This is a genomic window from Mesorhizobium sp., from assembly GCF_004963255.1.
Classification (GTDB): Bacteria; Pseudomonadota; Alphaproteobacteria; order Rhizobiales; family Rhizobiaceae; genus Mesorhizobium.
Genome location: NZ_SUGA01000024.1, coordinates 1 through 55,921, shown reverse-complemented (window position 1 = coordinate 55,921; position 55,921 = coordinate 1). Strand labels below are relative to the sequence as shown.

General features: G+C 60.9%; 53 protein-coding genes and 8 pseudogenes (1 of these 61 cut by a window edge). 31 read left to right on the top strand and 30 right to left on the bottom strand.

Annotated features, from left to right (window positions below; genetic code table 11):
* The 11 genes and pseudogenes from trbB to E5X34_RS22100 form a co-directional block, all read left to right on the top strand.
* Positions 1 to 41: the end of a P-type conjugative transfer ATPase TrbB gene (gene trbB, locus E5X34_RS22150; RefSeq protein WP_292568894.1), read on the top strand. It extends 928 nt beyond the left edge of the window; 41 of the gene's 969 nt are visible here — the last part of the coding sequence; the start codon falls outside the window, past its left edge; its stop codon occupies positions 39 to 41.
* An 11-nt stretch (positions 42 to 52) separates the two neighbouring features.
* Positions 53 to 361, top strand: coding sequence for a TrbC/VirB2 family protein (locus tag E5X34_RS22145; RefSeq protein ID WP_192385150.1), 309 nt, complete (start codon positions 53 to 55; stop codon positions 359 to 361).
* Positions 361 to 633 (top strand): VirB3 family type IV secretion system protein, encoded by a 273-nt coding sequence (locus E5X34_RS22140; protein WP_292568891.1) that lies wholly within the window; start codon positions 361 to 363, stop codon positions 631 to 633. Before E5X34_RS22145 ends, E5X34_RS22140 begins: the two co-directional genes overlap by 1 nt.
* Positions 627 to 3,077, top strand: a complete 2,451-nt coding sequence (gene trbE / locus E5X34_RS22135) for a conjugal transfer protein TrbE (RefSeq protein ID WP_292568941.1) — start codon at positions 627 to 629, stop codon at positions 3,075 to 3,077. The genes E5X34_RS22140 and trbE overlap by 7 nt, the downstream gene beginning before the upstream one ends.
* Entirely contained in the window at positions 3,074 to 3,799 is a 726-nt protein-coding gene (gene trbJ / locus E5X34_RS22130; RefSeq protein ID WP_292568889.1) for a P-type conjugative transfer protein TrbJ, read from the top strand. Before trbE ends, trbJ begins: the two co-directional genes overlap by 4 nt.
* Before the next feature lie 33 nt (positions 3,800 to 3,832).
* On the top strand, positions 3,833 to 5,155 hold the full coding sequence (gene trbL / locus E5X34_RS22125) for a P-type conjugative transfer protein TrbL (RefSeq protein WP_292568887.1): 1,323 nt from the start codon (positions 3,833 to 3,835) through the stop codon (positions 5,153 to 5,155).
* The gene (gene trbF, locus E5X34_RS22120) at positions 5,156 to 5,887 is read left to right on the top strand and encodes a conjugal transfer protein TrbF (RefSeq protein ID WP_292568885.1); all 732 of its coding nucleotides are present in this window, start codon (positions 5,156 to 5,158) and stop codon (positions 5,885 to 5,887) included.
* Positions 5,877 to 6,905, top strand: coding sequence for a P-type conjugative transfer protein TrbG (trbG, locus tag E5X34_RS22115; protein ID WP_292568883.1), 1,029 nt, complete (start codon positions 5,877 to 5,879; stop codon positions 6,903 to 6,905). Before trbF ends, trbG begins: the two co-directional genes overlap by 11 nt.
* A gap of 11 nt (positions 6,906 to 6,916) precedes the next feature.
* Positions 6,917 to 8,131: a TrbI/VirB10 family protein gene (locus E5X34_RS22110; RefSeq protein WP_292568881.1), complete on the top strand. Its 1,215-nt coding sequence runs from the start codon at positions 6,917 to 6,919 to the stop codon at positions 8,129 to 8,131.
* Positions 8,132 to 8,143: 12 nt separating this feature from the next.
* Positions 8,144 to 8,413: a DUF2274 domain-containing protein gene (locus E5X34_RS22105; RefSeq protein ID WP_292568879.1), complete on the top strand. Its 270-nt coding sequence runs from the start codon at positions 8,144 to 8,146 to the stop codon at positions 8,411 to 8,413.
* A 102-nt stretch (positions 8,414 to 8,515) separates the two neighbouring features.
* A pseudogene (locus tag E5X34_RS22100) lies at positions 8,516 to 8,867 on the top strand (MucR family transcriptional regulator); the annotation flags it as partial.
* 78 nt (positions 8,868 to 8,945) lie between these two features.
* Here the strand turns inward: E5X34_RS22100 and E5X34_RS22095 are convergent.
* Positions 8,946 to 10,781 carry a hypothetical protein gene (locus tag E5X34_RS22095; protein WP_292568878.1) on the bottom strand — a complete coding sequence of 612 codons (1,836 nt, stop codon included), beginning with the start codon at positions 10,779 to 10,781 and terminating at the stop codon, positions 8,946 to 8,948.
* A gap of 961 nt (positions 10,782 to 11,742) precedes the next feature.
* Between E5X34_RS22095 and E5X34_RS22090 the strand changes: the two genes are divergently transcribed.
* Positions 11,743 to 12,075 (top strand): hypothetical protein, encoded by a 333-nt coding sequence (locus E5X34_RS22090; RefSeq protein WP_292568876.1) that lies wholly within the window; start codon positions 11,743 to 11,745, stop codon positions 12,073 to 12,075.
* Between the two features lie 126 nt (positions 12,076 to 12,201).
* Entirely contained in the window at positions 12,202 to 12,540 is a 339-nt protein-coding gene (locus tag E5X34_RS22085; RefSeq protein WP_292568874.1) for a helix-turn-helix transcriptional regulator, read from the top strand.
* Between the two features lie 174 nt (positions 12,541 to 12,714).
* Here E5X34_RS22085 and E5X34_RS22080 read toward each other — a convergent pair whose 3' ends face one another.
* A complete protein-coding gene (locus tag E5X34_RS22080; protein WP_292568872.1) occupies positions 12,715 to 12,942 on the bottom strand; it encodes a hypothetical protein in 228 nt (75 codons plus the stop codon).
* Positions 12,943 to 13,254: 312 nt separating this feature from the next.
* Between E5X34_RS22080 and E5X34_RS22075 the strand changes: the two genes are divergently transcribed.
* Together E5X34_RS22075 and E5X34_RS22070 are read left to right on the top strand one after the other, a co-directional pair.
* Entirely contained in the window at positions 13,255 to 13,425 is a 171-nt protein-coding gene (locus E5X34_RS22075) for a hypothetical protein (protein ID WP_292568870.1), read from the top strand.
* A gap of 682 nt (positions 13,426 to 14,107) precedes the next feature.
* Entirely contained in the window at positions 14,108 to 14,353 is a 246-nt protein-coding gene (locus tag E5X34_RS22070) for a hypothetical protein (RefSeq protein WP_292568868.1), read from the top strand.
* Between the two features lie 70 nt (positions 14,354 to 14,423).
* On the opposite strand, the gene E5X34_RS22065 is transcribed toward E5X34_RS22070, so the two are convergent.
* The 9 genes from E5X34_RS22065 to E5X34_RS22025 form a co-directional block, all read right to left on the bottom strand.
* Positions 14,424 to 14,645 (bottom strand): hypothetical protein, encoded by a 222-nt coding sequence (locus tag E5X34_RS22065; RefSeq protein WP_292568866.1) that lies wholly within the window; start codon positions 14,643 to 14,645, stop codon positions 14,424 to 14,426.
* A 911-nt stretch (positions 14,646 to 15,556) separates the two neighbouring features.
* The gene (locus E5X34_RS22060; protein ID WP_292568864.1) at positions 15,557 to 15,931 is read right to left on the bottom strand and encodes a hypothetical protein; all 375 of its coding nucleotides are present in this window, start codon (positions 15,929 to 15,931) and stop codon (positions 15,557 to 15,559) included.
* Positions 15,932 to 16,297: 366 nt separating this feature from the next.
* Entirely contained in the window at positions 16,298 to 16,585 is a 288-nt protein-coding gene (locus E5X34_RS22055; RefSeq protein ID WP_292568862.1) for a hypothetical protein, read from the bottom strand.
* A 1,178-nt stretch (positions 16,586 to 17,763) separates the two neighbouring features.
* Positions 17,764 to 18,018, bottom strand: coding sequence for a hypothetical protein (locus E5X34_RS22050; RefSeq protein ID WP_366664899.1), 255 nt, complete (start codon positions 18,016 to 18,018; stop codon positions 17,764 to 17,766).
* Positions 18,019 to 18,281: 263 nt separating this feature from the next.
* Complete coding sequence (locus tag E5X34_RS22045; protein WP_292568860.1) at positions 18,282 to 19,682, bottom strand: FAD-dependent oxidoreductase; 1,401 nt, start codon at positions 19,680 to 19,682, stop codon at positions 18,282 to 18,284.
* Positions 19,577 to 20,554, bottom strand: a complete 978-nt coding sequence (locus E5X34_RS22040; protein WP_292568858.1) for a branched-chain amino acid ABC transporter permease — start codon at positions 20,552 to 20,554, stop codon at positions 19,577 to 19,579. Before E5X34_RS22040 ends, E5X34_RS22045 begins: the two co-directional genes overlap by 106 nt.
* Positions 20,551 to 21,459, bottom strand: a complete 909-nt coding sequence (locus E5X34_RS22035; RefSeq protein WP_292568856.1) for a branched-chain amino acid ABC transporter permease — start codon at positions 21,457 to 21,459, stop codon at positions 20,551 to 20,553. The genes E5X34_RS22040 and E5X34_RS22035 overlap by 4 nt, the downstream gene beginning before the upstream one ends.
* Positions 21,456 to 22,223 carry an ABC transporter ATP-binding protein gene (locus tag E5X34_RS22030; protein ID WP_292568854.1) on the bottom strand — a complete coding sequence of 256 codons (768 nt, stop codon included), beginning with the start codon at positions 22,221 to 22,223 and terminating at the stop codon, positions 21,456 to 21,458. The genes E5X34_RS22035 and E5X34_RS22030 overlap by 4 nt, the downstream gene beginning before the upstream one ends.
* Positions 22,220 to 23,008 (bottom strand): ABC transporter ATP-binding protein, encoded by a 789-nt coding sequence (locus E5X34_RS22025; RefSeq protein WP_292568852.1) that lies wholly within the window; start codon positions 23,006 to 23,008, stop codon positions 22,220 to 22,222. Before E5X34_RS22025 ends, E5X34_RS22030 begins: the two co-directional genes overlap by 4 nt.
* Before the next feature lie 167 nt (positions 23,009 to 23,175).
* On the opposite strand from E5X34_RS22025, the gene E5X34_RS22020 reads away from it, so the two are divergent.
* The 6 genes from E5X34_RS22020 to E5X34_RS21995 are packed head-to-tail and all read left to right on the top strand — an operon-like array spanning position 23,176 to position 27,548.
* The gene (locus E5X34_RS22020) at positions 23,176 to 23,904 is read left to right on the top strand and encodes a GntR family transcriptional regulator (RefSeq protein WP_292568850.1); all 729 of its coding nucleotides are present in this window, start codon (positions 23,176 to 23,178) and stop codon (positions 23,902 to 23,904) included.
* 1 nt (position 23,905) lies between these two features.
* Positions 23,906 to 24,394, top strand: a complete 489-nt coding sequence (locus tag E5X34_RS22015; RefSeq protein ID WP_292568848.1) for a DUF3830 family protein — start codon at positions 23,906 to 23,908, stop codon at positions 24,392 to 24,394.
* 1 nt (position 24,395) lies between these two features.
* Positions 24,396 to 24,755, top strand: coding sequence for a TIGR04076 family protein (locus tag E5X34_RS22010; RefSeq protein ID WP_292568846.1), 360 nt, complete (start codon positions 24,396 to 24,398; stop codon positions 24,753 to 24,755).
* The gene (locus E5X34_RS22005) at positions 24,752 to 25,801 is read left to right on the top strand and encodes an aldo/keto reductase (protein ID WP_292568844.1); all 1,050 of its coding nucleotides are present in this window, start codon (positions 24,752 to 24,754) and stop codon (positions 25,799 to 25,801) included. The genes E5X34_RS22010 and E5X34_RS22005 overlap by 4 nt, the downstream gene beginning before the upstream one ends.
* 5 nt (positions 25,802 to 25,806) lie before the next feature.
* Positions 25,807 to 26,235, top strand: coding sequence for a hypothetical protein (locus E5X34_RS22000; protein WP_292568842.1), 429 nt, complete (start codon positions 25,807 to 25,809; stop codon positions 26,233 to 26,235).
* 50 nt (positions 26,236 to 26,285) lie between these two features.
* A complete protein-coding gene (locus E5X34_RS21995) occupies positions 26,286 to 27,548 on the top strand; it encodes an ABC transporter substrate-binding protein (RefSeq protein WP_292568840.1) in 1,263 nt (420 codons plus the stop codon).
* Positions 27,549 to 28,119: 571 nt separating this feature from the next.
* Here E5X34_RS21995 and E5X34_RS21990 read toward each other — a convergent pair.
* Complete coding sequence (locus E5X34_RS21990) at positions 28,120 to 28,257, bottom strand: hypothetical protein (RefSeq protein WP_292568838.1); 138 nt, start codon at positions 28,255 to 28,257, stop codon at positions 28,120 to 28,122.
* Between the two features lie 397 nt (positions 28,258 to 28,654).
* Here E5X34_RS21990 and E5X34_RS21985 point away from each other — a divergent pair, with 397 nt between their 5' ends.
* Positions 28,655 to 29,368 (top strand): outer membrane protein, encoded by a 714-nt coding sequence (locus tag E5X34_RS21985; RefSeq protein ID WP_292568836.1) that lies wholly within the window; start codon positions 28,655 to 28,657, stop codon positions 29,366 to 29,368.
* A 269-nt stretch (positions 29,369 to 29,637) separates the two neighbouring features.
* Here the strand turns inward: E5X34_RS21985 and E5X34_RS21980 are convergent.
* The 5 genes and pseudogenes from E5X34_RS21980 to E5X34_RS21960 form a co-directional block, all read right to left on the bottom strand.
* Positions 29,638 to 29,721: pseudogene (locus tag E5X34_RS21980) on the bottom strand (metallophosphoesterase); the annotation flags it as partial.
* Between the two features lie 781 nt (positions 29,722 to 30,502).
* Positions 30,503 to 31,564, bottom strand: coding sequence for an AI-2E family transporter (locus E5X34_RS21975; protein ID WP_292568834.1), 1,062 nt, complete (start codon positions 31,562 to 31,564; stop codon positions 30,503 to 30,505).
* A gap of 93 nt (positions 31,565 to 31,657) precedes the next feature.
* The gene (locus E5X34_RS21970) at positions 31,658 to 34,252 is read right to left on the bottom strand and encodes a cation-translocating P-type ATPase (protein WP_292568939.1); all 2,595 of its coding nucleotides are present in this window, start codon (positions 34,250 to 34,252) and stop codon (positions 31,658 to 31,660) included.
* A 12-nt stretch (positions 34,253 to 34,264) separates the two neighbouring features.
* A complete protein-coding gene (locus tag E5X34_RS21965; RefSeq protein ID WP_292568832.1) occupies positions 34,265 to 35,875 on the bottom strand; it encodes an MBL fold metallo-hydrolase in 1,611 nt (536 codons plus the stop codon).
* Between the two features lie 4 nt (positions 35,876 to 35,879).
* A complete protein-coding gene (locus tag E5X34_RS21960; protein WP_292568830.1) occupies positions 35,880 to 36,716 on the bottom strand; it encodes a universal stress protein in 837 nt (278 codons plus the stop codon).
* A 170-nt stretch (positions 36,717 to 36,886) separates the two neighbouring features.
* Here E5X34_RS21960 and E5X34_RS21955 point away from each other — a divergent pair, with 170 nt between their 5' ends.
* A complete protein-coding gene (locus E5X34_RS21955; protein ID WP_292568828.1) occupies positions 36,887 to 37,363 on the top strand; it encodes an MgtC/SapB family protein in 477 nt (158 codons plus the stop codon).
* 349 nt (positions 37,364 to 37,712) lie between these two features.
* Positions 37,713 to 37,865, top strand: a pseudogene (locus E5X34_RS32910) (hypothetical protein); the annotation flags it as partial.
* Between the two features lie 761 nt (positions 37,866 to 38,626).
* On the opposite strand, the gene ctaD reads toward E5X34_RS32910, so the two are convergent.
* The gene (gene ctaD, locus E5X34_RS21950; RefSeq protein WP_292568826.1) at positions 38,627 to 40,285 is read right to left on the bottom strand and encodes a cytochrome c oxidase subunit I; all 1,659 of its coding nucleotides are present in this window, start codon (positions 40,283 to 40,285) and stop codon (positions 38,627 to 38,629) included.
* A 247-nt stretch (positions 40,286 to 40,532) separates the two neighbouring features.
* Here ctaD and E5X34_RS21945 point away from each other — a divergent pair, with 247 nt between their 5' ends.
* Entirely contained in the window at positions 40,533 to 41,303 is a 771-nt protein-coding gene (locus E5X34_RS21945) for a DUF2243 domain-containing protein (protein ID WP_292568824.1), read from the top strand.
* Positions 41,304 to 41,725: 422 nt separating this feature from the next.
* Here the strand turns inward: E5X34_RS21945 and E5X34_RS21940 are convergent, their stop codons facing one another.
* Complete coding sequence (locus E5X34_RS21940; protein ID WP_292568822.1) at positions 41,726 to 42,622, bottom strand: MBL fold metallo-hydrolase; 897 nt, start codon at positions 42,620 to 42,622, stop codon at positions 41,726 to 41,728.
* Positions 42,623 to 42,785: 163 nt separating this feature from the next.
* On the opposite strand from E5X34_RS21940, the pseudogene E5X34_RS21935 reads away from it, so the two are divergent.
* From E5X34_RS21935 to E5X34_RS21920, 4 genes and pseudogenes are all read left to right on the top strand, one after another.
* Positions 42,786 to 43,974 (top strand): annotated as a pseudogene (locus tag E5X34_RS21935) (NADH-quinone oxidoreductase subunit D).
* Positions 43,975 to 45,027: 1,053 nt separating this feature from the next.
* On the top strand, positions 45,028 to 45,891 hold the full coding sequence (locus E5X34_RS21930; RefSeq protein WP_292568820.1) for an SIR2 family protein: 864 nt from the start codon (positions 45,028 to 45,030) through the stop codon (positions 45,889 to 45,891).
* A 248-nt stretch (positions 45,892 to 46,139) separates the two neighbouring features.
* On the top strand, positions 46,140 to 47,426 hold the full coding sequence (locus E5X34_RS21925; RefSeq protein ID WP_292568818.1) for an SDR family oxidoreductase: 1,287 nt from the start codon (positions 46,140 to 46,142) through the stop codon (positions 47,424 to 47,426).
* Positions 47,426 to 47,902 carry a DUF2269 family protein gene (locus E5X34_RS21920; protein ID WP_126079513.1) on the top strand — a complete coding sequence of 159 codons (477 nt, stop codon included), beginning with the start codon at positions 47,426 to 47,428 and terminating at the stop codon, positions 47,900 to 47,902. Before E5X34_RS21925 ends, E5X34_RS21920 begins: the two co-directional genes overlap by 1 nt.
* A 146-nt stretch (positions 47,903 to 48,048) precedes the next feature.
* Here E5X34_RS21920 and E5X34_RS21915 read toward each other — a convergent pair whose 3' ends face one another.
* The 6 genes and pseudogenes from E5X34_RS21915 to E5X34_RS21895 all read right to left on the bottom strand — a co-directional run bounded on the left by E5X34_RS21915 (position 48,049) and on the right by E5X34_RS21895 (position 53,328).
* Positions 48,049 to 49,011 (bottom strand): manganese catalase family protein, encoded by a 963-nt coding sequence (locus E5X34_RS21915; protein ID WP_127884943.1) that lies wholly within the window; start codon positions 49,009 to 49,011, stop codon positions 48,049 to 48,051.
* A 429-nt stretch (positions 49,012 to 49,440) separates the two neighbouring features.
* Positions 49,441 to 50,214, bottom strand: a pseudogene (gene xth, locus E5X34_RS21910) (exodeoxyribonuclease III).
* A 305-nt stretch (positions 50,215 to 50,519) separates the two neighbouring features.
* Positions 50,520 to 51,548, bottom strand: a complete 1,029-nt coding sequence (locus E5X34_RS21905; protein ID WP_292568815.1) for an NAD(P)/FAD-dependent oxidoreductase — start codon at positions 51,546 to 51,548, stop codon at positions 50,520 to 50,522.
* Between the two features lie 624 nt (positions 51,549 to 52,172).
* A pseudogene (locus tag E5X34_RS32905) lies at positions 52,173 to 52,319 on the bottom strand (M42 family peptidase); the annotation flags it as partial.
* Positions 52,320 to 52,365: 46 nt separating this feature from the next.
* Positions 52,366 to 52,635 (bottom strand): hypothetical protein, encoded by a 270-nt coding sequence (locus E5X34_RS21900; RefSeq protein ID WP_292568813.1) that lies wholly within the window; start codon positions 52,633 to 52,635, stop codon positions 52,366 to 52,368.
* A 300-nt stretch (positions 52,636 to 52,935) separates the two neighbouring features.
* The gene (locus E5X34_RS21895; RefSeq protein WP_292568811.1) at positions 52,936 to 53,328 is read right to left on the bottom strand and encodes a hypothetical protein; all 393 of its coding nucleotides are present in this window, start codon (positions 53,326 to 53,328) and stop codon (positions 52,936 to 52,938) included.
* 65 nt (positions 53,329 to 53,393) lie between these two features.
* Between E5X34_RS21895 and E5X34_RS21890 the strand changes: the two are divergent.
* Positions 53,394 to 53,480, top strand: a pseudogene (locus E5X34_RS21890) (VOC family protein); the annotation flags it as partial.
* 12 nt (positions 53,481 to 53,492) lie between these two features.
* Here E5X34_RS21890 and E5X34_RS21885 read toward each other — a convergent pair.
* From E5X34_RS21885 to E5X34_RS21870, 4 genes and pseudogenes are all read right to left on the bottom strand, one after another.
* Positions 53,493 to 53,792: pseudogene (locus tag E5X34_RS21885) on the bottom strand (glycine cleavage system protein T); the annotation flags it as partial.
* 268 nt (positions 53,793 to 54,060) lie between these two features.
* Positions 54,061 to 54,303: a hypothetical protein gene (locus E5X34_RS21880; protein WP_292568809.1), complete on the bottom strand. Its 243-nt coding sequence runs from the start codon at positions 54,301 to 54,303 to the stop codon at positions 54,061 to 54,063.
* A gap of 51 nt (positions 54,304 to 54,354) precedes the next feature.
* On the bottom strand, positions 54,355 to 54,546 hold the full coding sequence (locus tag E5X34_RS21875) for a hypothetical protein (RefSeq protein WP_126079505.1): 192 nt from the start codon (positions 54,544 to 54,546) through the stop codon (positions 54,355 to 54,357).
* Positions 54,547 to 54,665: 119 nt separating this feature from the next.
* On the bottom strand, positions 54,666 to 54,968 hold the full coding sequence (locus tag E5X34_RS21870; protein WP_292568807.1) for a hypothetical protein: 303 nt from the start codon (positions 54,966 to 54,968) through the stop codon (positions 54,666 to 54,668).
* A gap of 323 nt (positions 54,969 to 55,291) precedes the next feature.
* Between E5X34_RS21870 and E5X34_RS21865 the strand changes: the two genes are divergently transcribed.
* A complete protein-coding gene (locus E5X34_RS21865; RefSeq protein WP_292568805.1) occupies positions 55,292 to 55,591 on the top strand; it encodes a hypothetical protein in 300 nt (99 codons plus the stop codon).
* Between the two features lie 78 nt (positions 55,592 to 55,669).
* Here E5X34_RS21865 and E5X34_RS21860 read toward each other — a convergent pair.
* A partial coding sequence (locus E5X34_RS21860) for a hypothetical protein (RefSeq protein ID WP_292568803.1) occupies positions 55,670 to 55,921 on the bottom strand: 252 nt, incomplete at its 5' end.

Here is a 55,921-nt window from a genome sequence, read left to right as displayed (position 1 = left end):
CCGTTACTCCGCTCACAATTCCGCAACTCCGGCAATTTTGAAAGGTCATCTCATGCGCAAGAAGCTTCGCTTTCTTTCGTCCACCGCGCTCGCGTTTCTCATCACGGCCCCCGCTTACGCCGCCGGCTCCGGCATGCCCTGGGAGCAGCCGCTGCAGCAGATCCTGGAGTCGGTGCAGGGGCCGGTCGCCAAGATCGTTGCGGTGATCATCATCATCACCACAGGCTTGACCCTTGCCTTCGGCGACACGGCGGGCGGTTTTCGCAGGTTGATCCAGATCGTCTTCGGGCTGTCGATCGCCTTCGCAGCATCGAGCTTCTTCCTTTCCTTCTTCTCCTTCGGTGGCGGAGCGCTTGTCTGATGGCCGCTGGAGAGCAGCATATCGAGGGCTTCGAGGTGCCGGTCCACCGGGCATTGACGGAGCCGATTCTCTTGGGCGGTGCGCCGAGAGCGGTTGCGATTCTCAATGGTACGGTCGCCGCGGCAATCGGCCTTGGCTTACAGCAGTGGATTGCCGGGCTCGCGCTCTGGCTTGCTGGTCACACGCTCGCGGTCTTGGCTGCCCGCCGCGATCCGGACTTCGCCGCCGTCCTTGTCCGCCATCTTCGGCTGAGGGGGTGGCTGGCATGCTGAACCTTTCAGAATATCGCGGCAAGGCCGACCGGCTTGCCGACCATCTGCCCTGGGCGGCACTCATCGCGCCCGGCATCGTGCTCAACAAGGACGGCAGCTTTCAGCGGACGCTGCGGTTCCGTGGCCCCGATCTCGAAAGCGCGACGGAAGCAGAGCTCGTCGGCCTTTGCGCCCGTGCGAACAATGCGCTCAGACGCCTTGGCTCCGGCTGGGCATTGTTCTTCGAGGCTGAACGGGTCGAAGCCCTGGGCTATCCAGCCTCGCGTTTTCCCGACGCGGCGTCGTGGCTCATCGATGAAGAACGGCGCGCGGCTTTCGAGGGCAAGGTCGCGCATTTCGAGAGCCGCTATTATCTGACCCTGCTGTTCATGCCGCCTCCGGACAGCCAGGCACGGGCGGAGAGCGCATTTGTCGACTCTCATCATCCAGAAGCCGAAAGAAACTGGCGCCAGGAGCTAGGGCGGTTCCGTGAAGAGACCGACCGCGTCGTGGATCTCCTGTCCGGCTTCATGCCGGAAGTGCGTGGGCTCGACGATGCCGAGACGCTGACCTACCTGCATGGCACGATCTCGGCTCGCCGGCATCCGGTCGCCGTGCCGGAAACGCCGATCTATCTCGACGGCATTCTGGTCGATGCGCCGCTCACGGGCGGGCTGGAGCCGATGCTGGGCGATCTGCATCTGCGGACCCTCACCATCCTCGGTTTTCCCAACCTCACTCGACCCGGAATCCTCGATGCGCTGAACCACCAAGATTTTGCCTATCGCTGGATGACGCGCTTCATTCCCCTCGACAAGCCGGAAGCCACCAAAACGCTGACGCGGTTGCGCCGGCAGTGGTTTTCCAAGCGCAAATCGATCGTCGCTATCCTGCGGGAGGTTGTAAGCAATGAACCCGTTCCGCTGGTCGACAGCGATGCGGACAACAAGGCCCTCGATGCCGACGAAGCCCTTCAGGCCTTGGGTGGCGATCACGTGGGCTTCGGTTATCTCACCACGACCGTGACGGTGTCGGACGAAGATCATCAAGCCGCCGCCGAAAAACTTCGCGCGGTCGAGCGCATCGTCAATGGGCTCGGCTTCACCACGATCCGCGAAAGCGTCAATGCGGTCGAGGCGTGGCTCGGCTCGTTGCCCGGTCATGTCTACGCAAATGTTCGCCAGCCGCTCGTTCATACGCTGAACCTGGCCCACCTGATGCCGCTGTCGTCGGTATGGGCCGGCCCGGCGGCGAACGAGCATCTCGCCAAGGTCACCCAGACCGAAGCGCCGCCGCTTCTCTTCGCCGAGACCGGTGGGTCGACGCCCTTCCGACTTTCTACTCATGTCGACGATGTCGGTCACATGCTGATCGTTGGTCCGACCGGGGCGGGCAAGTCGGTTCTGCTTGCGCTGATCGCGCTGCAGTTTCGGCGATATGCCGGCGCGCAGGTCTATGTCTTCGACAAAGGCAATTCCGCTCGTGCCGCAACGCTCGTCTTGGGTGGGGAACACCACGCCTTAGGGGCTGACGGCGCGCTTGCCTTCCAGCCGCTGCGCAACATCCACGATCCGGTCACGCGCAGCTGGGCGGCAGAATGGATAGCCAGCCTCATTGCCCATGAGAACGTCTCCGTCACGCCCGAGGTGAAGGAGTCAATCTGGTCCGCGCTTGGCAGCCTTGCCACCGCGCCGGCGCAGGAACGCACGCTGACCGGACTGTCGGTCCTGCTTCAGTCCAATGCGCTGAAGTCCGCCTTGATGCCCTACACGCTGGATGGCCCCTTCGGCCGGCTGCTCGACGCCGACGACGATCGGCTGGCCCTGTCGGATATCCAGTGTTTCGAGACCGAGGAGCTGATGCACAGCCAAGGCGCTGTGCTGCCGGTGCTTACCTATCTCTTTCATAGGCTTGAGGAGCGCTTCGACGGACGTCCGACGCTGCTCATGCTTGATGAAGCCTGGGTCTATCTCGATAATCCGCTCTTCGCCGCCCGCATCCGCGAATGGCTGAAGGTGCTGCGCAAGAAGAACGTGTCAGTCATCTTCGCCACGCAGTCTCTTGCCGACGTTGCGAACTCGGCAATCGCGCCGGCAATCATCGAGAGCTGTCCGCAACGGATTCTTCTCCCTAATGATCGTGCCGTGGAACCGCAGGCGCGAGCCGTCTATGAGCAGTTCGGTCTGAACGAACGCCAGATCGAACTGGTCGCCCGGGCTACGCCAAAGCGCCAGTACTACCTGCAATCGCGACGTGGGAATCGTCTCTTCGAGCTCGGTCTTGGCCCGATCGCGCTTGCGCTTTGCGGCGCCTCCGACCCAGCCACGCAGACGCTCATTGACAGCGCCCTATCCGACGACGGTCAGGAGAGCTTTGCCTCCCGATTTCTCAGTGCGCGCGGCCTCGATTGGGCCGCCGATCTCCTCCGGCAATTCCCTCAAGCAGACATGGAGCAATCGTCATGATGCGCCGCCGCTTTCTCTCCGGCCTGATCATCCTTTCGCTGATCGCCAAGCCGATGGCCGACTGTGTGCAGCCGGCTTATGCCCTGATTGTCTTCGATCCCTCGAACTATACGCAGAACGTGCTGTCCGCGGCGCGAGCGTTGGAGCAGATCAACAACCAGATCCAGTCGCTGCAGAACCAGGCGACCATGCTGCAGAACATGGCGCGCAACCTTCAGAGCCTGGATTTTTCCTCCGTCGGCCAGCTTACCGGTTCCCTGCAACGGATCGACGGTTTGATGGACCAGGCAAGCGGTCTGAGCTTTGATCTCGGCAAGCTTCAGGACCAGTGGCGCCAGCAATTTCCAGAAAGCTACGATGCCACGATCAAAGTGAGCGATGTGGCCACCGCCGCACGCGAGCGTTGGCAAAGCGCCATGCAGGCGTTCCGCCAGACCATGGGTGTCCAGTCGCAGATCGTGGAAAATGTCCGCGGCGACGGCGACCTGCTTGCCGATCTCGTCAACCGCAGCCAAGGCGCGGCCGGTGCGCTTGAGGCAAGCCAGGCCACCAACCAGCTGATCGCGCTTTCGACCAAGCAGCAGATGCAGATCCAGACGCTGCTCGCGACACAGTTTCGGGCCGAGGCTGAGGACGCGGCACGCAAGGCGCAGTCCGAGGAAGCCGCCCGCCAGACAACGAAACGTTTCCTAGGGACCGGCACAGCCTATCCCGGCAACTGATCACAAGCACTTCAACATGAGGAAGGCGGCGGCATGAACGACCTTGGCGTCATCGATCGCTTCATGGAGACTTTTATCCGCTATATCGACAGCGGATTCGGTCTGCTTTCGGGCGACGTCGCCTTCCTCACCACCACCCTGATTGGCATCGACATTACGCTTGCGGGCCTCGCCTGGGCGTTCGGCGGCGAGCCCAATGTTCTTGCCCGCCTCATCCGCAAGGTGCTCTATGTCGGCGTCTTCGCCTTCATCCTGAACAATTTCAAGAACCTCGCCGACGTCATCTACCGCTCCTTTGCCGGCCTTGGCATCAGCGCATCCTCCGGCAATCTCTCCGCCGACAACCTCCTGCACCCGGGCCGCATCGCCGCCACCGGTTTCGAGGGCGCCTGGCCTCTGCTTGATCAGGCTGGCCAGCTTTTGGGTTTTCCGGAAATCTTCGGTAACGCGCTGACTATCTTCGTGCTGCTGGTGGCCTGGTTCCTGGTCATCATCGCCTTCTTCATTCTCTCGATCCAGCTCTTCATCACCATCCTGGAATTCAAGCTCACCACGCTGGCCGGATTTGTTCTGGTGCCCTTCGCGCTGTGGAACCGGTCGGCGTTTCTGGCCGAGCGCGTGCTTGGCAATGTGATCTCGTCGGGCATCAAGGTGATGGTACTCGCCGTCGTCGTCGGTATCGGCTCCACGCTCTTTGGCGAGTTTGCTTCGGCGCTCCAGGGCAAGGAGCCCGACCTGGCGGCGGCCATGTCGCAGGTGCTTGGCGCGCTGGCGCTTCTCGGGCTCGGCATTTTTGGTCCTGGGATCGCCTCGGGTCTTGTCTCGGGCGCGCCGCAGCTTGGTGCGGGCGCAGCACTGGGCACCACGGCGGCCGCTGCCGGATCGTCCCTCGTTGTCGCGGGCGCCGCCTTTGCCGGCGCGCGCATGGCAACCGGCGCTGGGCTTGCCGCCGTCCGAGCCGGCACGACCATGGGTTCGGCAGCTTCCTCGGCGTGGCAGTTGGGACGTGCAACCTCGCCCGGGACCGGCCTGTCCAGTGTGGCTGCTGGAATGCAGGGTGTGGCAGGCGCCGCCGGCGGCGCTGTAATGCGTGCAGCAGGATCCGCCGCGGGAAGCTTCGGGCCTAGCGTCAATGCCGGGCGGGAAGCCGCATGGACCGCCACCGGCGGTGCGCCGACTGCGTCAATGATCGGGAGCCCATCCAGTGCGGCCGCCGGCACCGCGCCCAGTTGGGCAAAGCGCATGCGTTCTGAACAGACTGCTCGTGCTCATCGCCACGCCGCCGTGCAAGCCGTCCGCGACGGTGACAGGCCTGCCGGCAGCGCCAATCCCTCACTCAACGACAAGGACGACTAAATGTTCTTCAAACGACCCGTTCAACGTTACGGCAAGACGCCCGAGCCCGTCACGCCGTATCAGAAGGCCGGCCAGCTCTGGGATGAGCGTATCGGCGCATCGCGGGTACAGGCCCGGAATTGGCGGCTGATGGCGCTTGGCTGCCTCGCTTTGGCGACCGGGCTCTCCGGCGGCCTTGTTTGGCAGTCAATGCAGAGCCGTGTCGTGCCTTACGTCATCGAGGTCGACCGCTTCGGCGAGGCGCGTGCGGTTGCACCGGCAATCCAGGATTACCAACCTTCAGATGTCCAGATCGCCTGGCATCTCGGCCGCTTCATCCAAAATGTCCGTTCCGTTTCCACCGATCCGGTCCTGGTTCGGCAGAACTGGTTGGCAGCCTACGACTTTGCCACCGATCGTGCAGCACTCTTCCTCAACGAATACGCCAAGGCGAACAACCCATTCGGGCAGATCGGCACACGCAGCGTGTCGGTGCAGGTGACCAGCGTGGTCAGGGCTTCCGACAGCTCATTCCAGGTCAAATGGACCGAGCAGATTTTTGAGCGCGGCAGCCTGGCCAGCACGACGCGCTGGACCGCGATCCTCACCATCGTGATCCGCCCGCCAAGCAATACCGAGCAGCTGCGCAGCAACCCGCTCGGCGTCTTCATCAACGCCATCGACTGGTCGCGCGAGCTCGACAGCGCAGCACCTGCATCCGTCTCCCCGAAGGAGCCAGCCAATGACAAATAGTACATCATCGTTCCGTGGCGCGCTGATCCTGTCCGCGTCGGCAGCCGTCCTCTCGGCTTGCGCATCGAAGCCGGTGCCGCCACCTGAGATTTCTTATGACGCGGCCGACTTCAAAGCAGCGGCAATCGAGAAGCCGCCGGAGAAGCCGGTCAAGATCGTCGAGGTGCCAAAGCCGCTGCCTTTGCCCGGCCAGTTGCAGCCCGATCCAGGCAAGGTCGCCGAGGATAAACGTTCCCCCGAAGAACGTGTCGCCGACGCCAACAAGGCGGCGACACAGGAGCCCACCAGATACGGCTATGTCAATGCGGTCCAGGTCTATCCGTTTGCCGATGGCGCGCTTTACCAGCTTTACGCAGCACCCGAGCGCGTCACCGATATTGCTCTGCAACCGGGTGAGAAGCTGACGTCTGTGTCTGCGGGCGATACGGTACGCTGGGTCATTGGCGACACCGTGAGCGGCACCGGCGACAATCAGCGCACCCATGTGCTGGTAAAGCCTTTCGCGCCGGGGCTTAGCACCAACCTGGTCATCACCACGGAACGGCGGACCTATCACCTGCAGCTTCAAAGCACTGACAAGACCGCGATGGCGGCCATCTCCTGGACGTATAGCGAAGACCAGATCGTCGCGCTGCGCCAACGCAACGCCCAAGCAGATGCCGTCACGCCGGTGGCGTCGAATGTGGCACTCGAAAATATCCGCTTCCGCTATTCGATTAGCGGCGACACACCGCCCTGGAGACCGACGCGTGCCTTCGACGACGGCAGCAAGGTCTATATCGAATTCCCACGCCGCATTGACCAGGGCGAGGCGCCGCCGCTCTTCATCGTCGGAGCCGACGGCAGCAACCAGCTCGTCAACTACCGCATGCGCGGCAACTACTACATCGTCGATCGCTTGTTTGCCGCGGCAGAACTGCGGCTCGGTGCCAAGCAGCAGCAGGTTGTGCGCATCACCAGAACTGATGGCCGGCAACCGCCGCGGCGGATCTCGCTGTTTTCCCGTCTCGGCAGATGAGGGGAACGCCCATGACTGAGACGTCCCATTCCACCGCTCCGCCGAAGCTTGATCCGGCGCAGCTGCAGCTGCGCGCTTCGCCTCGTCGCGCTGTGCGTTTCAGGCGCGGCGTGATCGTCGCGATCGCGGCGCTCGGATCCGGCGCAATATTCGGTGTCACCATGATCGCGCTGAGGGGGCCAGCTCTGCGCATCCAAGGCTTGACGGAAGACCGCTATAACACCGAACGCAAGCCGACAGCTGAGGGTCTCGATAGCCTGCCCAAGGACTATTCCGCGATCAAGCCAAAGGCGCCTGTGCTTGGACCGCCGCTACCGGGCGATCTCGGCCGCCCCATTCTTGAGCGGCAACGCCAGCTCGGCATCGCGCCCGGGCAGGAGGTTTCCGCGGAAGAGCAACGGCTCGCCCAGCAGGCGATTTCGGCGCGCGAGTCGCAAGTCATGTTCCGGATCGATAATCGATCGAAGCAGGCCGATGCTCCGGACACCGGGCAAGCCCGCCAGCAGCAATTTGAAGCGCTTCCGCAAACCGGTGCCGCCGGCACGTCAGCTTCCGTTGCAACAACCGAGGGCGACCAGAACAATCAGCAGCGCAAAGTGGATTTCATCAGCCAGCCAGACACAAACGGGATCTACAATCCGCATGCGTTGCAAACGCCAGCTTCACCCTATCAGCTCATGGCCGGCAGCGTCATCGCGGCAAGCCTGATCACAGGGATCAATTCCGACTTGCCCGGGCTGGTCGTTGCGCAGGTCACCGAGAATGTGCACGACACCGTCACCGGCAGCACCTTGCTCATCCCGCAAGGCTCGCGTCTGATCGGCACCTATGACAGCGTCGTCGCCTTTGGGCAGAAGCGTGCTTTGCTGGTCTGGCAGCGAATAATCCTGCCCGACGGCTCCTCGATCGAAATCGACAATCTGCCGGCGACAGACACCGCCGGTTATGCGGGGCTTGAGGACAAGGTGGATTTCCACACCTGGCAGCTGATCAAGGGCGTTGCGGTGGCCACGTTGCTGGGCATCGGCACTGAGTTGAGTTTTGGGGACAATGAGAGCGACTTGGTCAAGGCAATCCGGCAATCCACGCAGCAGAATGTCAGCCAGGCAGGTCAGCGCATCACGGAAAAGAACCTGAATATTCAGCCGACGATCACGGTTCGCCCCGGTTGGCCGCTGCGCGTGATCGTACACAAGGACATCGTACTTCGGCCGTACGCCGGATGAAAAGGAGGGCTAATGGCAAGCCTGAAATTAGGAAAGCTTCCCGATCGGACACCTTCGAAGATCACTATCACCGTCAGCGCTGACCTCAACCAGGCCCTGAGCGACTATGCGGCTCTTTATCGTCAGACCTATGGTGAGTCTGAGACCGTGGCCGAGCTCATTCCATTCATGTTGGCCGGATTTTTGGAGAGCGACCGAGCGTTTGCCAAGGCCAGAAAGGAAGGTTTGCCGGCCGCCGGCGCTTCGGAAAAAACGCGACGGCAATCGGCAGACCATGCGTAGTGCGCGATGTGCCTGAGGTGGGCAGGCTTGAACCTGGTCACGCTGCCTTCAGCCTCTGCGATGTCCGTTGGATACAGGCTAGGCTTTCGTCTTACGCTTCGACCGGTGGCGTCTCTTCCCGACCTGATTGCTAGCGTGAATTTGTCGCTGGCGAACATCAGGCAGCCTGTCGCGCCCGAGCAGCCGGCCCAGGAGCCTGCGGTCAATCCGAAGCGATCGGTGTTTCCGGACTACATCATCTTCGAGGACGGGAAGAGGTTCAAATCGCTGAAGCGGCTCTCAATATGCATTGCGGGCTCAGCCCCGATGAGTACCGCGAGAAATGGGGCTTGAAGGCGGACTACCCATGGTGACGACGAGCTATGCGGCCACGCGCTCGGCGCTGGCGAAGTCCAGCGGGCTGGGCAGGAAGCCGCGATCAACGCCAGTCGCGCCAGCTAAGCGAAAGGCGTAGCCTCCTTTATTCGTCCCGCCACACGACCCGCTTCTCCATCGGACCGAGACGGAACGAGCGCCTGCCACGAACAGGGGACTAGTAATAGGCTGGGATGGTAGTGACGGTCTCCTCCAGGAGCTTCGCCTTGATCTCCTCAGCCGTTAGGTCGGGGCCGCCCGAAATCAGATCGTGCTTCTTGAGCCACCAGATCGGTATCTGCTCGGCGTCGCAATAGGCCAGGTTAGCCTTGATCTGCGTTCGCAACCGCTTCAGTTCCGGCAAGGTGATCACTGTGCTGGTGACCTGGTCGAACCTCAGCCGCACCACGCCGATGCTGGTGCGGACCTCGACTACTATCGGTTCGGCGAGTTGTAGCGAGCCTGGCCCGTCGAGCTCGAGCTTCGAGGGCAGCGCATTATCGCCGGGCACGAAGGTGAGCCCAGTGCTGCCGTCCGTGGCAGGCATGCGCACGGGAATGACCCTGTCGACCGATACGGGCGCCGTGCCGGTCGACGTGAGTTCAGCCTCGGCGTGCATGCTGATCGAGCCAGCCGGGTCGGCGTCGAATGCCTCCAGCGTAGAGTAGCCCAGCACCCCGCACGACACGAACGGAGCATTCCGGGCGAACCGAGACGTGGTCACCTTCAACTCGCCTGGGCTTAGGTTCGTCACGTTCCATGTGCCACCAACGGCTACCGCCTCGGCATCGGCCGAGAAGGTCGTTATCGCGCCGGGGAGCGCGCTCGGTGCCGTGAACGGAATGCGGGCACGATATTGAAAGCGCGCGATATCCTCGACCGTTGTACCTTTGGGAAGACCATCGATCCCGGAGGCGATCTCGGCGACTTTGTGGGACACCTCGTCGAGCAGCACGCCGAGCACCTCGTTGAGCACGATCGCCGCCAGCCAGCCGGCGAGCGGGACGAACGCTGCGACGAAGCCGGCGATCACGGCACGAATCCCGTCGGCAAGGTCGTCGGCCGCGGAGGCATCGATTTCGACTACTATCTTGCCGGCCTCGTATCCGACCGAGATCCCGAACGTGGCGGATACGACATTGCCAAGCACCTCGACGCCGTCCTCCCATACATTCAGATACGGTGTGATTGTGAAGGAGGCGCGATCGCCGTGGCCGGAATACTGCACATCGACAGTCCGCACCCGGTAATGGCCGAGCGCCTGTGTGAGCCGCCCCCATATCTCCGTCTGGATCGTGAGGCTCAAGTCCCCTGGGAGTGCGACAACGGCCCAGTCGGCGCCGCCGAGCCTCTCTGTGATGGCGCCATTGTAGAAGTCGGTCCAGCGATAGGGATTGCCATCGTTGGCCACCTCGGCACGGATGACCAGCGCGTTTCCCGTCGCGTCGAGGGCAATCCCCTGGTTCCAAAACTGCAGGCCCTTGGCGAGCGTGTCGGAGAGATCTATCTTCAGAGGCTTCGGGTTGAGAAGCGATTTCAGCTTGTCTATCGCCCATTGCTTCGGGTCGACGACGCCCGCGATCGACGGGAGCGAGATGCCGACCTCAAGGTCGCGGAACCTCGTCTCGAGCGCCAGTACGCCGATCGAGGACTGCTTGACCTCGAGGTCAAAGACGAGCGTGCCGTCAATGGTCACGTCGGGAGTCGCGAGGCGGTTCGGCTGTGCTGCGATGTTGGGCTCAGCCGTTATCTCGACGGTAACGTCGACAGCCAGCTGCGTCTGCCGAGCGTTGATGTCGTTGTAGCCGGGACCTTGGTCCTGGCCGGCGTTGACATGCAATAGGCGGTAGGACGCCATCACGTCGCGGCGGAGGCTCGCGGCGCTGTAGCGCACCCGCTGTAGCTGCATGCCAAGGTAGGGGTCCGGGAGCGGGCGCGGTGTCGCCAGCAGCGTCTGGAGCACCTGGTCGGTGAACTTCTTGGCGCTGACCTGGAGTTCAATCGTTGAAGTCATGACAACATTCCATCTGCCTAGAAGCGGTCAGCCGTGCTGGCTTTATGGCGATGGTGCATATAAACAGGGACTGCATCCGTCATCTGAGTACCCCCGGATAAAAGTTACTGGGCCTCTATATTGGAAATGTCAGGTCGGGATTATCGCGGGTACGTGATCACGCGAAATACACATTAGCAAGATCGTATATTTATTCTCGTCCGAGACCTTTGGAGGATTGGTGAACAACGCATTAAGATGATCCAGGGCATCCTACTCGTCTCGCCACACCACGCGTACGACGGCGAGCAATTCCTGTAGGAGCATGACCGGATGTCTCGTCATCAATTCGTGAATGAACTGGAAATCACGGCCGACTACATCGCTGACGCTTCACACGCGGATTAGCAGGTTCTGCTCAGCCGGGCCGTGCTGCTGCTCTGCACTCATGACCGGAGGCGGCTATGCCAAGCGACCATCCCGAACAGCCACGGGTACGCCCATCCGTAATCGACATAAGACTGCTCGCCGTGTCGAGGGACACGATTGAGCGGTGTCGGCAACTGCTGATCGAGACCCAGCCTCAGATCGATCCCCACCGGATGATTAATGCTGTACGCTCAGGGAAGCCGTTTCTGTGCCGTTTCTGCTGAAATCCGGCAGGGTTACTCGAACACGGGACCCCACCATTACGATGTGCATTTTCTGATTTGTTCCGCTGGCTGGCAGGAAAGGGCAGAACAGAGCAAAAACATTATCCGCCATCTCGAAGTCTAACCCTTCGAGTACCAGGCCACCGGTTTCATAGAAGGCCGGTGTCGGCGTCGACCACCGACCAAGTGCCATCGGGTCGCTTTCGATTCGAAGCGCTCTTCGGACATCGACGACCAGTTTACATGCAGACTGCCCCTGTAGAAAGTAAGCGCCTCTTACCGTCATAACGAGAGGCGCCAGTGCGGTCTGGCGCTATTGGCAGCGAGACATGATCGGCATGGCGGCCAGCCTCCTGATGGCCGCCCTATGTGCTTATGCATTGATGCTCTCTCCGGCCCGCTCAGAGCCGGCCCAGACCCCCATCGCTCGCTGCACGAGTTTCCTACGCGCGTTCGAGCTCCCGCTTCATGGTGGAGTGAAATACAGGCTCACCAAAGTCACCGAGCATGGCGATCCGCCGACTGTGACGATCGAGTTCGACACCCGCAACAAATTGCGTGCTCCAGGTCGATCGATCGGCTCCTGCGAGTTCGACCGAGATCGGCGTCATATCAGTTTCTATATGTTCGACGGACAGCGAAGCCAGATCATTTACGACTAGGAGAGGCACGTTTCCCTCTTGCCGCTGTCTTAACCATCCAAGGCCCGAACTGCCCGGCGTCGGCAAGTGCGAGAACATATTAGCCGATGCTTGAGAACCAATATCCCGCTCCGGCATTGTATCCCTATGGACAACCGGGACTTACTCACACCAGAACAAGCAAGAGCCGCCAGAGCTCTGTTGAATTGGTCGCGAGTGCGCCTCGCTGCCAAGGCCAACCTTAGCGAGATGGTGATCAGCGAATTTGAAAACGGGGTTAGAAAACCGAGGCTTGATAATGTCGCCGCTATCCGCCGGGCTTTGGAGGGCGCGGGAATTGTCTTTGCGGTTGACGGTAGCCCGTCATTGGTGCGCGCCGAAGAGCAGACCGGTGGTCGCGAGGCCGGCAATAGAAATTGGCGTCGCCGGGAGAAAAGACGCGCCCGGCGAGCCTTAGCGAAACCGGTGGAATGTAACCAACCGTGATCTTCATGCAGCCTCGCTAATGTAGCCTTCGCTTCGGCCGACTGTACCCCTACACCGAGTCGGCTAAGGCCCAGCGGTTCGACCAACGCACCCCAACGCGCGGAGCTGTCGGGCCGCTGTGTGTTGCGGTCGAACATGCCCCTGCGGATCGTGCGGCGGGCCTATCGAGGGGCGTCAGGCTCGCAAGCGCCTTTCGGCGTCGCGGAAGAGAAGGCCGATTTCGGCTTCGGTCAGTGTGATCTGATAGCGCTGTTTTGATTGCTTCGAGTAGATGTCGTCAGCAATAATCGAGACGGTCACATCGCCGTTCTCATCGATCTGAACATCGTCGATCTGGAGTGGCGCCGAGTATATGCATTTCGGCGTTCCTAGCTTACGCCCAGGCTGAGTAGACAATCGCATGCGAAGAGTATCCCCTTGCCACCAATTCGGCCGATGCAAAATTGATGCCAGCAATTCGGTCCCGAGATGAGACAGGCTGTGGGCTACTCACACGTTCGTCCTTATGGATACGTGCCTACTATTTCGGCAAAGGGATATATTTGCGCGAGCCGAAGTCCCCCGGTTAGGCCCGGCGCTCACTGGCCTACCCCGTCAGCGTGCCGGGCCGCTTCCGACCTCCGTCGCCGACTGCGGATGTACCAGCGGCGACGGAGGAAGCCCTTGGGCCTAAGGGTATGGCGTCCAGCCATTCCGCTGCTCCGGCGTCACAGCATGGTTTGTGAACTGCAGGTTCCGATCGTCGCGGCCGGCGGCGCGGCACTCGTGGCAGTAAATGATTTTCAGCAGATCCCAGTGGAGGCAGGGCTGGTCCGGCCCGAACCGGCGGACGAGCTCGGCTACGTCAAGAACCGCACGGCGCTGACAGCCGAAACAGTGGACTGACAGGCCTGTGCCGGCGGCCAGTTTGCCGCCTAGTGTGGCTTCCGAAAACGGATATTCCTTACCCATGGCGATCCTCGTGCTGAAAAGGGTCGCCGCACCAAGAGCCGATATAGGAAAGCTCCTGACAGCCGCCAAGAACGCAAGGGGATAGATGGACCGTCTCGTTCCTACTATTGCCCGCGCCTCTTTGCAGCCGTTTTGGTCGGCTTTGGGTCTCCCGGGCTAAACGCGCTTCCCTCAAGCGCGCTGTTTACTTTGCGCGTTCCTCCCGCTCCACCCGCAAGATTTCGTCAGCCGCTCGCCTTGCGCGTTCGTGCCGGTCCTTATCAACCTGACGGATCATCTCGGGATCTCCGGCTCTAAAAATCTGAGGAAAAACGCTCCGCGAAGCGGGACGTTCTTGTACCCACGAAGCAGGCCGCGCTGTTTTCAAAGCGACGTTGGGCTTTTGCAGGCCTTTGTTGCCCCAGCCGAACTTCGCTGCAGTTCGATTGGGATAGAGACGCAAGCTACCTTCACATGACAAAGAAAAGGCCGGTCGCCAATGACACACAAGCGACCGGGCCGTAGATGGGGTCTACCAAGGGCGATCGGCCCGGAGGGGAGATGAACCGCTCATCGTCGAAACTCGCCGAGTTCAAAACGGTTCCAGAACTTCTGCGGAACATTTTAGCTAAAGCGAATGTTTGTTCGTCATGGAGACCATCGACATAAGAGCGAGTGCCGGGCAGCGCTGCGCCTGATCCGCGCGACGATCGAGGAGCACTGCCCGCCAGGGGTGCTGATGAGCGAGGACCAGGTGAACGGCCTTTATGGGCCGACGCTGCTCGACGAAGCCGAGGCACCGTCGGTGGCGATTGTCGCCACCGTGGAGCGACTGAGTTTTGAGCCCCGAGATATCCCTCCAGCGCCGAGCATAAAGACGTAAGTTCCCCCTCATCAGGGCGCCGGAGCTGACTGCTGCTCTGGCCTGGGATGAACGGAACACCAGGTGCCGCCTAGCTCGCCCGGCGGTAAGCCTGCGTGGTCCGAACCGCGTCGAGCAGTTCCTTTTCCGTCCTCCGACCGCCCTCGAACATGTTGACCAGTGGCAAGGCGGTAGCTTCAGCGTCCGGGGAACCCGGCTGGCAACCGCGCTCGTGGCACAGGAGATCAAACACGCGCTTCAGCACGTCGAGGTCTTCTGGGTAAAAGGCTTTAAGCGGCAGGTACCGTTGCATCCCTCAGTTCCCGTTGGGGGCGAGAGTGCGTTGGTCGCTCTCAAGCAGCGGAGCCCATAACATAGCCGCCGACCAGCGCACCTTGGCGGCTCCTGACCAGACTGTCTATTGCATTGATGTAGCGGCTGAAATCTTCGGCAGGCATTACGCTAAAATGAAAGCTTGCTATCCGGCAGGATGTTGGATCAGCACGGCGTATGCGAGGCCAACTAGCAGGATGAGCACAAGCCCAGCAACGAGGATGCTGATGGCGATCCAGAGGCGTCTCGATTTCCTATCGGTGTTCACTCTGCCAGCTGCCCAGTTTAGTGGCGCAAGGCGACAAAAGGCCGCCGCCGAAGCCCGCGGGTGAAGCGGGTCTCGGCCCCGGCACTTGGGCCAAGAAAGTAACCATGCGCTCACAGACGGCCGGGCGCGCCTACAAATGTTAAGACCACGCAGGCTGTTAAGACCACGCAGGCTGCGGTCGCGCCGCTCTCTACATCCCCTATAGTTCGGCAGCCGCGGCCCCGGATATATCGTTCTACACAATCCTCAGTTGGTGGACTCGCGCGATATATCGGCAGCTAGTGTTTGCCCCCGTGAGGCCAGAAGGAGGGCAATGCCTGCGGAAATCCGGGAGGAAACGATGTCTGCGAAGAAAGAAGACTTTCGCACGAACAGAGCCGACTATCTCCTTGCCGCGAAGAAAGGTCGATGGACCGCCGAAGCTCGCAATGAGTTACTGGCAAGGGAGATGTGCCAAAGAGACTGGCGCTTAGCCGCACTCGCTGCAAATCCGTGTAACAGCTTGCCGGAACCGAGGAAGCCAAACCGCCCGGTCCGGTAGCCAAACATCACCGGCGAGTTTAGCAAAGGGGCTTGGCGCGCCATTCGCGCTGTCCGCATTCCTGCGCACGGGTTCTGCAACGTCAGGTCATTCGACCACCGCAACCGGCAGCCGGGATGTTCTTCATCCCCAGGCTCGAGCAGTCCTGATTAATGGTCGAGTTGCCCGACCGCTGGATGGTGTCGGCGATGACCTGCGTGCAGCCGTTCACGCCTGAGAAGTTGCCGAGATAATTGACCTGCTGCTTCGGAAAATAGATGGCGCCGGTCAACAGCGAGTCCGCGGTGCCGTTGAAGGTGCTCTGCGCAGCCGTTCCCGTCCTGTCGCCGTAGAACAGCACGCCGGAGTAGGTGTCCGAGGTCGGCGCGCTGAGGTTGACGGTGGCGTTGCCGTTGATGCTGACGGTGTTGCTGCCGGACGCCGTTAGTGCAAGGGGCGGCGCAGGTGATGACTGCACCCGCGTTGATCTTCAAATTTCCCTGGACGACATAGGTCCCGGAAGAGAGCGCGACATTGCTGTTGAGGTTCATGCCGCTGCAGTAGGTGCCGGCCTGGATTGTTTGCGTCGTCTTGTTGCCGTTGACATTCTTGCATCCGCCGGTGCCCGCGGGCGCCGGCAGGCTCGCGAACGGGTCAGAAGCCGGCAGAGCCTGGGTGATCGGCGACTTGCAGACCGTGGTCACCGGATTGTTCAGCGAAACGCCACCAGCAGTAATCAGGCAGTCGGTCTGCAATCTTGCCGATCCCTGCACCTTGATCGAGTCACTGGCGATCGAATCCGACATGACCGAACAGCCGTTAAGCTTGACGCTCGCGTCGGTGATCAGCGCGACCGCCACCGCCTGCTCGGGCAATTCGTCTGGGTGAATATGGAGGTGAACAACCGGTCGAGATTCTGGTTGAGGATCACCTCCACCGCCTTCTTGGCCATGTTCGGTCCCGAGGTAGGCGGCGCGTTGACGACGATGGTGCCGCCACCCAGTCCGTTCGAGGCGGCCGATATCGTGGCGGCGGCGGTGATGGTCGCCGTATCGGATCCCTGGATCTTTTCACGCGCGCCGGCATAGGCGGCCGCGTCCGCGATCGCCTGCAGCTTCAGGCTCGAATCCAATAAGACGTCTCGACACCCAACCCCGCGCCGCCGACGACGATCGGCAGGGTGAACGCGAATATGGTCGCGACATTGCCGCCCTTGCCTTCGCAAAAGCGTCGAATGAAGCGCGGCTATGACTGGACCTGCCGCTTCGCGGAACTCGCGGGCGAGGCCGGAGCGATCTATGCCGGGAGCTTCATCTCCTGGGGCGAGCGGAAGCCCGATGAGGGGCGTGAGGCAGAGGAGACTGAAAGTGACCAGCCCCGGCTTAGTCGAGAGCGGGTAAGGCGCTCTGAAACTCAGCGCCTGATGAATTTGGCCCGGCTGCTATGTGGCCGGGCTACTCCGCTTGGTTAACGAGCTAAGAGACTAAGGTCTCAAAACGCCACGCATAGGTCCAAGTTGGTTTGCTGGCAGAGTATGGTTGCCGTAACGTCAACACTGCGCATCCATTTCGGGTGGCAGGGTGAAGGGGCATGTTCATGAGGTTCGTAATTTCTGTTGGCGTTGCTATCGTACTGGCCATGGCTGGCGCTGCCGTTGCGAAAGAAAAGAAGGTGGCGGTAAAGCAGGGCGTGAGCGTGTGTTCCGCAGGCGCAGACGGTAAGACCCCGAAACTTGATTGCAAGTCGACAGGTACTGTTGTGCAAGGATCGGATGGGTCCCAAAATGCGCTGGAGCCGCGATTGGGTTATAGTTCCAGCCCGTGGTTCGTTTTGTCCGGCTTCTGAATAGACGACCGGTTAAGGGACGTTTGTCGGTACGGCTCCTAATGTGGCCGGCCATTTTTCTGCGTGGGACGGAACGTGAAGTCGGCATCCTGGTTCTCATCTCAGGGCCTAGGCATTCCCCAACAGACATGGCCCCTTCGTCTCAGGCAACCGACTGCTTTGATCCCCAACCCGCCCGCAAAGAGGTCGGTTGCCGCCTTCGATAGGACTAGCGTCGCTGGGGGTGTTGCCCAACTCCGGCTTCTGTGTCGTAGCCGTTTCGCACATCGGCGAGCGCCTTTGGATGCGGCGCCCCGCGCGCCGCAAACCCGGCCAGTTCTTCGAAACAATGCTCGTGGCGGAAAGACAGTCGTCATCGCCACGCCGCGCTTCCGAAGACTGGCACAAGACCGTCCCTGAGGAGGCGAAACCGCAGCAGCAGCGGCTTCCGTATTAGGCGAGCAGCCCTGCTTACCTACAGCAGTTCTACCGAGGATCGGCTATTGGCGCGGACAGAGCCGGTGCGTCCATTGGCGGAACATGCGTGTCGATGTTCATGCTCACTTCCGTCACCTGTTTGCGGCGAAGGGCCGTGACATAGTCGTGCGGTCCCTTCGGTGACATCACGAAGGCTTGTGAACCGCCGATGATGGATTGGACGGACATAAGCAAAACGAGCCACTTACGAGAGTGCAAAAATCGCACACGAAAGTTCTGCTTCTCTTCTTTTTTCGTTCTCATGGCAGAGCCGCCGACAGTCCTTTTCGGACGCACCTTTGCCGAATTGGCCGCTCGGTCGAGGACATTCGCTACGATGTCCGCCGGACCTTAGTGTCCGGTGCGGCGTGCGGTTTGCCAGGGTTTCTGGAAGCTTCTCGAGCTCCCGAATTGCGGCTGCTCATGGGAAGGGTCGGATATTGGGACCGGTTTTTTTGGTGTCGAAATGGTCGATGGCTTGAATTTTGCAGTGAAACACAATTTAGGGTTTTTGATCGAAACCTGTCCTAACCAGTCCGATCAAGCCAGTCGCGCAACATGCTCCAGGGCAGCAGCATATTGGGCGCGTAGCGTAGCAAGCCGTGAAAGCGGATCGGCGCCGGCGGGGCGAATGGCAGCGGCAGGTCGCGGGCTTCTGTTCCAGCGGCCCAGTCGGCGAGCACCTTGCCCATGGCCGTGGTCATGGCGATGCCGCGTCCATTGCAGGCCCGGGCCGCCAACAGATCTGGGCCAAGGTCGATCAGATGCGGCAGGAAGTCCGGCTCAATGGCGGCGATCCCCGACCAACTGTACTCGATCGGCGTCAGGTCGGAGAGTTCGAGACGCCTCACCAGCCGCCGCCAGATTGTGCGCGGCACGCGTCTGTCGGCGCCCGCGCTCACTACATGCATGCCGCCGCTGATCAACCGGTTCTGGGCGTCGAAGCGGAAGGTGATGAGGTTTCGCTTGGTATCGGAGAACCCGTGGCCTCCGGGCAGCAGGCGCTGACGCGCCTTCGATGGCAGCGGCGCCGTCGCGATTTGGAAGACCTTCAACGGAAAATAAGTGCGCTCCAGAGTCGGGTTGAGGGCTCCGCCATAGCCGTTGGTGGCAATCAGCACCTTGCCGGCACGCAGCGAACCTGAGGGAGTCGTCAACCTCCAACTGTCGGAGGAACGGTCGATCGATGTGACGCGCGTGTGCTCAAAAATTCGCGCACCGGCGGTTTCGGCCGCTTCGGCCAGTCCGCGCGCGAATTCGACCGGATTGAGCACGCCGCCCGAGCGATCCATCCAGCCGCCGACATAGCCTCGCGCGCCGGTCAGTGCCTCGGTCTGCTGGCGGTCCAGCATCATCGCAGGCCTGCCGCGCTCCGCCCATTGTTTGGCGCGGGATCCGATTCTTTCGAGAGCAGCCGATGAGTGCGCCGCTTGGATCCAGCCGTTCTGGACCGCATCGCAGGCGATGTTATGCCGCCCGATCAGGTTGAACACGAGGTCGGCGCTGCCCGCGGCGACCCCGATCAGCCGCTCGCCGCGCTCCGCGCCGAGATGCGCCACTATGGCGTCCGGATCCATTTTGGCGAAATTCGGTACGACAAAGCCTGCGTTGCGGCCGCTGGCGCCCCAGGCGATGATTTCTGCTTCGAGCACAGCTACCGAAAGACCTTTGCCGGCCGCGTGCAGTGCCGCCGACAGGCCTGCAAAGCCGCCGCCAGCAACGGCGAGGTCGACATCGAGGCTATCTTCCAACGCCGGCCGGAGGCGGTGGTCTCGGCTGACCGCATGCCAAAGGGAAAGCGCTTCTTGCCCCCCCATTGCGTTCAGGATCCGCTTTCGCTGGCGGTGGACTTCGTCAGCTTGCCGAAACGCGCTCGCCGTGGCCGCTCCCCGAACAATCCGTTCGGCCGAACCAATAGGATAACGCACAGCATCACGCCGATGGCGACGATCTGCAGAGATGCGGCTCGCGCCTGCTGTTCTGGCGCGAAAAGCACACTAGTGAGCGTGCCAGAGCCCGCCCATATCGCCCAGACCAATACACTGCCCGCAATGGCGCCGGCGTTGCTCCCGGAGCCGCCGACGATCAGCATCACCCATACCTGGAAGGTGAGGATCGACAGGTAATTGTCGGGTGCGATGAAGCCGATGAAATGCGCCTGCAGCGCGCCGGCAAGTGCCATGATCGCGCCGCCGACGGCAAAGGCCTGGACACGATAGAAGCGTGCGCTCTTGCCGAGCGAGATCGCGGCGCGCTCATCTTCGCGCAGCGCTTTCAGGACGCGGCCCCACGGACTGCGCGTCAGATGTTCGAGCGCCAGATATGCGGCGAGCGTCACCGCCGAGACAATGGCCAGATTTGACAGGTTGAAGAGCAGTGGCGTTTCGGCGAGGCCGCCGAAGGGTCGCGGGATGAAGCCGATGCCGAACGGGCCGCCAGTGAGCTTCTGCGCGTTGAGCGCGACCAGTTGCACGACGACCGCGACACCGAAAGTCGTGATTGCCAGATAATCCGATCTGAGCCGCAACGTCGCAATGCCGGTCAGCGCGGCGGCAACCCCGCCAACAAGCATCGCCCCCAGCCAGCCGACGAGGATCGGCAGGCCGAGGCCGCCCAGCCCGGCGGGGTCGTCGGGAGTGGTGAGCAGCGCGGAGGTGTAGGCTCCGATGGCGACGAAGCCGGCGAGACCGACATTGAACAGACCTGTCAGACCCCATTGCAGGTTGAGGCCGAGCGTGACCAGCGAGAAGATCAATGCCGTCGTCAGGAAGAAGGCGCCGTAGCCCACCAGATCGATCATCTTTCACGCACCCCGAAGAGCCCGATGGGGCGCACGATCAGCACTGCCATCAGAATGATGAAGGAGACCGCGGCGCGCCATTCAGCGCCGATCAGCTGCACCGCGCCGGCCTCGGCGAGGCCGATGATCAGACCGCCGAGCACCGCGCCCGGAATGCTGCCGATGCCACCCAGTATGGCGGCGGCGAACATCGGCAACAGCATATCGAAACCCATCAGCGGACGGATCTGGACCAACACGCCGATCATCACGCCGGCGACGCAGGCCAGCGCTGCGCCGATGACCCAGGTGACGCGCACGACGCTGGCGACGTCGATGCCGGCGATGCGGGCAAGCGCCGGGTTCTGACTCATCGCCTGCATGGAGCGGCCGGTCTGGGTGCGTGTCGTCAGAAGATGCACGGCCAGCACTAGCGCCGCGGTCAGAATGAGGAGCGCGATCTGATCTGGCGTGATGCGGATGCCGAACCCGACTGGCATCGCGATCTGGATGGCGCGACTGAAATAGGTCGGGCGCGAGGTAAAGATGAATTCGAGCAGGCTTCTGAGCGCCATTGAGGCGCCAAAACTTCCCATAACCGCAATGATCGCCTGCTCCTGCTTGCGCAGTCGCGAAAACAGCACCTTGTCGAGCAGTAGCGCGAGCAGGGCCGTGAACGCCGCGCCGACGACCAGCGCGACGATGAGCGGCCAGCCGAATGACAAAGGCGCGATCGGCGCTACCTTGCCGAACATGGCGGCAATGGCGCCGACGACAGTCAAGGTCGCATAGGTGCCCCAGGCCATGAAATCGCCATGGGCGAAGTTCGAGAAGCGCAGGATGGAGTAGGTCAGCGTTACGCCGATGGCGCCAAGTCCGATCATCGAGCCGGTGAGCAGCCCGTCGACGACGAACTGCAGGCTCATGCCGCGCCTCCCGTCTCGGTGTGCCGTGCGCTGTCCTTACGGAGCGGCCGCTGGCCAAGATAGAGCTCTGCGATGACCGGATCGTCCCATAGAGTCGAGGCGGCCGCCTCATGCCGTTCCTTGCCCTCGACCAGCACGTATGCGCGATCGCCGATGGCGAGCGCTGCCTTGGCGTTCTGCTCGACCAGCAGGATGGTGACGCCGGACTTGCGGATGTCCGAAAGCATCTCGAACACCATCGACACGAATTTCGGCGACAGTCCGGCCGAGGGCTCGTCGAGCACCAGCACCTTCGGATGGACGATCAGCGCCCGCGCCACCGCGAGCATCTGCCGCTGCCCGCCCGAGAGGTTGCCGGCACGGGTCCGCCGCTGGCGCAGAAGGTCGGGGAAAGCCGCGTACATTTCTTCGATGCGGGCAGGCGCTAGGCGCCGTTCGAGGATGCCGCAGGCGACCTTCAGATTGTCCTCCACCGACATCCGTGGAAACACGTTCTCAGTCTGCGGAACGAAGGCAAGGCCGAGGCGGATCATGATGTGGGCCGGCGCCGCGGTAATGTCCTGGCCATCGAGCAGCACCTTGCCCCGGCTGATGGGGACAAGGCCGGCGACGGCCTTGATCAGGCTCGATTTGCCGGCACCATTCGGCCCAAGCACGACGACGATCTCGCCTTTGTTGACGGTGATCGAGGCGCCGCGCACGATCGGCACGCCGGGCTCGTAGCCGGCTTCGAGATCGCTGACGACCAGCACGGTTTCGTTCATGCCGCGCCCCCGAGATAGGCGTCGATGACACGCGGGTCCCGCGCCACCTCGTCGGCGGTGCCCTCGCACAGCAGGTCGCCGCTCGCCATCACCAGCACGCGGTGGCAAAGCCGCGTCACCATGTCGATATTGTGCTCGATCAGCAGGAAGGTGATGCCGCTCTCGTTGATACTGCGGATGCGGTCGATGATGACTTCGAGCAGCGTGGCGTTGACGCCAGCCGCCGGCTCGTCGAGCAAGATGATCGCCGGATCGGCCATCATCACGCGGGCGAGCTCGAGCAGCTTGCGCTGGCCGCCGGAAAGCACCCGTGCCGGCTCGCGCGCCAGGCGGGTCAGCGAGACGAGCTCCAGCAGCTCGGCGGCTTTCTTCGCGGCGGCTTTCTCTTCGGCGGCGACCCGCCATGGGGTGAGGAAATTGGCAAGCAACCGCTCGCCGGTCTGCCCTTGCGCGGCAAGCATGACGTTCTCGATCAGCGTCAGGTTGGGGAGCGGCCGTGGAATCTGAAACGTTCGCCCGAGGCCACGTCCGATGCGGCGATGCGCGGCCTCGCCGGAAACGGGCATGCCGCCCAGATAGATCTCGCCGCTGGATGGCAGAATGCTGCCGGCAAGCAGGTCGAACATTGTCGTCTTCCCCGCGCCGTTCGGGCCGATCAGGCCCAGAATCTCGCCAGGGCGAACATCGAACGAGACATTGTTCACGGCAACGAGCCCGCCGAAACGCCTGACGACGTTCTTTGCCGCCAGCACCGGCTCCTGGGTCCCAGACCCGTGCCGTTTCACTGTCTCTCCCATCAGTCCCTCGGGTCTGAAGCGTTTATCGTTTCCTGATTTTGATATGTGATCACACTTGCTTTGATCACGCTAATCAGCTTTAATTTTCTCCGCAAGCCGAAAACAGGCAGGTCCGCCAAAAAGGATCGTCAGAAAAAGGCTGGAGTCGGGAGCGCATGCACAAGGCAGCCGTGGAGCGGAACAATGACGTTTTCGCCGCGCAACTTGTGCCGGTCGGCCGCGAGACGGTGCAGGACCGCGTCTATTCCGAGCTGCGCCGCGCTCTGATCGGCGGCCTGTTCGAGCCAAGCCAGGTGCTGACCATTCGCGGCCTTGCCGACGCGCTGGTCACCTCGACCATGCCGGTGCGCGAGGCGCTCGGACGGCTGATCACGGAGAAAGCGCTCGAGGCGCTGCCCAACCGCTCGGTGCGCGTGCCGCCGATCACGCTGGAGCGGATCGACGACCTGCTGCGCGCACGCATCCTGATCGAAGGGGAGGCGATCTCGCTCGCCGCAACGCGCATGGGCCCGCGTGGCATCGCGACCGTCGAGGCCCTGCTGCGCGAATGGGACGAGGTCCGGGCGCTGAAGCAAAAGAAGGATATCGATCGCGAGGTTACGCTCAACCAGAGCTTTCACTTCGAAATCTACCGCGCCTGCGGGTCCGCCGTGCTGATACCGATGATAGAGAGCCTTTGGCTGCAATCCGGTCCGTGCATCCGCGTCGCCATCTACGCCTTTTCCGAGGCCGGCGAGGTGGACACCGCGCATTACCATCGCAGCATCGTGGCAGCGCTTGCGGCGCAGAATGCACAAGCCGCGCGCGAGGCATTGGTGGCCGACATCAGCCGCCCCTTTGCCTTCCTTCGCGACAAGCTGCAATCCAGGGCTCGAACGGAGTGACATGACAAAGGCCGCCATAAAGATCACCGAGCCGCGTTCAGGCCTGTCGGCGACGGCGCTGCTGCTGCCCGAAAAGGCGCCGGGCAATGCTGCCTTTCTCTGGGGCTATCTGGAGGAGCCCCGCATGGTCGCCGGCATCCACGCGATGTGGACCGGTCCTGAAATCTCCTGTCCGGTGCCGTCGCCGCATCTGGAGGGCCAGGCCTATGCCCAGCCCTTGCCGGCCGAGAATGCGACGCTGACGCCCCAGCCCGGCGACATCGTGCTCTCCTATGTGCCGCCGCGCATGTGGGGCGGCAATCCGAACGCGATCTTCGACATCGGTCTGTTCTACGGGCAGGGCGCGCGGCTCTTGTTCCCGATCGGCTGGCTCGCTGGAAGCGTCGTCGCGCAGGTGCTGCCGGAGCAGCGGGAACAGTTCGCCGCCGCCTGCGGCGTCATTCGCCGCAATGGCGCTTGCGACGTCACCTTCACGCGAACGGAGATCTGAAATGGCCGGGCGCGACGACAGTTTCGAGCTCTTCGATCTTCGCGTCGAGGCGGTCATTCCCGAGGGCAAGCTGATCTATTGCGGCGCCAGGGCCGGCGACTATTTCGAACTGAAGGGCGAGATGCTGTCGCTGCCGGCGGGGCAGGGTTTTTCGATCTATTCCATTGCCGCCGTGCTGCCGCTGCTGGCGGCCAAGCAGCGGCCGACGCACGCCAATGACTGGATGACGTCTGACGCCGAGATTGCCTGTCCAGATCCCAACTGCGCCAGCCGGCTGAGGATCGTCAGGGTAGCCAAGCGGCGGTTCAGCCATGCCGAAACGACGGCGGTGCCGTTGCCGGCGGAAGGTGAAAAGGAATGACGACCGTCGAACTCAGCCCCCGCTATACGATCTCGCGCGTCATTCGCGGCGGCTGGCAGCTCGCCGGCGGGCACGGCGCGATCGATCGCGAACAAGCGGTGAGCGATTTGATCGCAACCTTCGACGCCGGCATCTTCACCTACGACTGCGCGGACATCTACACCGGCGTCGAGGAACTGATCGGCGCCGCGCGTTTGCGGCTTGGCAACAAACGTGGCCTCGATGCCGCCGCCGGGATGAAGGTGCACACCAAGCTGGTGCCCGATCTCGAGCGGCTGGCCGGCATCAGCCGCGACTATATCAGGGGCATCATCGACCAGTCGCTGCGCAGGCTGAAGACCGAGCGCATCGACCTCGTGCAATTCCACTGGTGGGACTATGCGCAGCCTCGTTATGTCGAGGCGATGGGTTGGCTCGACGAGCTCCGCCGCGAGGGCAAGGTCCGCAATCTCGGCACCACCAATTTCGACACGCAGCGGCTCGCCGAAATCCTGGCGGCGGGCATTCCGCTGGTCAGTCAGCAACTGCAATATTCCGTGCTCGACCAGCGTCCTGCCCAAGGCGTCGCCTCGCTGGCCAAACAACATGGCATGCATTTCCTATGCTACGGTTCGGTTGCCGGCGGTTTCCTCAGCGATCGATGGCTTGGCGCTGCCGAACCGGCGCCGCCGCTCGAGAACCGCTCGCTGGTCAAATACAAGCTCGTCATCGATGATTTCGGCGGCTGGGACCTGTTCCAGCAATTGCTGCAGGCATTGAAGACGGTCGGCGATCGCCACGGCGTCGACATCGCCACCATCGCCAGCGCCTGGGTGCTGGAACAGCCGCAGGTCGCGGCCGTCATCGTCGGTGCCCGCAACCAGGCGCACGCGCTTGCCAATGCGGCAATCATGGACGTCCAACTGAGCCCTGACGACAAGGCGGCGATCGGCGCGGTGATCGCGCAAAGCCCCGGCCTCGAAGGCGACGTCTACACGCTCGAGCGTGACCGCCATGGCCGTCACGGCTCAATCATGCACTACAATCTGAATGCGGGCCGGGTGTGAGCGCCATGAGCCAGGAGGCCTCGCTGTTTTCCCGCGCCAGCACCGAGATCGTCGATCTGCACCACTTCTTCGTCGACTGGTTCGTCGCAGCGCGCGCCGACGCGGTCGACTTCGGTCGCTTCGAAGCCGTGATGGGTGAAGGCTTGACCATGATCGCGCCGAGCGGCGTGGTCCTCCGTCGCGATGCGGTCGTCGACCATGTCAGGCAAAGCCGCGCCACCTGCGATGACGGCTTTGCCATCTCGATCGAGAACATCACGCCCGGCTGGCAAACCGACGACATGATCGTCGTCCTCTATGTCGAGGCGCAGTTGCGCGGCGGCAAGCTCAGCCGCCGTCAGTCGAGCGCCGTCTTCACCACTAGTTCATCGGCGCCCAACGGCGTCGAATGGCGGCATCTGCATGAGACCTGGCTGCAGGTGCCGGAACGCTGAACCAGGCTCAAGAGATCAAACCAAGTCGAGTAACTCAAAGGGGAACAACAATGAGAAACACGATACTGAAATTCACCACCGCGCTCGCTCTCGTAACGCTGGCTGGCGCATCGCATGCCGCCGACTGCAAGATCACCGTGGGCCTAGTCATCGAGTTGACCGGCCCGGCCGGCGAATACGGCCAAGCGGGTGCCAAGTCGGTCGAGATGGCTTTTCGCGATATCAATGCCGCGGGCGGCGTGCGCGGCTGCGATCTCGCCACCGACACGCGCGACAGCCAGAGCCAGGGCAATGTCGCGGTCGACGCCGCGACCCAGCTCGTCCAGGTCAAGAAAGTGCCGGTGATCATCGGTGGCATCATCTCTTCGGTGTCGATCCCGATCCTCACCTCGGTCACCGCACCGGCCAAGATCGTCCAGGTGTCGCCTGCGTCCTCTTCGCCGACGCTGACCGCGCTCGGCCGCGACGGCAAGACCAACGGTATTTTCTTCCGCACCATCACCTCGGATGCGCTGCAGGGCGTGGCCGCCGCCAAATACGCCATCGACAAGGGTTTCAAGAAGCTGTCCATCATCCACGTCAACAACGACTTCGGCGTCAACATGGTGGCGGAGTTCTCGCGCGCCTATAAGGCGCTCGGCGGCACCATCGTCTCCGACACGCCCTACAACGAGAAGCAGTCGAGCTATGCATCGGAAGTGACGGCGGCGATGGCCGGTGATCCGGACGGACTCTATCTCGTCAGCACGCCGGTCGACGGCGCCACCGTTGCCCGCACCTGGATCTCGCAAGGCGGCGTGCAGAAGTTCCTGCTCAATGACGGTATGAACAGTCCTGACTTCATTGAATCCGTCGGGGCCGATTATCTCAAGAATGCCTATGGTACGTCCTCCGGCACCAGCCCGACCGCGTCGACCGACTATTTCAACAAGAACTACAAGGAATTCTCAGGCATCGAGCCATCGAACCCGGCCGCCGATCGTTCCTATGACGCCGGAGCCATCGTCGGGCTCGCCATCGCCATCGCCGGCTCCGACGACCCGGCCAAGATCAAGGACGCCATGTACAAGGCGGTCGATCCGGCAGGCACCCCGATCTATGCCGGCAAGGAGGAGTTCGCCAGGGCGCTCGGCCTGATCAAAGACGGAAAGCCGATCCGCTACGAAGGCGTGATTGGCCCGGTATCTTTCGACAAATTTGGCGACATCACCGGTCCCTTCCGGCTCTGGAAAATCGTCGACGGCAAGGTGACGACCGACGGCGAGATGACGACAGATGATGTCAACGCATTGCAGGCGAAATTGAATAAGTAGGCATTCCGAGCGACTGGACCCCGGATCGCTCGACCCGGGGTCGTTCGAGCAGCCTGTGCTCAAGAATGCTCTGCGCGGACGTGAACTAACATCCATCGCGTTGCGCGGCTTCGTCTTCGGAGCAAGCTTCGAGAACCGTTTTGTCTAAGGGGCATCCAGTTTGGCTGGGGTTCCTGGAAGCTTTTCGAACTTTCTGGGTCTCGCCTCGGTCCCAATTGCGAGTGCTCATCGACAAAGTGGGGTACGAGATTCGGACCTAAAGTAGGTCGGGAGGCTGACCGTCTGGCGCGTCGGTCTTCTTGACAAGGTGAATCCGTATACCCCTCTATGTTCTGAACGGCAGCTATGCGCCTCAAGTCGGATGTTAGGCGCAGTTCCCCGCAGACTGAAAGCGGCCATTGTGAGCCACACGGCTAGCAGACTTGCCCAAAGTCCATCCTGACTACAGGGGACTTCCCATCTCGGGCGTTGGGCGGTGCCTGAATAGGACGACGATCGTCTCGAATCGGGCGGCTTCGGGCGCCACGGTCTGGTTCCCGGAATGCTGGTTCGGCATCAAACCAAAAAACCATCAGGCACTAGGTGCCTCGCGCAGGTTGATCAATTCGGCCACATCGAGGATCCTCAAACTGCTTGCTACGCCAAGCGCGTCGGTGGCGAATGCCGTGCCGCCGGCCGCAACGATCGGAACCTGCAATTCACCAACCATGCGGTGATGCCAGAGCTGCGGAAGGGGTGGACGCCATGTCCGTAGGCCGACAGTTCCGCGTTGGGGGCGTTGGTTTGAACCGCCGGCTAACCGACTCTCTCGTGCGTGGAGGGCAAAGAGCCAGCTGAGCAAGAGCCTAATTAACATCCCAGCATGGATGCCTCTTTTGATGTTATCTACCGATTGTCCGGACAACAGCTTTTGCAAGCCATCTCCCTCTCGTGACGGCAAATGCCGGAGTTAATGGAGGGCAATAACAAGGTCTAATTTCCTGAAGATATAATTGGATATCGCATTGTACGGCGATAGTCTGGAGTTTCGACCGCTCCGTTGCGTTCGCGCTACAGACGGGGAAATCTCGCTCGGCTATGGAGTAGGCATCCGAGGGAGTTTTTTGATGAAGCGCCATGCACTTGCCTTGCTAATGTCCGCGGCTACTTTTGGCACCGCATCGGCCGCTGACCTCGCCATCCGCTCCCCTGAGCCTATTCCCCTCGCCAGCGAGCCTTTCTCTTGGACCGGCTTTTATGTTGGCGCTCAAGGCGGCTATTCGTTCTTCGATAGTGAGATCACCTTCCCGCCCATCAGTTCGGGAGCTCTCCATTCCAGCCCGGGGCCAGATACGTTTACGCTTGGTGGGCAAGCGGGTTACCGCTACCAGTTCCCGAATTCGCTCGTGCTTGGCGTGGAGGGCGACATCTTCAGCTACTTCGGAAAGAACGACAAAGCAGCGATTATTGGAGGATCGCCTAGCGGTGACGAAATCACCCTGAACTACGGCGGATCGCTTCGCGGACAGGTGGGTTACGCCTGGGATCGTTTCCTTCCGTACGTGACGGGCGGCGTTGCGCTCCTCGACTACGAGGGTGGCGGAGAAGCTGTTCTCGGCGGTCCGGTGTTCCCCGGGGCTGAATTCAGCAAAACCAAGGTTGGCTGGACGGTGGGCGCTGGCCTTGCCTACGCGCTTACCGACAAACTGGTCGCAAATATTGACTATCGCCATTCCGATTTTGGCAGCACCCAATTCGCCACGCCAGCCGCTGCCGCAGGCACCACCAGGGTCAAGCTGAACGAGAGCGCGATCAAGGTGGGCATGAGCTACAAGTTCTGAGCAGGCGCCTATCCCAGCCGTCCGGCCTAATCTGATTGCGTTCCTGTCATCCTTTGCGCGTCGCCAACCGGCGTGCGCAAGCATTTGGCCGACGGGTATTCCCCCTGGATGTGTCATGATCCTGATCAAGTTTGCATGAAGATGACTTTTCTGAGAGATTTCGCGCCTGCTATAGCCCCGGCGTGCGCTTGCGCGCCACCTTGTCGCCTTCAATGAAGCGATCCATCCGCTCGTGCAGCGTGGAGACGCGGCCCTTCAGGACTGACAGTGTCTCCGCCATGGATGATGTGGTTTACCCCGCCCAGGCGTCGTTCCGCCTCAAGCCTCAGCAGGCCGTGGGTGTCAGAGTTGATGGGAGGGCGACCGAGCGTTCGCCAAGGCCAGAAAGGAAGGTTTGCCCGGCAGGAAGCGCTTGCCTGGCTCGGCGAACGCACCAATGAGCATCTTGCGCGTTTAAAGGAAGCTATGAACCACTGACCTCGCGCAATGGTTTCAGGGGTCGCTCAGCGTGCTCTCCCGTTTGCCCTCGAATTGGCAGCTTTGCGCCTTCTGCCCAGGCGTACGAGGTGAGGTCAACCGTTGCCGGAAGCAGAGATTCAAGCGACGCTTAGCTCGAGCCGCTGTATAACCTGGGCAGCGGCTATCGCACCTCCGCGAACTCCTTCGAGGAGACCATGTGCAAATCCGAAGTTATGCAAGCATCTGAAAAGAGCACGCCTGTGGTCGACAAGTCCGGCTAGCCAAAGGTTGGCCGGCGACACCCAAAAATGGCTGCCAGCCGGTTGTCAGGTTGGATTCGCTAGGCGATGCCTGAAGCATCTTCGTCATCGATCAAGGGCGCATACCTCCGGGAGATCGACGTCACGCGGGGCTCGGGACGTCTTGCCGTGGCCCAGGGCGTACGGCCGGGTGAAATCGTGGTCGTCTATCCGCCTGCTTCCCTTGTCGATGGCAGCAAGATCGGATCCCACTAGGGGCTGGGCTCATTGTATCCGCATCGAGCTGGTCTACCCAATCCAAAAGAGCGCCCGCGGCGGTGTGCAACAATAGAGTTGGCGACGGTGATCTTTGTTGGCAGCGCAGCTCTGCTTTACGGCCAACGTGCGATTGCTCGGGGGGCACTTTGGCGCGCTGTCACATCGGATCCTCGCGATAGCTCGTTCTGCCGGACGCTGCCCACACCTCCACCAGCAGCATCGTCACGGTAACAGCTAAGGGACCAAGTATGAACCCGGGAGCCCCGAAAAGCGCCAGCCCACCTATCATCGATATAAAGGCGGGAATTGTGTGGAGCCTCAGCTGGTTTCCCACCAGCATCGGCCGAAGGAGGTTGTCGATCCCGCCAACGGCAATGGCGCCCCAAACCGTGAGGATCAGGGCCTTGCCCCAATCACCGTCAAGCAGGAGCAGGATCGCCGCCGGTATCCACACGATGAAAGCACCCAGGACCGGCACGACGGAAAGCAGGCTCATGACCACGCCCCAGAGTAGGGGCGTCGGCAGTCCGAGGATCCAGAACATCAGGCCCCCCAAAGAACCCTGAACCGCCGCGACGGCTAGCGTCCCATATATTGTTGCGTGAACGGTATCGAAGACGCGCTGAAACAATCGCTCCGTCTCGGCGCTGTCCAGCGGCATCCAATCGCGAAGAAGGCGTGCAACGGCTTTCCGATCGCGAAGGAAATAGAACAGCATGTAGAACGTTATAAAGACCTCCGCGACCTGCAACACCGAGCTCTTGACGAAAGTCGCGCCGGCATTGCTTAACCATGTTGCGAGGCTTGCCATCATCGAGGGCAGATCAACCTGTTGATCTATCCACCTTCCAATAGGTGCTATGGTGGGATGCGCGTTTAGGAGCCGCTGCAGCTCTCCATCCGCTAACCGGGTTCGGACAGAGGCAGCCCCGGAAGCAGCTTCCTCGACCAGACGCTCCACCACGAAAGCTGCCGGGACAAAGACGAGCAGCACGATCGTCAATACCGAAACCATCGCCGCCACGTTCGGATGTTTCGCCTTCGTCTCGATCCAGCCTTGGAAAGGGCCAAAGAGGATTGCCAGAGCAGACGCCCAGGTGATCGCGCCTAAAAATGGCCGGGCCAAAAACACGCAGACGACAATCCCGATGATCGCGGCAGCGGCTAGAACAAACCTGCCTGCGCGGCGGCGGCGAACTCGACGAGCGCCGGCGTTCATCTCGCCAGCTCCGAAACGGTTCGTGCGGGAGTTTGCATGACATTCCAACTTTTGTTGATCATCAACTCACCCGTCATGGATCGGCACTTGCGGCTAGGCCTTGAGGCGCTCCCGCCAGAGTGGCTTCAGTAACTCGAGGCCTGCCAGCACGACAAATCCCGCGGCAAACGTCATAGCGAGATCGTCGAGATGCAGCGGTCCGAAGCGGAAGAGACTGGTGGCAAACGGCCAAAGAAGCGTGCCGGCCAACATTGATGCGACGGCGACGACGACAATCATGAGCGATCGGTTCGGCCTGTTAAGCGCGGTCAAAATGGACGCGCTGAAGGAGCGGTTGACAAAAATCAGCCCAGCGATTGTCAGCACCAGCGAGAAAAACATCAGCGCCCGGACTTCATTCTCGGCCATGCCTTGTCTCAGGGCGACAATGTAAATGCCCGCGAGAAGCGCGAAGGCGACAATCCCCTGGATCAGTCCCCACCCGATCAACGCCCCAGAGAACAGGGGCGAGTCCGGATTGCGGGGCGGACGGCGCATGACATCGTCTTCTTCGCTTTCTGCCTCGAAGACCAGTGAACACACGGGATCGATAACCATCTCCAGAAAGGCGATATGGATCGGTCCGAACAGGATCGGCAGGCCAAACAGCAACGGGAGCAGCGAGAGGCCGGCGATGGGCACGTGCACCGCGAAGATGAACCCTATGGCCTTACGCAGATTGTCGAAGATGCGGCGGCCAAGCCGAACGGCCTTGACGATCGAACCGAAATCATCGTCGAGCAGGACGATCGACGACGCCTCGCGCGCGACGTCGGTGCCACGGCCACCCATGGCAATCCCGATATTGGCTGCCTTCAGCGACGGCGCGTCATTGACGCCGTCGCCGGTCATGGCCACGATCTCACCACTCGATTTCAGCGCGCTCACGATGCGAAGTTTCTGTTCGGGCATGATGCGCGCGAACACGGTTGCGGTTTTCACCCGCAGCGCCAGCTCGTCGTCACCGAGCGCTTGCATCTCGCTGCCGGTCACGATGCTTTCGGCATCGAGGCCAGCCTGACGCGCGATCACCTTGGCAGTTGCCGGGTAGTCACCGGTGATCATCATCACCTTGATGCCGGCCGAACGGCAGTCGCTGACAGCTTCGGGAACGCGAGCGCGCAGCGGATCGGTCAGACCGACCAGCCCGAGGAATTCGAATTGGAAATCATGTTGATTATCCGGCAAGTCGGAGCCGCGATGAAAAGCGCGCGCCACGCCAAGCACCCGTAACCCCTCGGCCGCCATGGCCTCGACCAAGCCCTGCAAGACCATCATCTCCCTCGCACTCAGGTGGCACAGCGCCGCGATAGCTTCTGGCGCACCTTTTGCCGCAACCAGCAAATTGCCACCGCCGCCTGTCGACCGCCAGACATTCGACATTGCCAGCAGGCCGGGTCGAAGCGGATATGCGTGGACTAGCTCCCAATTCGGTCTGTCCAGACCACCCTTGTGCTTGGATAGCCGTTCCCTGCGGAGTTTGTGAAATGCGATCTCCATGGGGTCGAAAGGAACCTGCGCGCTGGCGAGCACGCCAGTCTCGACCAAATCGGCGAATGCCGCCGGCAGGTCCGTCTCCGGATTGGAGGCCGGCCGCAATCGCCTTCCATCCTCCAATCGCAGTTCGGCGACGGTCATCCGGTTCTCTGTAAGGGTTCCTGTCTTGTCGGTGCAAAGGATCGTCGCTGAGCCAAGCGTTTCGATCGCGGCGGCCCTGCGGGTCAGGACGCGCGCCTGCGATATGCGCCACGCCCCCATGGCCAGGAAGATCGTGAGCACGACGGGAAATTCCTCCGGCAGCATGGACATGCCGAGCGCGATGCCTGCAAGCACCGCGTCCAGCCAACCGCCCCGCAGCAGCCCGTACAGCAAGACCGAGGCGACGCTGACTGCACCGCCGACCATCGCGAAAATGCGTACGACGCGCCTCATCTGTGCCTGCAATCGCGGCGGCTCTGCCTCCATTGAACTGAGCGAGTGCCCGATCTTGCCGATTTCACTTCGTGGCCCGGTCGCAAGGACTTCGCCAATGCCTGAACCACGAACGATCAGCGAACCAGAGAATAAGAAAGGCAGGTCGTCACCGCCTGGCCGGTGTTCGGTCAGTGGCGGGGCCTCGCCGGCGGCAATCTTTCGAACCGGCACGGATTCGCCTGTCAGCAGGGATTCGTCACTCTGAAGGTCCCGGCTCTCAAGAAGCCTGGCATCGGCCGGGACCCGGTCACCCTCGCCGAGCACGACGAGATCTCCCCGGACAACTTCACGGCCCGCTATGCGTTTGCGTTCACCACCGCGTATGACCAGGGCGCGAGGGCTGGTGAGGTCACGCAGTGCTTCCAGAACGCGCTCGGTGCGCGTCTCCTGGATGATGGTTATGCCGATCGACATCGTGCCAAATGCCAGCAGGATCAGCGCCTCCTCCAAGTTGCCCAGAAGCAGATAGACGACACCTCCGCCAAGCAAGAGGGCCAGCATCGGTTCGCGAATGACCTCAAGGGCTATTCTAAATGGCGTGCGCCGACTGGACCTGGGCAGCTCGTTCGGCCCCTCGGCGAGAAGTCTGGCCTGAGCCTCGGTTTCGCTAAGGCCGCGCAGGCTTTCAGAACCGCCAGCCCCGCTTTGCGTGTTCTCGAGACTGGGCGCTTCCATCAGCTGCTGCATCTAATCGCCCTGGGCAGTGAGTGCTCGCTGCATTCGCCTGATGATCTTGGCTCGACCGCGTTCGTCCGCCGCCGAATTGACGGCCTCGCTCACGTCCAGCAAGAGCCTGGAGAGATCGTTGTGCCAATCGAGACGGCCGACGCTCTCAGGCTTCAGCCTGCGAGCATGGTTGATCTCGACTGGCAGGCAGCCCTCGGGGCTCAATCGAAAGGCGTCATCAAGCTGCGGCTTGATGATCCTGCCTTCCGGAAACGATCCCTTGAGGCGGTCTGCAAGGCCTGTAAGACCTTCCTCTTCGCCATGGGTCAGAAACAGCGATTGCTCGATTGGGCCGCGAGCCAATATCCAGGCCACGAGCTCGACGGCATCCGCATGACCGGAGTATAGATCGAAGAAGGTGACGTTCGCCCTCACTTGGATTTCCTCACCCTGGATACGCACCCGCCGGGCGCCGTCCAGCAATATTCTGCCCAGCGAACCCTGGACCTGATATCCAGCCATCATGACAGTGGCGTTCTTGCGCCAGAGGTTGGCCTTGAGATGATGGCGTATGCGCCCCGCGTCGCACATGCCGCTTGCCGCTATCACCACGAAGAAGCCTGTCAGGCGGTTGATCGCCTTGCTCTGCTCGACTGTATCGGTAAACCGCAACTCGGCTGAAATCAAAGCCTGACGCAGCACGTCGCCCTTTTCGATTTCATCGGCATGTCTCTGGAATATGGCGCTTGCGCGTGTGGCCAACGGCGAGTCGACGAATATGGGGACTCTCGGAACCTCGCCGGCCTGCATGAGCAGATGAAGATCAACCAGCAATTCCTGTGTGCGCTCGACGGCGAACGACGGAATGATCAGGGGACCGTTCGCCTGCGCGGCGCCCCGCACGATCTCACCGAGCATCGAGCGTCGCTCCTCAGGCGAAACATCCGCGCGATCCCGGTTGCCATAGGTTGCTTCGCAGACGAGATAGTCGACACCGGAAGGACCCTGCGGGTCGGCTTGGAGCAGCTTGTGCCCCGGACCTATGTCGCCCGAAAACACGATGCGCATCGGCGAGCGCCCACCTCCATCGAGCTCTAGTTCAACAGACGAGGAGCCGAGCAGATGGCCCGCATTCCAGAAGCGGACCCGTAGACCTTCGGCTACGGTCGACCAGTCACCATATTGCGCACCCCGAAACAGAGGCATGCATGCGACCGCGTCCTCCTTGCGGTAGATCGGTTCAACCAGCGGCCTGCCGCGCTGGGCGTTGCGGCGATTGAGCTGGTCCACTTCCGTTTCCTGGATATGCGCGGCGTCCGGCAACATGACAGAGCAAAGATCGATCGTGGCCTTCGTTGCGTAGATCGGTCCTCGGAAGCCTTGCCTCACCAGCTTGGGGAGCAGACCGCTGTGATCGATATGGGCGTGGGTCAGGATGACCGCGTCGATCGCATCCGGCGGAAATGGGAATGCGCCATAGTTCAGTTCCCGTTCGGATTTCGAACCCTGAAACAAACCGCAATCGATTAAGATCCGCCAATGTGGCGTTTCAATTTCGTAGCATGACCCTGTCACGCAATGCGCCGCGCCATGGAAACGCAAGACGGGGTGCTGATCGCTGTCCAAGGTCATGCCCCTAATGCGACATCAAGACCGGCAAGCGCAGATCCGCCAAGATGCCTTGCGTAGCTCCACCAAGCACAAAGTCTCGAAGTCGGGAATGACCCCATCCGCCCATGACGAGCAGACTGCCGTTGATCTTGATGGCATGCTCCTGAAGCGCAGCGCCGATTTCATTGTCGCCGGCGTGGATCGACTCGGCCTTGGCCAAGAGGCCTCGCGCCGCTAACCCATGTGCCAGACGTTCGCCAGTATCTTCGCGCGGCAGCACCTTCTCGTCAGTGACGGTGACGACCGATATTGCCGATGCCCGTTCCAGGAACGGCTTGGCATCAGCCACGGCTCTCGCGGCAACTCGGCTGCCGTCCCAGGCGATCACTACATGGTCGAGCGGGCCGACATCTTCGTCGCCCGGGAGAATCAAAGCCGGCCTGCCCGAGCTGAACACGACCTCTTCGGCAATCATCTGGGAGGCTTCGTTGTTCGGTGTCCAACCTACCATGCACAAGTCAAAGTAGCGGCCCTCGTTGGCCGCAGCCTCTCCCATCAGAGCCGGCTGGGCTTTCAATTCCTGGCTCGTCAAAGTGACGTTGCATCGCGACGCTTCGGCCGCCGCTGCATCCAGCAGCATCTTGCCTCTCTGCCGGCTGGCCGCCTCGACTTCGTGGATCTTGGCGGGGAGATCGAGCAGGAGACGGGACAACGCGTTCGAGACGTCCGGAATGTCAACATTGACGACCGCGATATCGAGGGTGGCACCCAGCAGCTTCGCCACTGCGACGGCATTCGATGCGACTTTCGATCCGGGCGGATCCGGGTAGGTCGGCAAAAAGACAGATGCCAAAAGTTGCATTGCGGTCTCCCTCCACGGCGAAGCGAACGGGCCAGAGGCTTTCTCGGCTTAGCTATCGCTGTTTCAGGCTTGCCCTGCCTTGATGCACATCAATTCCGCCACCCCACCGGATATCGAGGCTCCTAGCACCACAGCTGGAACTCACCGACCGCAGCCACGTTGTGGCGCTCATGGATGAGCTCGTTGAACGTTTTGGGCAGCAAACATGGCTGCCGTTCTCTGTGATTTCCGCCAGGCTTTTGCTGGCTGCCGTGCTAGGCTCCCTTGTGGGCCTAGAACGCGAGTGGCGCAACCGACCGGCTGGGCTAAGGACGCATATCCTGGTCTGTGTGGCAACCGCCTTAATCGCCATCCTGGCAATTGAAATCACTCATTTGCATGTTTTCGATGGCCAAGATGTCGCCATTGACCCGATCCGGTTGATCGAAGCAACGACAGCCGGAGTAGCATTTCTGGCCGCAGGCATAATCTTCTTCTCCAAAGGGGAGGTGCAAGGCCTGACCACCGGCGCAGGAATGTGGTTGGCGGGTGCTATCGGGCTGGCGGTTGGCCTTGGATTTTGGCAGATTGCAATGCTTGGCACCGTGTTGGCGCTTGTTGTGCTTGGGCTTTTGCAGCTGGTGCAAATGACCCCTAAGGATAAATAATTGTTCGAGGGTTGCAGCGCTCGGTCATTGGTGCATGGACTCGTTTCCGGATTAGAAAGCCGCGCGGTTGGTTGGATATAAACAGCTCGCCATCCTCAGCCGCGGTCAAAGGCAACCACGACAAATGCTGCATCCGACGGCTGCTTTGCGCCCAATTTCCGACGTTTAGGCCTTCCTGGTCGTTTCCCGAAAGCAGCCGGTCTATTCATGCCGGGATGAACTCCGTTTTGAGCTAATTCGCTACACGTGAGTACCACGAGGTCCCCTGAGTTCATTTTCACGAAACTGAGGAACACACGCACCTTCTGCGAGGGGCGAGGTCCAGCCGGGAGCACCGCGTGGGCGCCGAGGCAACACTGCCGTAGGCGCATTTTCTCCGCGAGCCCGCCTCGGCTACCCGATCGCGCATCCCGTGACGTGGAAGCAGGTTGAGGCAGGTGTCCGGCCGGACGCTTTCACACTCGGGAGGCCGTTTAGAGCCGGTTCTTGGATAGCAGCTTAGACTATGATGGGGTCGGTACACACGGCGCGTTTGGGGGAGTTCACTTTGTTGCCTCCGGTCAACGTTGAGAGACTCTTGCCCGTGTGAGGAGAGTGAGTTCTTCGTTGCATTCCCCAAAGCGGACACCTCGAACAATAAGATCTAGAGTTAGCTATCGCGTATTCCAGCGAGAGTTCGAGGAGATCCAAGTTGATCATCCCAAGACAGGAACGTCCCGCTTCGCGGAGCGTTGTTCCTCAGATCTTTAGAGCCGGAAGAGTGAGATGATCCGTCAGGTTGATAATGACCGGGATGAACGCGCAAGGCGGGCGGCTGACGAAATCATGCGGGTTGAGCGGCAGGAACGCGCAGAGAAAACAGCGCGATTGAGGGAAGCGCGTTTAGCCCGGGAAACTCAAAACCGGACCAAAACGGACGTAAAGAAGCGCGGGCACAAATAGGAAGAGAAGCGGTCGAAGACGGTCAATCGATCCGGTTTCCTTCTTGGCGACTGTCAGGAGCCGTCCTTATCAGAAGGTGGGTGGGGCGACCTTTGTGAAGATCGCCATGGGCAAAGAATTCACAGAAGCCACGCTCGGCGGCAAGTTGCGACGGCACAGGCCTATGCGTCTACTGCCTCACATGCAAGCGCAGGGCGGTACTCGACGTCGCCGCATTGGCCAGGCGGTGCGGGCCGAACCAGCCGTGCCTTCAGTGGGATTTGCTCAAGATCACCTTCTGCAGCGAGTGCCGTGGCGTCCTCAGGCTTCGAAAAAGCGCGGTTATTTGATCACCGGCAGGCGATCCCACTGATGGAACGGAGGTGGGGAGGGCAGCATCCATTCCAACGTTGTGGCTCCTGGACCCCAAGGATTGCTGCCAACTTGGCGTCTTCTGGAGAAAGCTTCTATCACACAGGCCAGGAAGAAGAGCACGCTCGCGCCAGAGATGTACGAGCCATAAGACGACACCATGTTCCAGCCGGCAAATGCGTCAGGATAGTCAATGTAGCGCCGTGGCATCCCTGCTAGGCCAAGGAAGTGATGCGGGAAGAACACCAGATTGACGCCAACGAACGTTGTCCAAAAATGTATCCCGGCAAGAATGGAGTTGTACATATATCCGGTCATTTTGGGGAACCAGTAGTACCACCCTGCGAAAATACCGAAGAGGGCACCCAGCGATAGGATGTAGTGAAAATGGGCGACAACGAAGTAGGTGTCGTGCAGCTCGCGATCGAGCCCCGCATTGGCCAGCTGGACGCCGGTTACACCACCAATCGTGAAAAGGAAGATGAAGCCGAGAGCCCAGAGCATCGGCGTTTGTAAGCGTATTGATCCACCCCACATGGTGGCAATCCAGGAGAAGACCTTGATGCCCGTCGGAACGGCGATGACCATCGTGGCAAAGGTGAAGTAACGCTGGGTATCGAGACCGATCCCGCTCGTGTACATATGGTGAGCCCACACCACAAAGCCGATCGCACCTATGGCGACGATTGCATAAACCATCCCCAAATACCCAAAGATCGGCTTGCGGGAAAATGTAGAGATGACCTGGCTGACGATTCCAAAGGCGGGAAGAATCATGATGTAGACCTCCGGGTGACCAAAGAACCAGAAGAGATGCTGGTAGAGGATCAGATCCCCTCCTTGGTCCGGCACGAAGAAGGCGGTCCCGAAATTGCGATCGGTCAGCAGCATTGTCAGCGCGCCGGCCAACACTGGTAGAGCGAGTAGCAGCAGGAAGCCGGTAATCAGAACCGACCAGGCAAACAGGGGCATCTTGTGCAGCGTCATGCCAGGAGCGCGCATATTGAAAATCGTGGTGATGAAGTTGATGGCGCCTAGAATCGAGGACGCGCCAGCGATGTGCAGGGCCAATATAACAAGGTCGACGGCAGGCCCCGGGTGCCCCGACGTTGACAGGGTCGGGTAGAGAAACCAGCCGGTTCCAGCGCCGAAGCCGCCAGGCACACTGGGCATGAAAATGGAGAGCAGGAGCAGGAGGAAGGCCGGTGGAAGAAGCCAGAACGAAACGTTGTTCATCCGCGGGAACGCCATATCGGGCGCGCCGATCATCAACGGGATCATCCAGTTTCCGAAGCCCCCGATCAGCCCTGGCATGACGGCGAAAAAGATCATGATCAGCGCATGGGCAGTGGTGAACACGTTGTAGAGTTGCTTGGCGCCATCGATCGCCGAATCGCCCTGATAACCGTAGATGAATGAAGCCAAGCCTGGGAAAATCTGAATTCCGGGCTCCTGTAGCTCCATTCGCATCGCCACCGATAGGAGCATTCCAACGATGCCCGCGATGATCGCAAACACAAGATACATCGTTCCGATGTCTTTGTGATTGGTCGAGAACAGCCAGCGCGCGGCTCCGGTAGGATGGCGGACTCCAGAATGAAGTTCTGCACTTGTCTCGGTGGGCGACATGGCAACTCTCGATCTTCAGCCGGATGACTGGCAGCGAGTTGTGCACGCGCCAGGCGCACCGAACCGGGCAATCAGAGCATTGTTCCCGGCTGACGGAGGGTAAATTTTTCGGCCGCTGGAACAACCGAACGAACGGTCTGTTCGGTTCCGACTGGAGCGACGCCTATGTTGGAGATGTTTGCAGCCCTACTGGTGCTTTTGGCGGTCGCCGGGGGATTGATTTTCGTGTTCTGGCTGGAGGCCCGTCATGGCCTTCATGGCCCTGCTGAGAAGGGACCATATGTGCCGATCCGCGGGACGGATGTGCGAGGACCTGATGTCAGTCCATGATGCCGCCAATCGCTCGCGTCATGATGTGAATCGCCAAGCGCTATGCGGTTGGCTGCTGGTCGGCTTCGCGCTGGCGGGTTTTTTCGATGGCATTGTGCTGCACCAGATCTTGCAGTGGCATCACTTGCTTTCAGCCTTCTCTCCCGGATCCGACCTGCGGTTCCAGGTAATGAGCGACGGCCTTTTTCATTTAGCGATGTACCTGTTGCTTGTATTGGCCACCATCTTGCTGGTGGCGGCTCGAGCAACGAATTCACGCGTCGTCACGACGAGTGAGATTCTGCGGTTTTCGCTGGTCGGGTTTGGCATGTGGCACGTTGCCGACGCGGTTGTATTCCACTGGCTGCTCGGGCTGCATCGGATCAAGATGAATAGTGATGCTCCGCTTGCCTGGGACATCGGGTGGCTCGTTGTCTTTGGCCTCTTGCCTTTGCTGCTCGCCTGGGCGTTCCCGAGCCGGAGCGGAGCAGCCAGTGGAGGCATGGGCGCCGCCTTGATGAGCATTGTCTTACTGTCAGGGCTGGCGGCAGCGGTGGGACCAAGCTTCACTCGGAACTCCGAAGTGATAGTAGTATTCCAGAAGGGGATGAACCCGGCTTCCATGATGCAGGCGATTCTCAGAGCGGGTACGAGCACAAGATGGAACAGCTCTGACGGATCTATATGGGTCGTTGGGCCGGTCTCATAGAGAGGGCTCTTCAGTCTGCATGCCAACGGTGCCCTTGTCGTCAGCACATCGCCGTTGGTCGGCGGCTGCTTGGCCTGGTCAAGTTTCAAGGTCTGAACGGGGTGGGGGCCCAAGGTCCGCTACTTCAATTCGCCAGGAGAGCGAATGATCAGCGTCTAGGGTTCTTTATCTCGCTTGCCTTGAGCCGATCCATGATTGTACGCAAGTGGTCGGGTAGCCATCTCTCCGAGCGAAAAACCGGGAGCGCGCGCAAGTGGCGCCGCATTATGTCGTTTGTGAATTGCTGTCTCACAACGCTTGCAACCTGTTCCGAGCGCTTGCTTCGCTGCATGGTGTTCCGGCAAACCTGATCCCTGAGATGCGCAGAACCCGGCGGTCTCTGAAAGGTTCCTCGGCTGTGTTCGGGATCGCTGCTGGTTTTGTCAGCCAGTCCTGTACGGCATCTGGTAGGCGCGGCCATTTCTAACCGTCGCTGGCTTGCGGACATATTTCGAACCTGCAGGCACCGCGAAATGGTCGAACTGCTCCGCGAGCCGATCGAGACCCTGGCGCATTCCCGCGCCAGTCGCCGCGGCCCCATGGCCACTGATAACCAGCTCCGGTTTCAAAGCGGCCAGTTCGCGGACAGAGCCCTCGGCGGCTTCCCAGTCGGGCGTGAAATAGCGTGGCGGGCCGTGCATTTCGAGCTGCTGCACGGCGACTTCGTAGGCCGATTCCTGGCCTGTTGTTATGAAGGCGTCGCCGGCAATCAGTGCACGGTCGGCTTCGCGCCACAGGGAGATGTGACCTGGGGCGTGCCCCGGCGTGTGCAGCCACTGCCAACCCGGCATGCCGGGCACCGACCTGTCGTCAGGCAGCGGCTTAAGCCTGGTGTCGAGATCGATGGGGCCGCACGGGAAAAGTGGCGAAAGCAACGCCATCAGGCCGCCACCCACCCAAGGATCGGGTGGAGGATAAGATGCGGTCCCATCGAGGTACGGATGCTCATCCGGGTGGGCATAGACCGGCACGTCCCACATCTTGGCCAGTTCCAGGACTGTGCCGACATGATCGAAATGACCATGCGTCAGAATGATCGCAGATGGCCGCGCGTCCGAGCCGAAACGGGACCGCGCAACGCCGACGATGCTGCTCCGCGACGTGGGTAAGCCCGTATCGATCAAAACCCACTCCGCGTGGTCGCCGGGCATTCCGAAGAAGACGACGTTCACGATGGAGAGGCGAAGATAAGCAAGGTCCGGCGCGATGGTCCAAGCTCCGTCGCCCAGGTCTTCGTGCCTGGCGCGATCGATCTCGGAGAGGGGAATCTGAACAGTCATGTTCTGCCAGCCTGTATCTGAGAAGTGACGAGCCCGAACTTGGATCGAGGGATGATGTTCCTGGGACGATTACGACAGCGCGCAGAACAGCCTTATGCGTGCGAGCGCGGGAACATCAGCGTCATCTCCGGGTTCGGCGCCCGCCACTTGGAGTGAAACTTTCATGGCCGAGGCCGCGGTAAGAAATTTCAACATCAATTTTGGTCCCCAGCATCCGGCGGCGCACGGTGTGCTTCGCCTTGTGCTCGAGCTCGACGGCGAGGTGGTCGAGCGCGTCGACCCCCACATTGGTCTGCTCCACCGCGGCACCGAAAAGCTCATCGAATACAAGACCTATCTCCAGGCGCTGCCTTACTTCGACCGCCTCGATTATGTGGCGCCGATGTGCCAGGAGCATGCTTGGTGCCTGGCGATCGAGAAGCTAGCGGGTCTCTCCGTGCCCAGGCGAGGGCAATTGATACGTGTTCTCTACAGCGAGATTATCGCGCATCCTGTCCCATCTGCTCAATGTCACCACCCAGGCGCTTGATATCGGTGCGCTGACCCCACCCCTGTGGGGCTTCATCGAGCGCGAGAAGCTCATGGTCTTCTACGAGCGGGCCTCAGGCTCACGCATGCACGCCGCCTATTTTCGACCCGGCGGAGTGCACCAGGACCTGCCGCCGGACCTCATCGACGATATCGGCAAGTGGATCGATCCCTTTTTGAAGTCCGTAGATGACCTGGATCGCCTGCTGACGGATAATCGGATCTTCAAGCTTCGAAACGTCGATATAGGCCAGATTTCGGAAAAGGATGCCTGGGGATGGGGCTTCTCAGGCGTGATGGTACGCGGCTCGGGCGCAGCGTGGGATTTGCGGAAAGCGCAGCCCTATGAATGCTACTGCGAAATGGACTTCGACATTCCGGTGGGCAAGAACGGCGACTGCTACGACCGGTATCTCGTGCGCATGGAAGAGATGCGCCAGTCGGCCAGAATAATGCGCCAGTGTATCGACCTACTGGTGAAGGAGGGGCCTGGCCCGATCTCCAATCCGGATGGAAAGATCGTGCCGCCCAAGCGTGCCGCGATGAAGCGTTCGATGGAAGCGCTGATCCATCATTTCAAACTTTACACGGAAGGTTTCCGCGTGCCTCCGGGAGAGGTCTATGCAGCGGTCGAAGCGCCAAAAGGCGAATTCGGCGTCTATCTGGTCTCGGATGGCACCAACAAGCCTTACCGGTGCAAGCTGCGGGCGCCGAGCTTTGCGCACCTGCAGGCGATGGATCTGCTGTGCCGCGGTCACTTGCTTGCCGACGTTACGGCTATCCTGGGATCTATCGATATCGTGCTGGGAGATGTCGATAGATAGTCTCCAGTCCGACAGGGCGAGGCCAATCGCGGCGTCTCCCTGAGCTGGTAAGATCACCAGCATGGCACCCTGTGAAATTGGCCGGCTTGAATTTGTTCGTTTGGTTGGCCACCTTGCCCAAACAGGCTGCTCTATACCGAGGGGGTTCGGAAGCGGATCTAGTCGTCCTAGCATTCCAAGCTGGGATTGCGGAGCAAGCAACCCGGCGCGCCAGAATTAGCATTTAGATGTCTGCACAGGATCATGTTGCGACATCCCAATTGAGTGAAGCGCTCACGAGTGTTCTGGCCTTCGCTCGGTAAGCCAAGCGATGCCAGTTGGCGCCATGGCTTGGCAAGTTTCGGCGTGTGCTTGCTTCCGAAGTGGACTGACCGGCTCTTAACAAGCTCGCGGGCCTGTTTCGGCAAGGCCGCGCAATCAGACAAGATCGTCGATTGGAACAATGTCTCTCGGCCGTTGTTCGGTCGCGTTGCAGTGGAGAGCTGCCAGCTATGAGCTTGCGGCAAACAAACAGAATTTCGCGGCCCATGCCCAGATGGCGAACCGGGATCATGTTTGTTGTGTATGCAGCCCGATCCTCTAGCAGCCTTGGACGCCAAGCCTATGCGAGGACGTCATGCGCCCCGTATGAATATATTTAATTTCGGAAGTGACAGCGCTGACAACGATGTCCGACATGCAAATCGCATTTCGACAAGCGATGTAGACCAACTCGCCTATTTCGCCGCAGTGAACGGCATCACAGAGCAACAGGCGCGGGATCTGATCCAAAGGCATGGAGACAACCTTGCCGTGCTCGTCAAGGAAGCTCGGAAGCTCCGAGAGCTAGGATGATAAAGCGCATCACCGCCGATCGCCAATTACAGCACCGGAACAAGCGATGAGCGGCGTCGGGGGAAGCTCTCGCGTGGCCGCTTGGCAGATAAACTTGTATCGACCGAGAAGAGGGATGATGGCAGGACGTGATTGCGGAGCGTGCGCAGGGTGTCGACGCCGCTGCTGCGGCGGCCACCGATTCGGTGATGGGCAGTGCTCGTCTCTCCTTGGTCTGCAATGACCAGCGATCCTCTTGTGCCGCTCGCAAAATCCGTTCGAGAACGGGACGCCGTCCTGTTCGTCGGGGCGGGCGTCTCCATGAGTGTCGGACTGCCTTCCTGGGAGGAACTGATCAAGCGAATGGCGGATGAGCTTGGCCTTGAGGTGGACCTTGGCAGGCAGCGTGATCGCTTTCAGACCCTTGCCGAGTATTACCGCATTAAGCATGGCAGCATCGGACCGCTTCGCAGTTGGATGGACCGGCATTGGACCGTTAGCCGCGACAAGATCGAAAAATCCGAATTGCACCGTCTCATCGTCGCGCTGAACTTCCCGGTGATCTATACAACGAACTACGATCGGAACCTCGAAGTTGCCTTTGAGACACATGGCGTCGAATACGTCAAAGTGGCCAATGCGCGAGACGTGTCGAAGGCGCGAAGGGATGTCCCCTACATTGTGAAATTCCACGGCGACTTCGATGACGATTCCTCCCTGGTTCTCACAGAGACTGACTACCTCGACCGGCTGTCATTCGACTCGCCGCTCGACGTGAGGTTCCGTTCGGACGCCTTGGGCAGCACGGTTTTGTTCATTGGCTACAGCCTTTCCGACCTGAACATCCGGTTGCTCCTGCACCGGCTCTGGCAAACTTGGAGCCGATCGGGCTACGAGGCGGATCGGCCTCCCTCCTTCATTTTCATGGCGCGCCGTGATCCGGTCGAGGAGGCGGTGCTGGCGCGTTGGGGCATCACAGTGGTCACGGGCGACGACGATGATCCTGAAAAAGGGCTACTCGGTTTCCTCTCTCGCCTTGCTGCCCTCGTCGAGGTGAACCCAAGCGACCCACCGACGCTGGAGTCAGGAGGCGAACTACCCTGACCGGTTCACAGTGGCCCACCCGCCGAGTGGAACAGCTTGTCGCGTTCGCAAGTTCGGGTGCGCTGGTTCAGCGTACGAAACCCTACGTTCTGATTGCTTTTGCGTACGGACAGGGCCCCAGGTTGGAAAGGCGAAGTTGAAGGATTGAGAAAGTGCGGTTCGCGAAGTGGCGATCGCCGCGCTGCCTGAGATCCGGGAGAATGCGACGTGGTCGAGACGGGAGAGAGCGCGATGGATCAAGCAAAGATATGATCGTTCTGATCACTGGCGCTTCAGGTCTGATTGGCTCGACATTGTGCGCGCGCCTTGCGGCGGAGGGGCACGAAGTCGTCCGGGCTGTCCGTGGCCGCACACCAAATGGCCTTTTTCAGGGGCGGAGCGTCGTCATCGATATGGCGAGGGCATTGGAGGCGGAAGACTGGCTCCCCCACCTTCGTGGGGTCGACGCTGTCGTGAACTGCGCGGGCGTGCTTCAGGACAGTGCTCGGGAGAATACGCGCAACGTTCATGCTACCGGCGCCTCGGCTCTCTTTGCTGCCTGCGAACGCGCAGGCGTGCGAAGGGTTATCCATTTCTCTGCAGTCGGTGTCGACCGGGAACAGCCTTCAGCTTTCTCGGCCAGCAAGCTGGCTGGGGACCATGCGTTGATGGAGCGTGATCTCAACTGGTTGATCCTGCGGCCCTCGGTGGTGCTCGGTCGGCCCGCCTTCGGCGCAAGCGCCCTTTTTCGAGGCCTCGCGGCCCTGCCGCTGGTTCCAGCAATGCCCGGCACGGGCCTTTTGCAGGTTGTCCAACTCGACGATGTGGTCTCCACTGTTTCGATCCTGCTCGGTAGGCAAGGCCCGTTCCGCCTGACGCTCGAACTGGCAGGACCCGAGGCACTGACGATGAGCGAAGTCGTCGCCCGGTACCGCCAATGGTTTGGGTGGGGCAGAGCGAAGGAGTTTGTCCTGCCCGGATGGATGGCCGCAACGCTTTACCGGCTCGGCGACGTGGCGGGCCTCCTCGGCTGGCGGCCTCCAATACGCACCAACGCCGCCAAGGAAATCGCGCGCGGTGCGACCGGCGCTTTGGAGCCGTGGAAGCTTGCAACCGGGCTCCAGCCGTCCAGTCTTGCGTCCGCCTTGGCCGCCAGCCCTCCCACCGTACAAGAGCGCTGGTTTGCCAGGCTCTACTTCGTGAAGCCGGCAATCTTCGTGGTTCTGCCTTTCTTCTGGATCGCGACCGGTATCATCTCCCTCACCACCGGTTGGCGCAGCGGAGTGGAGCTTCTGCTCAACACCGCCTTCGAGCCCTTGGCCAGCCCTGCTGTTGTCGCAGGCGCGTTGGCCGATATGGTCGTCGGCGCGATGATCGCATGGCGTCCGGCCAGCCAGGTAGGGCTCTGGGGGGCGATCTCGATTTCATCCTTCTATGCGATTGCTGGAACAATTCTTCGCCCGGACCTGTGGAACGAGCCCCTCGGCCCCCTGATGAAAATCCTGCCGATACTCGTCTTGCACTTCTGCGCGCTGGCGATCCTGGAGGAACGCTGATGCTCTACTTTGCGCTGAAATATTTGCACCTCATCGGCGCTGCCGTGCTGCTCGGCACCGGTGCCGGCATTGCGTTCTTTATGCTCCTCGCCCACCGGACCGGCAGCGCCGCCACGATCGCCGCCGTGGCCCGGATCGTCGTCATTGCCGATTTCCTGTTCACCGCCACCGCGGTCATCGCCCAACCGATAACCGGCGCCGCATTGGCCTGGCAGTCTGGCTACTCGCTCCGCGAGGGCTGGATCGTGCTGTCGATCCTGCTCTACGTCGTCACCGGGCTGTTCTGGTTACCGGTGGTGTGGATGCAGATGCGCATGCGGGATCTCGCTGCGCAAGCCGCATCCGCTGGCATCCCGCCGCCCGAGCGCTACAAACAACTCTTTCGGCTTTGGTTCGCTTTCGGGTTTCCAGCATTCGCCTGCGTGGCCGCGATCTATTGGCTCATGATCACACGGCCCGCAATCGAGCTGTTCTGACGAGCTTCCGAACTCTGCGCGATACGGACACGCAACGACAGTGTCTTGCGGCCAGCGCTGGCTGTCTCTCCGCCTTTGGCAGCTCGTCTACCCGTAAGGACGCACCGGGCCTCGTCAAATTGGCAGGGCCCAATCAACCCCAACCTTCATCTTTTCTTGCGAGCGGTGGCCTCTGCCCGCGCAGGCGCCTCTTTGATGCTAGCCGCGCCGCCCATGTCGCCATTCTTGGTTCGCCCGGCCCCCGGTCCGGCACCTAGATCCGCGCCCGTGATCGGAGCGGAGGAGGGGTCAGAAAGCGTGCGCTCGCCCATCTTGGCTACGATCTTCATGTCCTTGGCCGCCAGCTTGACTGTTGCCGTACCATCGCCATCGTCCGCCGGCATGACTTCCTCAAGGTCGTCCACGCGGTCCCATTCGTCGCCCGAGTTCCACGGCCCGTTCATGTCCCCTTCGCCCTGCGACGTGTTGACGTACATACTGGCAAATCTCTCGATCCCGGGGAGCTTGCCGGTGGGGAAGTTGTTCTCAATCGCGTACAGCGCTTTCTCGAACGATTTCTGATGCGCGATTTCGCGCGTCATGAGGAACCCTAGCGCGTCCTTGACGCCGGGATCATCGGTGATGTTGATCAGCCGCTCATAGACGATTTTGGCCCTTGCCTCCGCCGCAATGTTGGACCGAAGGTCGACGGTGGGCTCGCCGCGGGAATCGATATAGGCGGCAGTCCACGGCACCCCTGCGGAGTCGCACAGCGCAGGTGCGCCGCCGAACAGGATGGACTCCTTGGCCGTCGTGCCGCTGGCGCCAACCATCAAGTAGAGCTCTGCCTCCTTCATCTGCCCTTCGGCAAGCTGTGCTTTCAGGCCTTTGTTGAGCATGGTGACAATTGAGCCGACGACCTCCAGGTGGCTCAATTCCTCGGTCGCGATGTCGAGCAACATGTCCTTGCGGCCGACATCGTCTTCGCCCAGCCCTTGGGTGAAGTAGCGCATGGCGGCGGCAAGCTCGCCATCGGCGCCTCCGAACTGTTCCATGATCATACAGGCGAGACGCGGATTGGGTTCCGAAACACGGACGGTGTACTGCAGTCGCTTGTTGTGCATGAACATGGGGGGCCTCCAGGGTTGAGGCTCCCTAACATCGCGGCGCGGTGATTGTTCCTCGCGCAAATAGAATGGTGGATAGTCCCCTCTCTTGGCTGATCATCAAGAATTTTACCGCTCGGACTCGCAAGCAGAGTGAGACCACCCGCGTAGGCAGGCCGGGCACACCTTCCCGCCCCGCCGGTTTCATCCCAGCCAGGGACTGAAGTCAGGGCGAAAGAACCTTCTGGTGGAATTTTGCTTTGATGAGCCTTCAGGCCATTCCGATCACGTCGCGCCCGCGGCACGCTCGACTAGCGCGACAACACCGTGCCGGCGATCGGGAGCGCGTCTGACCGGTCAATCGACGCACCTCGGGACGACGGGTCAGTGATCCATCGGCGCGGGCTGAACAAGCACAAAGGTCCAGGCCAGAAGGGGGCAAGCGCGGCGGTTTCATCGGTCGACGTCGATCCAGGCGGGAGCGTGATCGCTGGGCTTTTCCCACCCAACGGGTCTCGACATCGACACCTGCCGCTTGGATCGTCTGCGCAAGCGATGGGCTTACAAGCAAGTGATCCATGCGCAGGCCGGAGCTGCGATCGTAGCCGCCGCCGTAGGAGAAGTTCCAATAGGTGTATATGCCCTTGCCTGGGTAGATCCGGCGAATCGCATCCACCCAGCCCAGGTCCAGCATGCGAGCGTAGGCGCTCCGGCTTCCGGGAAGAAGACGGCATCGCCCAACCAGCGCGCAGGCACTACAGCGTCCATCTCGGTGGGGACGACATTGTAGTCGCCACAGAGAACGGCGCGCTCGTCTAGTATGGATTAGCTGTAGGTCAGGAGACGTTCGAACCAGCGGAGCTTGTAATCGAACTTAGGGCCTGGCGCCGAATTGCCATTGGGGAGATAGATGCAGCCGACGACAAGGTCGTCGATCTCCGCCTCCAAATAGCGGCTATGCGTATCATCGGGATCGCCCGGCAAGCCGCGGCGGCGCTCGACCGGGTCGGTTCCACGCGCTAGGATTGCCACGCCATTGTAGGATTTCTGGCCGTGCCAGATCGCGCCGAAGCCGGCATCTCGAATTGCCTCGATCGGAAATTTGTCGTCCGACGTTTTCAGTTCCTGGAGGCAGACCACGTCATAGGCAGTCTCGCCAAGCCACTTCAGCAGCACCGGCAAGCGGCCATTGACGCCATTGACGTTGAACGTCGCGATCCGCGTCATCGCTATCTCCCAGGGGTATTTCGAACACCCTGGCCCCCATTCTCCACAGCCCATCCGCAGGAGCCTGGAGGAAAGCGGTAACGCCGTCGAAACGGCCACCCAGCTCTTCCTTTACCCTCTCGAATTCTTCCTGCCCGAAAGGCTGCCCTTGGTTGTCCATACATGGGAGCAGAATTTGAACAAGGTGCATGGCATCGATGGTGGCAGGTACGGTTCCGCGTTCAAGGCCACTGTGAAACGTCGGTGGCCGCGATGAAGGCGTGACCGATAGGCATCAAAGCCGGTAATTGACCTGTCGATCATTATCATCCGCCAGGTCTTGGATTTGGGGACTGATGATGCGCTTCTGGCTCTTTCTCGCATCGTGAGCCGGCTCGCTCCGCTAGCATGGCATTGTGGATATGAGTGGATGCCAAAGCCGCCTGACCAAATCCCACCGCTATCTGGTTCAGTGCTTTGGCCACGTCTCCGACGGCGTAGACCCCCTCGATCGAGGTTTGCGCGTGTGGTCCAACGAGAATGTAGCCGTCCTCATCACAGTGCGCGCCAACTTCCATGGCGAGTTCCGATCGAACGTCGCACCCCATGGCGGTATAAAGCACGTCGATCCGCTCCGTCGATCCATCCGCCATGACGAGATCGAGGCCGGAGTTCCGTAGAACAAGATCGTCCACGAAGTCCCGGACCGCAATGCCGGCGGCGTCAGCCTTCGCACGGGTAGACCCTGAAATGTCTTCGGGATAGTTGCATATGATGCAAATGTCCCGACTGTAGTGCCGCAGGTACAGAGCCTCTTTAAGAGCCGAGCGTTCGGGGCCAACAACCGCGATGCGCTGTCCCTGAACCTCATAAGCATCGCAAACAGGACACAGCCGAACAATCCCTGCCGCAATCGCCTTGCGCAGGCCATGCATGGCGGGAGCCCGATCGACAACGCCCGTCGCGAGCACAACGCGGGACGCATGAACGTGACCGGCACCCGTTGCAAGAACGAAAGCACCGGGTTGTGCCGTCAGAGACTTTACGCCTGCCGCGACGATTTCGGTTCCGTATGCCGTCGCTTGCGCTCTCAAGCGGGCCAGCAGATCCTTGCCTGAAACGCCATCGGGAAAGCCTGGGCAATTGTGGGTCTTGGGAATGAGTTCCGCCCGTCCGTCGCCGGCGTCGAAGAGCAGCACGGATCGCAAGAAGCGAGACAGATAGACGGCCGCGGCAAGACCGGCAGGACCGCCCCCCACAACAGCGACATCGCAAAAGCGATTGATGCCCGGATTGATCATCGCCGCCGAACAAGCACAGGCCCTTGTTGTTCCGTTAGCGTGCTTGTGCAGCATCCAGTCAAGTTGCTGCTGGCGGGAGGTTAAAAAATGGAGCAGTTCGGCGGCGCGCTTGGCGAGCTTGCTGCATGCGCTATTTCACCCAAGCCCCGGGCGAGGACGATCTCGGCCGCAAGAACATGTTGCTCGACGTAATGACCGAAGAGCTCAGCCATCCAGCGGCACGACGCCGGCGGTAACTCGAGGCGGTTAGTCTCACCATAACGTCTGGTCGGCGAAACTATTTGCCCTGTCTTACGCTTCTCGACCTGGTTCGGTGTGTGGCTTGTCGAATGATCTCAGCGGCTTCGTAGATGGTGATACCGCACCTGCGGGCGTAGTAGGCTGCTTCCGCGATGAGCGCGCTTTCTAAAGGCTTTTCAGCTCTATGTTTGGCCTTAAGCTTTGCCTTCTTTCCCATAGCAATCATGTCGCGTTTAGCCAGAGTGGCCCGCTGCTAGTCACGCCTCAGCCAAGAGAAGTAGCAGCGGGCCGGCTGGGCAGATTGGAGCCTGCTGCCCACTACCGAACTCCGTCCAACGGTCATCTGTTCCAGAAGCAAGCTCGGCGCCAATCGGGACCAGTGAACCGTTGAAAGGTGAAGGGACCTTCTGGTCATGCCTATGCCGGAAGGAAACCCCCTCATACTGGCGTGAAGTCCAGCTCAGGCGTCAATCGTCGACAATAGGCGCAAACCAGATCGGCGGTTGCTTGCACATCGTCGAGGCAAAGAACCTCCGACGGGGTGTGCATATAGCGCAATGGCACCGAAAGCGCACCGCTCGCGACGCCGCTGCGAGTCTCTTAGATTACACGGGCGTCCGTCGGACTGGAACTACCCAGCGCCTGAATTTGGAAAGGTATATCCTCTTCCTCCGCGACCGACCGAAGCAGCCTCGAAGACCACCGGATTAGTGTTCGCACCCTGTGTGATTGCCGGCCCTTTGCCAAGATCCAGCCTTCCCTGATCCTCCGGGCGGGCGCGGGGAAAGTCCATCGCCACTCCCATATCGATCGCCAACCCGGTTTTTGGATTGATGTTGAAGGCGGCGGTCTTCGCTCCGCGTGAGCCGATCTCTTCCTGAACCGTGCCAAGATCCAGCACGGAATATGGCTCCGCCCTGGATGATTTGGCGAGCACACCCCGGCAGACGGGGCGGAAGGCGCAACTTTCCGACCGGCGTGGTGCACAACGAGTAGATGGGGCGGAATCAGGCGACGGATCAGCGAGCGGCGGACTTCAATCGCCGCCTGGACGAACTGTCAGGACTTCGGCGCCGCATCGTGACGTCATCCAAGGACCTGAAGCGGGAGGTCGACGAGCTGCGCCGGAAGCAAGCGATTTGTAGGCGCTGCCCATCCGCTGTGGTCGCTCGGTCCTGGCGGGTCCTCGCCCAACCACCTCTCACCCGCTGGCTTCGGCCAGCGGGTTTTTTGCTTCGCCCTCTCGCGGAATGTAAAGGGCCTGTCCAGATGGCACCTTTGCAGCGAACTGCAGAGTGAACAGAAGCCGATTTTGGTCATCCGTTACGTTCATTATCCAAGGGGTCATATGCTCCCAGAAAGATTGCTTGCTGTCGTTGATCATCTCGCCGGCAGCGCGCACTGCTTCCTGGCGCGCGGCATCCAGATCGGGGAGATCGACGCCTTCATCATCGGGGTTGAATTCGCCGTTGTCGACGTGGAAATGAAAAATGGGCATGTCGCTAGCCTTGTTGAACTGCAGAACAACGCTCGCTCCACCGCTTTGTTTCGCAGCGATCGCCTGTGCTCGTTGCAAGGCGAAGCTCACAGCCATTGTTGCTGGACCATCGGGGCCGCCGGTCCTTGTCGACTGACAGCCCACACACCGAGATTGCACAGCCGATGGACGTACCGAGCGGCCAGTGGATGATCCAGTGCCAGGACCCGCAAGGCGCCCATTTCGCTTTGCTGGCGCCGGTGCGATAACAGCGCTTGCTTGGCCTCTACGATGAAGCTGCGCAGCCGAAGCTTGCCGCCCTCTCTGCGCTCGGCTAGCGCCGCTTCCTTGCCGATGAAATCGGCGTCCTTGCCATAAGCGACGAAGCGGTCGAGCCCGGCCTCGACCGGCCCGTAGATCGGCCGGTATTCGCGCGCCCATGACCCGTAGTTCTTCTCCAGCCTGAGCGCATTCAGCGCGCGCGAGCCGAACAGGCCGATGCCGAACTCCCCTCCCGCAGCCAGGAGCGCCTGGTAGGCGGCGCGCTGGTATTCCGGCGCCACCCAGATCTCGTAGCCGAGACCCGCTAGCTCCCAGCCAGCAGACTTTTTGTTGCTGGAACATTCCAGCCAGGCGGCGGTTCGGACAACGGCGCAGCATCTTTTTGGCTAGGCTGTGCTGGCGTCGCGGTCGGGCTTGCATCACCCGACAAAGAGCCCGCGTCGTTCCCCTCGATGCGGGCTCATCGCTTATAGCGCAACCCGATAGGCTTGTTTCGCTGATATCCCGATGAGTACGGGGGGGGCGCGTCTCATCACGCAAGCCAGATTATGAGAGCTGGTTGCGCCTTCAATTAAAATGCCTTGATATCGTGAAGGAGGGCTCACTATCCACCGCCATGCGCAGCAGCCGCGACAAATGCAGGCGGTGCAGAGCTTGCATGTCCTCTAATTGGTGGAGCAATTCGATGGCTAGACGTGTCGGCAGGTTGTCCCGCTCCAGTTGGGCAATGAGTTCGTGTTGACGAAGCAGATGCTGCTCACCCAGCCTCACATGGCCTTTCACCATTTCGATCTCGTCGTCGAGAACCATGAAGAGGAACGCACCTGTCCTTTGCTCGTTCCGCCGGTCCGGCGAGGGCAGCTATTTGAACGCGTATTTGTATACCGCGCGGCCGCTTTCTTCGGTAACGCGAACCCATAGCCGTTCTTCTCTGCGCGCCTGGACCTCTTTCTTGGTACTGAGGGTCGCAGCCTCCCACGGCGACTTGGCGGTGACTGTGTTACGGGAAACCGGCGTCTCACCGGCCATCTCCTCGACTTGGTAGGTTTTCATGCATAGCGCCCCGTTTCGGTCACCGCTCCAACGATGATCGCCAAGCCTTGTTCCGGCTCAGAGGTGCGAGCGCGCGCGAGCCGACTAGGCGAACGGCGCTCCACAGGCGACTAAGTTGCCTAGTTAGCGGAGGGTGCCTTCCTCTTAGGTGGAACGTGGCTCGTCACCAGCCGCACAGTGTTCGTCTTGACCGTTATCCCGAGATCCTTGCCGCCGACCGTCACCGTGTCGTCGTCGACGCGTGTGACCTCTCCCACAATCTCGATCTGCTGCCCGCTGCTGATGTGAGGCGTGGTGTCCACGATCGAATGTGGTTGATGGTACGACGGGATCAAAACGCTGACCCTGTCCTCTGTCACGCGCTTGCGCACGGTTGCCGTTATGGCGACCTCGTCGCCGACCTTTATGCTGCCCTTGGCCATGCCATTACAATGCCGGAGCGGCAGATAGGTTCGCAAGCGCCAGCTAATGGAACAATCCGCCAGCCGCCTTGTTGTGTTTCGCTGCGCAGCTCGTGCCGAGGTCCCAGCGCAGCCGGGGGCCCAGACCCCGGAGCCCGTTCGACCCTCCCCAGGCGAACGGGCTCTTGTGATGGAACGTGCGACTACTGCCATATCAGATGTGGTTGGTGGCGATCCGGCACGGGCGCATAAGTGACCTATCGCCGGTAACGACCTTGTGGACATCGGCGGCTGAGAGACACACCGACCGCGCTCTTGTCTGAACCCAGACCGGGAGCGATTCGTTGGTCTCCACTTGCCCAAACCAAACAGCGCTCGACGTCGAACTCATCGCAAGCTCGAAGGAAGCGATCGAGCGGTCGCGCGAATTACTGATTGAGACGAGACCGTTGCTCAATCCCTATAGCGCAGAGCATTGCACCGTGAATTCCGTCTCGATAACCGAGGTTTGTGGGGAATGGCACGTCCTCGTCCAGGAGGACGGGAAAGAAAGCGCCCGCACCTTTGTGAGCGAGCAATATGCTCTGAACTATGCTGAAGGCCAAAGGCTGCGACTGCATCTCGACAAGGTGACGCGGATCTAGTGGCCGGCCGGTTTCTCTTCCACTGACTTGCCGCCGAAGCTCACGGGTGGCAACACCGAAGCGTCGTTCACAGTGGCGTCACAACGTGCCGAGCGACCTTGCATCGGCGAAGAGGCTGCGCCACGAAGCGTGTTGATGCGTCTCGGGGAACATTGAGGGCGCGAAAAACAAAGCCAACGCCGTCGCCGACAAGGCACGCAAGGCGAGCGCAAAATCAGCATTGATTGGCGCATTGGCGCTGGTGATTGGAGCGTCGCCAAGGCCCACGCCAAAAAGTCGGCCGTGAACTATCCGCAAGCCATTGATCTGGCCTGTTGATTGAGGCGGATA

Excerpts from the sequence above, each read along its gene's own strand:
- E5X34_RS21940 (WP_292568822.1), bottom strand. The coding sequence starts at position 42,622 with ATGACTGTTCAGATTCCCCTCTCCGAGATCGATCGCGCCAGGCACGAA.
- trbL (WP_292568887.1), top strand. The coding sequence starts at position 3,833 with ATGAACGACCTTGGCGTCATCGATCGCTTCATGGAGACTTTTATCCGC.
- E5X34_RS21945 (WP_292568824.1), top strand. The coding sequence starts at position 40,533 with ATGGCCTTCATGGCCCTGCTGAGAAGGGACCATATGTGCCGATCCGCG.
- E5X34_RS22050 (WP_366664899.1), bottom strand. The coding sequence starts at position 18,018 with ATGAGAACGAAAAAAGAAGAGAAGCAGAACTTTCGTGTGCGATTTTTG.
- E5X34_RS22065 (WP_292568866.1), bottom strand. The coding sequence starts at position 14,645 with ATGCAACGGTACCTGCCGCTTAAAGCCTTTTACCCAGAAGACCTCGAC.
- E5X34_RS21975 (WP_292568834.1), bottom strand. The coding sequence starts at position 31,564 with ATGAACGCCGGCGCTCGTCGAGTTCGCCGCCGCCGCGCAGGCAGGTTT.
- E5X34_RS21925 (WP_292568818.1), top strand. The coding sequence starts at position 46,140 with ATGATCGTTCTGATCACTGGCGCTTCAGGTCTGATTGGCTCGACATTG.
- E5X34_RS21870 (WP_292568807.1), bottom strand. The coding sequence starts at position 54,968 with ATGGCCAAGGGCAGCATAAAGGTCGGCGACGAGGTCGCCATAACGGCA.
- E5X34_RS22040 (WP_292568858.1), bottom strand. The coding sequence starts at position 20,554 with ATGATCGATCTGGTGGGCTACGGCGCCTTCTTCCTGACGACGGCATTG.
- E5X34_RS22090 (WP_292568876.1), top strand. The coding sequence starts at position 11,743 with ATGATCGGCATGGCGGCCAGCCTCCTGATGGCCGCCCTATGTGCTTAT.
- E5X34_RS22015 (WP_292568848.1), top strand. The coding sequence starts at position 23,906 with ATGACAAAGGCCGCCATAAAGATCACCGAGCCGCGTTCAGGCCTGTCG.
- trbJ (WP_292568889.1), top strand. The coding sequence starts at position 3,074 with ATGATGCGCCGCCGCTTTCTCTCCGGCCTGATCATCCTTTCGCTGATC.
- ctaD (WP_292568826.1), bottom strand. The coding sequence starts at position 40,285 with ATGTCGCCCACCGAGACAAGTGCAGAACTTCATTCTGGAGTCCGCCAT.
- E5X34_RS22105 (WP_292568879.1), top strand. The coding sequence starts at position 8,144 with ATGGCAAGCCTGAAATTAGGAAAGCTTCCCGATCGGACACCTTCGAAG.
- E5X34_RS22140 (WP_292568891.1), top strand. The coding sequence starts at position 361 with ATGGCCGCTGGAGAGCAGCATATCGAGGGCTTCGAGGTGCCGGTCCAC.
- E5X34_RS21880 (WP_292568809.1), bottom strand. The coding sequence starts at position 54,303 with ATGGTTCTCGACGACGAGATCGAAATGGTGAAAGGCCATGTGAGGCTG.
- E5X34_RS22010 (WP_292568846.1), top strand. The coding sequence starts at position 24,396 with ATGGCCGGGCGCGACGACAGTTTCGAGCTCTTCGATCTTCGCGTCGAG.
- E5X34_RS21920 (WP_126079513.1), top strand. The coding sequence starts at position 47,426 with ATGCTCTACTTTGCGCTGAAATATTTGCACCTCATCGGCGCTGCCGTG.
- E5X34_RS21955 (WP_292568828.1), top strand. The coding sequence starts at position 36,887 with ATGGATGAGCTCGTTGAACGTTTTGGGCAGCAAACATGGCTGCCGTTC.
- E5X34_RS21875 (WP_126079505.1), bottom strand. The coding sequence starts at position 54,546 with ATGAAAACCTACCAAGTCGAGGAGATGGCCGGTGAGACGCCGGTTTCC.
- E5X34_RS21965 (WP_292568832.1), bottom strand. The coding sequence starts at position 35,875 with ATGACCTTGGACAGCGATCAGCACCCCGTCTTGCGTTTCCATGGCGCG.
- E5X34_RS21995 (WP_292568840.1), top strand. The coding sequence starts at position 26,286 with ATGAGAAACACGATACTGAAATTCACCACCGCGCTCGCTCTCGTAACG.
- E5X34_RS22110 (WP_292568881.1), top strand. The coding sequence starts at position 6,917 with ATGACTGAGACGTCCCATTCCACCGCTCCGCCGAAGCTTGATCCGGCG.
- E5X34_RS22095 (WP_292568878.1), bottom strand. The coding sequence starts at position 10,781 with ATGACTTCAACGATTGAACTCCAGGTCAGCGCCAAGAAGTTCACCGAC.
- E5X34_RS21905 (WP_292568815.1), bottom strand. The coding sequence starts at position 51,548 with ATGCTGCACAAGCACGCTAACGGAACAACAAGGGCCTGTGCTTGTTCG.
- E5X34_RS22000 (WP_292568842.1), top strand. The coding sequence starts at position 25,807 with ATGAGCCAGGAGGCCTCGCTGTTTTCCCGCGCCAGCACCGAGATCGTC.
- E5X34_RS22005 (WP_292568844.1), top strand. The coding sequence starts at position 24,752 with ATGACGACCGTCGAACTCAGCCCCCGCTATACGATCTCGCGCGTCATT.
- E5X34_RS21990 (WP_292568838.1), bottom strand. The coding sequence starts at position 28,257 with ATGGTTGGTGAATTGCAGGTTCCGATCGTTGCGGCCGGCGGCACGGCA.
- trbE (WP_292568941.1), top strand. The coding sequence starts at position 627 with ATGCTGAACCTTTCAGAATATCGCGGCAAGGCCGACCGGCTTGCCGAC.
- E5X34_RS22080 (WP_292568872.1), bottom strand. The coding sequence starts at position 12,942 with ATGCGATTGTCTACTCAGCCTGGGCGTAAGCTAGGAACGCCGAAATGC.
- E5X34_RS21915 (WP_127884943.1), bottom strand. The coding sequence starts at position 49,011 with ATGTTCATGCACAACAAGCGACTGCAGTACACCGTCCGTGTTTCGGAA.
- E5X34_RS21930 (WP_292568820.1), top strand. The coding sequence starts at position 45,028 with ATGACCAGCGATCCTCTTGTGCCGCTCGCAAAATCCGTTCGAGAACGG.
- E5X34_RS22075 (WP_292568870.1), top strand. The coding sequence starts at position 13,255 with ATGGTTTGTGAACTGCAGGTTCCGATCGTCGCGGCCGGCGGCGCGGCA.
- trbG (WP_292568883.1), top strand. The coding sequence starts at position 5,877 with ATGACAAATAGTACATCATCGTTCCGTGGCGCGCTGATCCTGTCCGCG.
- E5X34_RS22030 (WP_292568854.1), bottom strand. The coding sequence starts at position 22,223 with ATGAACGAAACCGTGCTGGTCGTCAGCGATCTCGAAGCCGGCTACGAG.
- trbF (WP_292568885.1), top strand. The coding sequence starts at position 5,156 with ATGTTCTTCAAACGACCCGTTCAACGTTACGGCAAGACGCCCGAGCCC.
- E5X34_RS22085 (WP_292568874.1), top strand. The coding sequence starts at position 12,202 with ATGGACAACCGGGACTTACTCACACCAGAACAAGCAAGAGCCGCCAGA.
- E5X34_RS22035 (WP_292568856.1), bottom strand. The coding sequence starts at position 21,459 with ATGAGCCTGCAGTTCGTCGTCGACGGGCTGCTCACCGGCTCGATGATC.
- E5X34_RS22020 (WP_292568850.1), top strand. The coding sequence starts at position 23,176 with ATGCACAAGGCAGCCGTGGAGCGGAACAATGACGTTTTCGCCGCGCAA.
- E5X34_RS22070 (WP_292568868.1), top strand. The coding sequence starts at position 14,108 with ATGTTTGTTCGTCATGGAGACCATCGACATAAGAGCGAGTGCCGGGCA.
- E5X34_RS21895 (WP_292568811.1), bottom strand. The coding sequence starts at position 53,328 with ATGGCTGTGAGCTTCGCCTTGCAACGAGCACAGGCGATCGCTGCGAAA.
- E5X34_RS21985 (WP_292568836.1), top strand. The coding sequence starts at position 28,655 with ATGAAGCGCCATGCACTTGCCTTGCTAATGTCCGCGGCTACTTTTGGC.
- E5X34_RS21960 (WP_292568830.1), bottom strand. The coding sequence starts at position 36,716 with ATGCAACTTTTGGCATCTGTCTTTTTGCCGACCTACCCGGATCCGCCC.
- E5X34_RS22145 (WP_192385150.1), top strand. The coding sequence starts at position 53 with ATGCGCAAGAAGCTTCGCTTTCTTTCGTCCACCGCGCTCGCGTTTCTC.
- E5X34_RS21970 (WP_292568939.1), bottom strand. The coding sequence starts at position 34,252 with ATGGAAGCGCCCAGTCTCGAGAACACGCAAAGCGGGGCTGGCGGTTCT.